The 57,671-nt window shown below is 70.6% G+C and carries 41 protein-coding genes (1 of these 41 running past the window's edge); 27 read left to right on the forward strand and 14 right to left on the reverse strand.

The features are described from left to right. From NW895_RS21565 to NW895_RS21580, 4 genes are all read right to left on the reverse strand, one after another. Nucleotides 1-1,089: polyketide synthase (locus NW895_RS21565; RefSeq protein ID WP_289937408.1), on the reverse strand; the 1,089-nt coding region annotated here is incomplete at its 3' end. Next, on the reverse strand, nt 1,089-5,696 hold the full coding sequence (locus tag NW895_RS21570; RefSeq protein ID WP_289937409.1) for a type I polyketide synthase: 4,608 nt from the start codon (nt 5,694-5,696) through the stop codon (nt 1,089-1,091). The genes NW895_RS21565 and NW895_RS21570, both read right to left, overlap by 1 nt. Before the next feature lie 17 nt (nt 5,697-5,713). Beyond that, a complete protein-coding gene (locus tag NW895_RS21575; protein ID WP_289937410.1) occupies nt 5,714-10,303 on the reverse strand; it encodes a type I polyketide synthase in 4,590 nt (1,529 codons plus the stop codon). Further along, complete coding sequence (locus NW895_RS21580) at nt 10,296-13,538, reverse strand: amino acid adenylation domain-containing protein (RefSeq protein ID WP_289937411.1); 3,243 nt, start codon at nt 13,536-13,538, stop codon at nt 10,296-10,298. Before NW895_RS21580 ends, NW895_RS21575 begins: the two co-directional genes overlap by 8 nt. Before the next feature lie 727 nt (nt 13,539-14,265). Between NW895_RS21580 and NW895_RS21585 the strand changes: the two genes are divergently transcribed. The 20 genes from NW895_RS21585 to NW895_RS21680 all read left to right on the forward strand — a co-directional run bounded on the left by NW895_RS21585 (nt 14,266) and on the right by NW895_RS21680 (nt 39,217). Continuing rightward, nucleotides 14,266-15,414, forward strand: coding sequence for a pyridoxal-phosphate dependent enzyme (locus NW895_RS21585; RefSeq protein WP_289937412.1), 1,149 nt, complete (start codon nt 14,266-14,268; stop codon nt 15,412-15,414). 59 nt (nt 15,415-15,473) lie between these two features. After that, complete coding sequence (locus NW895_RS21590) at nt 15,474-16,634, forward strand: acyl-CoA dehydrogenase family protein (RefSeq protein WP_289937413.1); 1,161 nt, start codon at nt 15,474-15,476, stop codon at nt 16,632-16,634. Between the two features lie 25 nt (nt 16,635-16,659). Continuing rightward, nucleotides 16,660-17,433 (forward strand): alpha/beta fold hydrolase, encoded by a 774-nt coding sequence (locus tag NW895_RS21595; protein ID WP_289937414.1) that lies wholly within the window; start codon nt 16,660-16,662, stop codon nt 17,431-17,433. Beyond that, the gene (locus NW895_RS21600) at nt 17,430-18,728 is read left to right on the forward strand and encodes a condensation domain-containing protein (RefSeq protein ID WP_289937415.1); all 1,299 of its coding nucleotides are present in this window, start codon (nt 17,430-17,432) and stop codon (nt 18,726-18,728) included. The genes NW895_RS21595 and NW895_RS21600 overlap by 4 nt, the downstream gene beginning before the upstream one ends. A gap of 265 nt (nt 18,729-18,993) precedes the next feature. Next, a complete protein-coding gene (locus NW895_RS21605) occupies nt 18,994-20,697 on the forward strand; it encodes an ABC transporter ATP-binding protein (protein ID WP_289937798.1) in 1,704 nt (567 codons plus the stop codon). Beyond that, the gene (locus tag NW895_RS21610) at nt 20,694-22,484 is read left to right on the forward strand and encodes an ABC transporter ATP-binding protein (protein ID WP_289937416.1); all 1,791 of its coding nucleotides are present in this window, start codon (nt 20,694-20,696) and stop codon (nt 22,482-22,484) included. Before NW895_RS21605 ends, NW895_RS21610 begins: the two co-directional genes overlap by 4 nt. 25 nt (nt 22,485-22,509) lie before the next feature. Then, the gene (locus NW895_RS21615) at nt 22,510-22,857 is read left to right on the forward strand and encodes a phosphopantetheine-binding protein (protein WP_289937417.1); all 348 of its coding nucleotides are present in this window, start codon (nt 22,510-22,512) and stop codon (nt 22,855-22,857) included. 2 nt (nt 22,858-22,859) lie between these two features. Beyond that, a complete protein-coding gene (locus NW895_RS21620) occupies nt 22,860-24,503 on the forward strand; it encodes a condensation domain-containing protein (RefSeq protein ID WP_289937418.1) in 1,644 nt (547 codons plus the stop codon). 6 nt (nt 24,504-24,509) lie between these two features. Then, nucleotides 24,510-25,832 (forward strand): condensation domain-containing protein, encoded by a 1,323-nt coding sequence (locus NW895_RS21625; RefSeq protein WP_289937419.1) that lies wholly within the window; start codon nt 24,510-24,512, stop codon nt 25,830-25,832. Nucleotides 25,833-25,861: 29 nt separating this feature from the next. After that, nucleotides 25,862-27,550 carry an amino acid adenylation domain-containing protein gene (locus NW895_RS21630; RefSeq protein WP_289937420.1) on the forward strand — a complete coding sequence of 563 codons (1,689 nt, stop codon included), beginning with the start codon at nt 25,862-25,864 and terminating at the stop codon, nt 27,548-27,550. Between the two features lie 16 nt (nt 27,551-27,566). Beyond that, nucleotides 27,567-27,836, forward strand: a complete 270-nt coding sequence (locus NW895_RS21635) for a phosphopantetheine-binding protein (RefSeq protein WP_289937421.1) — start codon at nt 27,567-27,569, stop codon at nt 27,834-27,836. A gap of 43 nt (nt 27,837-27,879) precedes the next feature. Continuing rightward, complete coding sequence (locus NW895_RS21640; protein ID WP_289937422.1) at nt 27,880-28,773, forward strand: hypothetical protein; 894 nt, start codon at nt 27,880-27,882, stop codon at nt 28,771-28,773. Nucleotides 28,774-28,796: 23 nt separating this feature from the next. Beyond that, nucleotides 28,797-29,066 (forward strand): phosphopantetheine-binding protein, encoded by a 270-nt coding sequence (locus NW895_RS21645; RefSeq protein WP_289937423.1) that lies wholly within the window; start codon nt 28,797-28,799, stop codon nt 29,064-29,066. Then, a complete protein-coding gene (locus NW895_RS21650; RefSeq protein WP_289937424.1) occupies nt 29,066-29,869 on the forward strand; it encodes a hypothetical protein in 804 nt (267 codons plus the stop codon). The genes NW895_RS21645 and NW895_RS21650 overlap by 1 nt, the downstream gene beginning before the upstream one ends. Nucleotides 29,870-29,987: 118 nt before the next feature. Next, nucleotides 29,988-31,865: an amino acid adenylation domain-containing protein gene (locus NW895_RS21655; protein ID WP_289937425.1), complete on the forward strand. Its 1,878-nt coding sequence runs from the start codon at nt 29,988-29,990 to the stop codon at nt 31,863-31,865. Next, on the forward strand, nt 31,862-32,818 hold the full coding sequence (locus NW895_RS21660; RefSeq protein ID WP_289937426.1) for a chlorinating enzyme: 957 nt from the start codon (nt 31,862-31,864) through the stop codon (nt 32,816-32,818). The genes NW895_RS21655 and NW895_RS21660 overlap by 4 nt, the downstream gene beginning before the upstream one ends. 90 nt (nt 32,819-32,908) lie before the next feature. Further along, entirely contained in the window at nt 32,909-33,781 is an 873-nt protein-coding gene (locus NW895_RS21665; RefSeq protein ID WP_289937427.1) for an alpha/beta hydrolase, read from the forward strand. 149 nt (nt 33,782-33,930) lie between these two features. Next, nucleotides 33,931-36,321, forward strand: coding sequence for a SpoIIE family protein phosphatase (locus NW895_RS21670; RefSeq protein WP_289937428.1), 2,391 nt, complete (start codon nt 33,931-33,933; stop codon nt 36,319-36,321). 177 nt (nt 36,322-36,498) lie between these two features. Beyond that, nucleotides 36,499-37,653, forward strand: coding sequence for an FAD-dependent monooxygenase (locus tag NW895_RS21675; RefSeq protein WP_289937429.1), 1,155 nt, complete (start codon nt 36,499-36,501; stop codon nt 37,651-37,653). A 25-nt stretch (nt 37,654-37,678) separates the two neighbouring features. Continuing rightward, nucleotides 37,679-39,217, forward strand: a complete 1,539-nt coding sequence (locus NW895_RS21680; protein WP_289937430.1) for a hypothetical protein — start codon at nt 37,679-37,681, stop codon at nt 39,215-39,217. A gap of 610 nt (nt 39,218-39,827) precedes the next feature. On the opposite strand, the gene NW895_RS21685 is transcribed toward NW895_RS21680, so the two are convergent. The 4 genes from NW895_RS21685 to NW895_RS21700 form a co-directional block, all read right to left on the reverse strand. Then, nucleotides 39,828-40,601: a phosphodiesterase gene (locus NW895_RS21685; RefSeq protein WP_289937431.1), complete on the reverse strand. Its 774-nt coding sequence runs from the start codon at nt 40,599-40,601 to the stop codon at nt 39,828-39,830. Nucleotides 40,602-40,674: 73 nt separating this feature from the next. Further along, nucleotides 40,675-41,334, reverse strand: a complete 660-nt coding sequence (locus NW895_RS21690) for a hypothetical protein (protein WP_289937432.1) — start codon at nt 41,332-41,334, stop codon at nt 40,675-40,677. Then, nucleotides 41,321-42,052 (reverse strand): DUF2071 domain-containing protein, encoded by a 732-nt coding sequence (locus NW895_RS21695; RefSeq protein ID WP_289937433.1) that lies wholly within the window; start codon nt 42,050-42,052, stop codon nt 41,321-41,323. The genes NW895_RS21690 and NW895_RS21695 overlap by 14 nt, the downstream gene beginning before the upstream one ends. A 47-nt stretch (nt 42,053-42,099) precedes the next feature. Beyond that, nucleotides 42,100-43,194 (reverse strand): glutamate--cysteine ligase, encoded by a 1,095-nt coding sequence (locus tag NW895_RS21700; RefSeq protein WP_289937434.1) that lies wholly within the window; start codon nt 43,192-43,194, stop codon nt 42,100-42,102. Between the two features lie 182 nt (nt 43,195-43,376). Here NW895_RS21700 and NW895_RS21705 point away from each other — a divergent pair, with 182 nt between their 5' ends. Next, complete coding sequence (locus tag NW895_RS21705; RefSeq protein ID WP_289937435.1) at nt 43,377-45,497, forward strand: SpoIIE family protein phosphatase; 2,121 nt, start codon at nt 43,377-43,379, stop codon at nt 45,495-45,497. 24 nt (nt 45,498-45,521) lie between these two features. Here NW895_RS21705 and NW895_RS21710 read toward each other — a convergent pair whose 3' ends face one another. Continuing rightward, nucleotides 45,522-47,576, reverse strand: coding sequence for a CocE/NonD family hydrolase (locus tag NW895_RS21710; RefSeq protein ID WP_289937436.1), 2,055 nt, complete (start codon nt 47,574-47,576; stop codon nt 45,522-45,524). 16 nt (nt 47,577-47,592) lie between these two features. Further along, entirely contained in the window at nt 47,593-48,888 is a 1,296-nt protein-coding gene (locus NW895_RS21715) for an ATP-grasp domain-containing protein (protein ID WP_289937437.1), read from the reverse strand. 241 nt (nt 48,889-49,129) lie between these two features. Between NW895_RS21715 and NW895_RS21720 the strand changes: the two genes are divergently transcribed. After that, nucleotides 49,130-49,927 (forward strand): VOC family protein, encoded by a 798-nt coding sequence (locus NW895_RS21720; protein ID WP_289937438.1) that lies wholly within the window; start codon nt 49,130-49,132, stop codon nt 49,925-49,927. A gap of 26 nt (nt 49,928-49,953) precedes the next feature. On the opposite strand, the gene NW895_RS21725 is transcribed toward NW895_RS21720, so the two are convergent. Continuing rightward, the gene (locus tag NW895_RS21725; protein ID WP_289937439.1) at nt 49,954-50,157 is read right to left on the reverse strand and encodes a hypothetical protein; all 204 of its coding nucleotides are present in this window, start codon (nt 50,155-50,157) and stop codon (nt 49,954-49,956) included. A 215-nt stretch (nt 50,158-50,372) separates the two neighbouring features. Here NW895_RS21725 and NW895_RS21730 point away from each other — a divergent pair, with 215 nt between their 5' ends. Next, entirely contained in the window at nt 50,373-51,512 is a 1,140-nt protein-coding gene (locus NW895_RS21730; RefSeq protein ID WP_289937440.1) for a glutathione-independent formaldehyde dehydrogenase, read from the forward strand. A 156-nt stretch (nt 51,513-51,668) separates the two neighbouring features. Then, complete coding sequence (locus tag NW895_RS21735) at nt 51,669-52,187, forward strand: hypothetical protein (RefSeq protein WP_289937441.1); 519 nt, start codon at nt 51,669-51,671, stop codon at nt 52,185-52,187. 6 nt (nt 52,188-52,193) lie between these two features. Here the strand turns inward: NW895_RS21735 and NW895_RS21740 are convergent, their stop codons facing one another. The 3 genes from NW895_RS21740 to NW895_RS21750 form a co-directional block, all read right to left on the reverse strand. Then, the gene (locus NW895_RS21740) at nt 52,194-52,367 is read right to left on the reverse strand and encodes a hypothetical protein (protein WP_289937442.1); all 174 of its coding nucleotides are present in this window, start codon (nt 52,365-52,367) and stop codon (nt 52,194-52,196) included. A 308-nt stretch (nt 52,368-52,675) separates the two neighbouring features. Further along, nucleotides 52,676-53,710 (reverse strand): alcohol dehydrogenase catalytic domain-containing protein, encoded by a 1,035-nt coding sequence (locus tag NW895_RS21745; RefSeq protein ID WP_289937799.1) that lies wholly within the window; start codon nt 53,708-53,710, stop codon nt 52,676-52,678. Between the two features lie 301 nt (nt 53,711-54,011). Further along, nucleotides 54,012-54,836, reverse strand: a complete 825-nt coding sequence (locus NW895_RS21750) for an IclR family transcriptional regulator (RefSeq protein ID WP_289937443.1) — start codon at nt 54,834-54,836, stop codon at nt 54,012-54,014. A gap of 50 nt (nt 54,837-54,886) precedes the next feature. Between NW895_RS21750 and NW895_RS21755 the strand changes: the two genes are divergently transcribed. The 3 genes from NW895_RS21755 to NW895_RS21765 all read left to right on the forward strand — a co-directional run. Beyond that, nucleotides 54,887-56,599 (forward strand): IlvD/Edd family dehydratase, encoded by a 1,713-nt coding sequence (locus NW895_RS21755; protein ID WP_289937444.1) that lies wholly within the window; start codon nt 54,887-54,889, stop codon nt 56,597-56,599. 167 nt (nt 56,600-56,766) lie between these two features. Beyond that, nucleotides 56,767-57,441, forward strand: a complete 675-nt coding sequence (locus tag NW895_RS21760; protein ID WP_289937445.1) for a hypothetical protein — start codon at nt 56,767-56,769, stop codon at nt 57,439-57,441. Between the two features lie 161 nt (nt 57,442-57,602). Continuing rightward, nucleotides 57,603-57,671: the start of a sigma-70 family RNA polymerase sigma factor gene (locus NW895_RS21765; RefSeq protein WP_289937446.1), read on the forward strand. It continues 555 nt past the right edge of the window; the window shows 69 of its 624 coding nt (coding positions 1-69); it begins with the start codon at nt 57,603-57,605; the stop codon falls past the right edge of the window.

The following is a 57,671-nucleotide window of genomic DNA, read 5'->3' on the forward strand; positions in this document are numbered from 1 at the left end:
GGCGGCGTCGAGGTGGCCGATGTTTCCCTTCACCGAGCCCAGCGCGCACCGTCCCGCACCACCGAACGCCCGCTCCAACGCCTGAACCTCGATGGAGTCACCGATCAGCGTGCCGCTCCCGTGCGCCTCCACGTAGTCGATGTCCTCCGGGCCGACCTCCGCCATGCTCATCGCCTCGGTGATCACCTCGGCCTGACCGGCGACGGTCGGTGCCGTGAAGCTCGCCTTCAGCGCGCCGTCGTTGTTGACGGCGCTGCCCTTGATGACCGCGTGGACGGTGTCGCCGTCGGCGAGGGCGTCCTCCAGCCGCTTCAGTACGACCACTCCGACGCCGTTGCCGAAGACCGTCCCCCGCGCCTGCGCGTCGAACGGACGCACATGGCCGTCCGGGGAGAGGAAGGAACCCTCCTGATGGAGGTAGCCCTGGTTCTCGGGAACCTTGTAGGCGACCGCGCCGGACAGGGCCATGTCGCACTCGTAGTTGAGCAGGCTCTGGCAGGCGGTGTGCACGGCGACGAGGGAACTGGAGCACGCCGTCTGTACGGGGATGCTCGGGCCCTTGAGGTTCAGCTTGTACGACACCCGACTGGCGAGGAACGCCAACTCGAAACCCAGGCCGGCGTTCTCCCCCTTGATGGCCTCGCCCTGTTCCCAGTTGCTGAAGAGGTTCTCGAGATAGGCCGACGTGCCGGCGCCGCCGAAGACGCCGATGCTGCCGTCGTACTGTGCGGAGTCGTAGCCGGCGTTCTCCAGGGCATGCCAGGCGGTCTCCAGGAACAGCCGGTGCTGCGGGTCCATGAGCTCGGCCTCGCGGGCGGTGTATCCGAAGAACTCGGCGTCGAAGAGCCCGATGCCCTTGAACCGCGGCCCGGCTTTGACGAAGTCGGGTCGGTGGAAGACCTCCGGTGGTACTCCTGCCGCGGTGAGTTCCTCGTCGGTCAAGGGGACGATCGACTCCACGCCGTCGCGCAGGTTCCGCCAGAACTCCTCCAGGTCCGCGGCGCCGGGGAAACGCCCCGCCATCCCGACGACGGCCACACCCCCGCCTGCCGGGAGACCATCGAACTCGGCTTCCGTCATGTCGGCCATCACTGCCCCCTCGCCTTGCGGCGCTGCTGCTGGTACTGACGCCGTTTCTGCCTGTTCTCCGCACGCCGCTCGACGACCGTGGGGAGCGGATCCGGCGCAGGCTGCGCGTGGTTGTCCACCAGTTCCGCCAGATGCGCGACCGTGAGCCCCTCGTACAGGTCGCCCAGCGTGAGCCGTGCGTGCAGCCGCGCATTGGTGGAGCTGATCAGCTGAATGGCGACCAGAGAGTTGCCGCCCAGGTCGAAGAAGCTGTCCTGAACACCGACCTTGTCGATGCCCAGCAGGTCCTGCCACACCTCGCAGATGGCGTGTTCGACGGGAGTGCGCGGCGGCACGTATTCCGTGGGAATGTCGGGGCGGGTATGCGCCGCATCGCTCATGTCCCCGGGCCGGGGCGGGTGTTCCCGCGTCCGCTCGTCGGCACCTTCCAGGGAGAAGGCGTCCGCGAACAACTCCTCCAGATCGCTGGGCGACACGATGATCTGCGGTTCCGGCGCGGTCGCCAGGATGGTTTCGAGTGCCAGCAGTCCCTCCTCCGCCGTCATGCCGCGCTCTTCCACATCACGTCTGCGGCGTTCTTCCAACCCGGGCGGCAGAGCTGTGCTGACCGCCATCCCGGTGCCTTTCCACGGCCCCCAGTCGATCGAGATCACGCGTTGCCGCCTGCCCCTGTCCTGGGCGAAGGCGTCGAGGAAGCAGTTGGCGGCGCAGTAGTCGACCTGGCCGGCGCTGCCGATGTTCGCGCCGTTGGAGCCGAACAACACCAGGAAGTCCAGCTCCTGGTCGGACAGCGCCTCTTCCAGCGCCAAGGTGCCGTGCACCTTGGGCCTCATCACCTCTGCCGCGGCACTCAGGTCCTTCAGCTGCATCAGGCCGCCACCGGCCACCCCGGCCGCGTGGAAGACCCCGTGAACGGCTCCCCAGCGGCTCACGGTCCGTTCGACCGCCACACGCATGGCCTCCGGATCGCTCACATCGGCCTGGAGGACCAGCATCTGCGCGCCGGTGTCCCGCAGTCGGCCGAGATGGCGTACGACATCCACGAGGGGACCTCCCGCCGGGTGCCCCGCCAGGAAGGCGTCCCACTCCTCGGGAGGGGGAAGCCGGGTGCGGGAGGTGAGCGCCACGCGCCCGCCTGCGGCGGTGATGTGCCGGGCGAGTGCCAGGCCCAGGCCTCCGGTGCCCCCGGTGATGAGGTACACCCCGTCGGGGCGCAGCGCGGTTCCGGTGCCGGCCGTGGGCAGACGTTGCGGGAGGTAGTGCAGGAGCCACCGGTGGATGCCCCGGTGGGCCACTGTCGCCGTACCGGGTGCGGGCTCCGAGGCCAGCTCGGCCATGAGCTGGTCGAGCTGGTGCGGGGCGGGCGCAGCGAGGCAGTCGAGGTCGATGCTGCAGCAGCCGGCGCCGGCCATCTCACGGGGCAGGACGCGACACGGCCCCAGGAGAGTGGCCTTGGAGGGAGAGAGGCGTTCCGACCCGGTCACGTTGTGCAGCCCGTTGCTGAGCACCCAGAAGCGGCACTGTTCGGAGACGGCATGGCGGGCCAGAGCCTGTGCCAGGCGGACGAGGCTCTCGAAGCCGAGCCGCAGACCGGTCGCCGGGTCGGCGAGCTCCGTCTCGTCCATGGCGGTCACGGCCCAGCCGTGCACGATGTGGGTGGGCAGGCCGGACGGGCCGTTGCGCAGGGCGTCGATCAACCGGTCGTAGTCGTCACCCCGGGCAGGGTCGAGGGTGAACCGTCCGGGATCCGGCCGGGACCAGGCGGCAGCGGGCCTGACCACACTGACGGTGGCGCCGCCGGCCCGCAGACGCTGAACCAGGCCCTCGCCCACGCCCAGGTCGTCAGCGAACACCAGCCAGTGCCGGCCGGGCTCCGGGGCCGCCCCGGACGGCAGGGACACCCGCTGCCAGGAAGGCGCGTAGAACCACGCTGAGATGTCGTCGCGACGCCGTGGCGACGTCCCGGGAGTCCGGGGGGATGGGTGGGTGCTCTGCGGGGTGGTTTTGTTGATCCAGTGGTGTTTGGGGTTGAGGGGGTGGGTGGGGAGGGGGATGCGGTGGCGGTGTTCTGGTTGGTAGTAGGTGGTCCAGTTGGGGGTGGCTCCGTTGAGCCAGAGGTGGTGGAGGGTTTGTTGGATGTGGTGGGTGGGGGTGTGGTTGGTTTGGGGGTGGGGGAGTGTGGTGTGGGTTTTGGGTTTGGTGTTTTTGGTGGTGGTGAGGGTGCGTCGGGTGAGGTTGGTGAGGGTGTGTCCGGGGCCTATTTCGAGGTAGAGGGTGGCGGGGTGTTGGTGTGTGGTGGTGATGCCGGTGGTGAATTCGACGGTGGCGCGGATGTGGTGGGCCCAGTAGTGGGGGTCGGTGGCTTGTTGGGGGGTGAGCCATTGGCCGGTGATGTTGGATATGAGGGGGGTGGTGGGGGGTTTTCTGGGGGTGTTTTTTACGGCGTTGGTGAAGGGGGTGATGACGGGGTCCATGAGGGGGGAGTGGAAGGCGTGTTGGGTGGTGATGGTTTGGGTGGTCCAGCCGCGTTGGTGGGCGTGGGTGGTGAAGTGGTCGATGGTGTGGGGTGGGCCGGAGATGATGCAGTCGCGGGGGCCGTTGTGGGCGGCGAGGGAGGCGTCTTCGGGGAGGGCTGCTTGGACGCTGTCGCGGTCGGCGAGGACGTGGAGCATGGTGCCGGGTGGTTGGTTTTGCATGAGTTGGGCGCGCAGGGTGATGAGTTTGAGGGCGTCGGGGAGGGTGAAGATGCCGGCGATGGTGGCGGCGACCCATTCGCCGAGGCTGTGGCCGATGAGGGCGTGGGGGGTGATGCCCCAGGATTGCCAGAGTTGGGTGAGGGCGTATTCGAGGGTGAAGAGGGCGGGTTGGGTGTATTGGGTGTGGTGGAGGAGGTGTTGGTGGTCGGGGTTCCAGAGGATGTCGCGGATGTCGGTGTCGAGGTGGTCGGTGAGGTGGGTGGCGCATTGGTCGATGGCGTGGCGGAAGGTGGGGTGGTGGTCGTAGAGGCCGTGGGCCATGTGGGGGTGTTGGGAGCCTTGGCCGGTGTAGAGGAAGACGATGGGTGGGTTGTCGTGGGGGGTGTGGTGGGTGGTGGTGTGGGTGGGGTCGCGGGTTTCGAGGGCGGTGGCGATGGTGTGGGGGTCGGTTCCGGTGACGGTGCGTCGGTGGGGGAAGGGGTGTCGGCCTCGGGCGAGGGTGTGGGCGGTGTCGGCGAGGTCGGGTTGGTGGGTGCGGAGGTGGTGGGCGAGTTGGTCGGTTGCTTGTTCGAGGGCTTGGGGGGTTCTTGCGGAGAGGATGAGGGTTTCGGTGGTACGGGGGCTGGGTGTGGTGGGGGTGGGTGGGGGTGGTTCTTCGAGGATGAGGTGGGCGTTGGTGCCGCCGAAGCCGAAGGCGCTGATGCCGGCGCGGCGGGGTCGGTGGGTGCGGGGCCAGGGGGTGAGGGTGGTGGGGATGTGGAAGGGGTTGTGGGTGAAGTCGATGTCGGGGTTGGGGGTGTGGTGATTGAGGGTGGGGGGGATGGCTTGGTGGGTGAGGGCGAGGACGGTTTTGAGCAGGCCGGCCATGCCGGCGGCGGCGTCGAGGTGGCCGATGTTTCCCTTCACCGAGCCCAGCGCGCACCGTCCCGCACCACCGAACGCCCGCTCCAACGCCTGAACCTCGATCGGATCGCCCAACGAGGTACCCGTGCCGTGTGCTTCGACGTAGTCGATGTCGCCCGGCGTGAGACCGGCATCCGCGAGGGCCGCGCCGATCGCCTCCGCCTGGCCGGTCACGCTGGGAGCGGTGAACCCGACCTTGACGGCGCCGTCGTTGTTGACGGCGCTGCCCTTGATGACCGCGTGGACGGTGTCGCCGTCGGCGAGGGCGTCCTCCAGCCGCTTCAGTACGACCACTCCGACACCGCTGCCGAAGACCGTCCCCCGCGCCTGCGCGTCGAACGGACGCACATGGCCGTCCGGGGAGAGGAAGGAACCCTCCTGATGGAGGTAACCGGCTCCCTGTGCCGGATCGACATGCACGCCGCCGGACAACGCCATGTCGCAGTCGCCGGCGATCAGGCTCCGGCAGGCCGTGTGCACGGCGACCAGTGACGTCGAACAGGCCGTGCGCAAGGAGACACTGGGACCCTTCAGGTCCAGCTTGTACGACACCCGGGTGGCGAGAAATCCGAGCTCGTTGCCGAGGAGGATCTGAGTGAGGCCCACCGTCTCCGCGAGGTCCCGCTGAGCGTACACATGCTGCACATACCGGTTCGCTCCGGCGCCGCCGAAGACGCCGATGCTGCCGTCGTACTGTGCGGAGTCGTAGCCGGCGTTCTCCAGGGCCTGCCAGGCGGTCTCCAGGAACAGCCGGTGCTGCGGGTCCATGAGCTCGGCCTCGCGGGCGGTGTATCCGAAGAACTCGGCGTCGAAGAGGCCGGCGCCCTTGAACCGGGGCCCGGCTTTGACGAAGTCGGGTCGGTGGAAGACCTCCGGTGGTACTCCTGCCGCGGTGAGTTCCTCGTCGGTCAAGGGGACGATCGACTCCACGCCGTCGCGCAGGTTCCGCCAGAACTCCTCCAGGTCCGCGGCGCCGGGGAAACGCCCCGCCATCCCGATGATGGCCACACCCCCGCCGCGGCCCTTCAACCCTCCTCCCTGAGACCGTCGACCAGAGCGCCGAGTGTGCGCACGGTCGGACCCTCGTAGACGATGGTCAGCGGGACGGCCACGCCCAGGTCCCGTCGCAGCCGGTGCACGACCTGCAGACCCAGCAGAGAACTCCCCCCGAGTTCGAAGAAGTTGTCGTGCACTCCGACGCTCTGCACGCCGAGAGTCTCCTGCCAGATCTCGGCCACCTGGCATTCCGTCGCGCTGACCGGAGCGACGAAGGGATTGCGGAGGTTGGGGCGCTCATGCCGGCGGACCGCCGCGCGTGGAGCGTCCTCGACGGGCGCGGACCACAGGGCGTGCCGCCGGACCAGATCTCCGGTGGAGACGATGACCTGGGGCTGCGGCACGGCGTTCAGCAGGGCGTCGAAGACCTGACGGCCCTCGTCCGGGGTCATGGCCAACTCCCGTACGGCAGCGCCCAGCTGCGACTGATCGCGCTCGCCGGAGAAGAACCAGGCTTCCCAGTTGACGCTCGTCCAGGGATGCTCCGGGCTGTGGTGCCGCCGGGCGAACGCGTCCAGGGCGGCATTGGCCCCGGCGTACGCGGCGAAACCCAGCCCGCCCAGCAGCGCGGCGATGGAGGAGCAGATGAGCGCGACGTCCAGCCGCTGGTCCTGGAGCACCTCATGCAGGACCTGAGCGCCGTGGAGCTTCGGACCGAAGTGGCACAGGCTGTCCTGCGGGCCCAACTCGGCGACTGCCCGGTGAGCGGCCGATCCGGTGGTTCCCGCGCAGTGCAGGACCCCGTTGAGGGGGCCGAGCTCCCGCAGGATCCTCTCCTTGACGCTGTTCATGGCCTCCGGGTCGGTGACGTCGGCGGCCACCACCATCACCTGGGAGCCGAGTTCCTCGACCGCGCGCACCGCACGGATCGCTTCCCGGATCGCTGCCGGATGGTGCTCGTCGTCCCAGCTCTCCCTGGACGGCAGTCCCGTCCTGCCGAGGAGGGCCAGACGCACGCGCTGCTGCTCGGCGAGGGAGCGCGCCATGAGCAGCCCGATCTTGCCCAGGCCGCCCGTGATCAGATAAACCCCGTCCGGCCTGACCGGCGAGACCGCACGGGACGCAAGCGGCGAAGCGAGGTACGCGGGCCGCCAGCGGTGACACCCGCGCAGCGCGAGCGTCCGCTCGGTGACCGGCCCGGCCAGCTCGTCCAGCAGACGCTCGGCCGCCGCCGTGGGGTCCCGCACGTCGTCCGGGCGGAGGTCCAGGTGGACACAGCCCAGCGACGGGTACTCCTGCGCCAGGACCCTGCACATGCCCTGCACCGCGGCCTTGGGCGGGCAGAGTTCCTCGTCCCCCACCACCGAGTACACCTCGGTGGACACCACGTCCCAGCGTTGCGCCACCGCCATCAACTCGGCCTCCGTGGCCTGCGCCCAGTGGACCAGGCTGTCGAAGGCCCGCTGTAACAGGCCCTGTACGTCGTCGGGTTCCGCTGCGCTCCCGGCGTCGTCCCCGACGCTCCAGCAATGCACGATCCGCTCCGGAATGCCGCCCGCGGTGCGCAACGCCGCGGCCAGTTTTCCGAAATGGGACGACTGCGCGGGATCGAGGACGAACTCGCCGTTGCCGTGGTCGGTCCACTCGCTGCCCGCGGCCACCGTGCGGACGCTCGCGCCGAGGCCTCGCAGACGGTCCGCCAGACGGCCACCGACACCGGCGTCGTCCACGAAGAGCAGCCACCGCTGGGACGCGAGGTCCGCCTCGACGGCCGGGGCAGCGGCGGCAAGCCGCTGCCAGGACTGGGCGTAGAACCACTGGGGCAGGGAGCCGCGGCGACGCTGTGCGCTGCTGTCGGCGGAACGTGGCGATCCGGGCTCCAGCCAATAGGTCCGGCGCTCGAAGGGATAGGTGGGCAGGGGAACTCGCCTGCCCGACGGGGAGGGCGGAAACGGGTGACGGCGACCGGCGAGCCAGAGCCGCCCCGCGGCGTTGAGCAGCGAGGCGCGGTCGCTCGATCCGTGCAGCGCCCTCGGCAGCGAGGGCACCACCACCCGGTCGGTGACCGCCGCGGCGGCGGGGTGTTGCAGTACGTCCGTGGTGTGTGCCGGGGCGGGGCCGATCTCGACGACGGCGACGTCCGGCACGGACCAGATCGTCGCGATGCCGTCCGCGAAACGGACCGTGCTTCGCATGTGATGCGCCCAGTAGTCAGGGCTGGTGGCTTCCTCGTCGGTGATCCAAGTACCGGTCACGTTGGACACGAACGGCTTGCGCGGAGGGTTCAGCCGAACGGAGCGGACCACCTCCCGGTAGGGCCCGACCACGGGGCCCATCATCGGGGAGTGAAACGCGATCCGGGTGGGCAGGCGGCGGGACGCGATGCCGTCCGCGGCCAGTTCGCCGGCCACCCGCTCGATGCCCCGGACCGTGCCGGACAGCACACAGGTCCGGGGACCGTTGACCGCGGCGACACACACCTCGTCGTCGACATGGCGGACCACGGCGTCCTCGCTCAACGGCACGGCCAGCATCGCGCCCTCGGGCTGCTCAGCCAGCAGACGAGCGCGCTCCACCACGAGACGCAGCGCGTCGGGGAGGGAGAAGACACCGGCGACGCAGGCCGCGACGTACTCACCCAGGCTGTGACCGATCATGGCCTCGGGTACGACACCCCAGTCCGCCCAGAGCTCGATCAAGGCGTATTCCAGGGCGAACACCGCCGGATAGCCGAGAAGTGGCTGGTCGAGCGGGTGGTCACTGCGCTCGGGCTGCTGGAGCAGGCTGCGGAAGTCGGCCGGGGGCTGCTCGGCGGTCGCCCCCGGTGACGCGGAGCGATCGAGGAGGAGCGGACGGACGTCCTGGCCGAGCAACGGCTCAAGAAGGCCCGCGCACCGGTCGAGTGCCGCTCTGAACACCGGTTCCCGGTCGTAGAGCCCACGGGCCATGCCGGGGAACTGGCTGCCGAACCCCGCGATCACAAAGGCCACCGGGCGGTCCGGGAGGGCGGGGGCGACCGCGGTGAGGAGCCGGCCGTCGTCACGGGCGGCAAGGGCGTCGATGGCCTCCTGCCTGCTCGCGCACACCAGCATCCGCCGGTGGGGGAAGTGCTTGCGGCCCTCCCTGAGCGTGAACGCGACGTCGGCCAAGGACTGTTCGGGATGCGCCCGCAGATGGTCGTGGAGCAGGTCGGTGGCCGACTCCAGCGCCTCCGCGCTCTTCGCGGACCAGAGGAGCACCTGTTCGGTGCCGTCGTCGGCGGCACCGTCCGGCGGTCGTGACCGCGGAGCCTGCTCCACGATGACATGGGCGTTGGTGCCGCCGAGCCCGAAGGAGCTGACCCCCGCCCGGCGAGGGCCCTCCTGCTTCGGCCAGGGGATCAGTTCGGTGTTGACGTAGAACGGGCCGGCTTCCAGATCGATCCGCGGGTTCGGGGTTTCGAAGTGGAGCGTGGGAGGAATCTGGCCGTGTTCCACCGCGAGCACCGCCTTGATCAGCCCCGCGACACCCGCCGCGGAGTCGAGGTGCCCGATGTTGGTCTTGACCGACCCGACCGCGCACCGTCCGGTGCCGACGCCGTCGAACGCCGAGGCAAGGGCCTGGTACTCGATGGGGTCCCCGAGTGCGGTGGCCGTGCCGTGGAGCTCCACGTACCCGATCGTCTCCGGCGCGACCTCCGCGTCGGCCAGCGCGGTGACGATGGCGTTGGCCTGCGCGAGGGCGCTCGGCGCGCTGAATCCGGCCCTTCGGGCTCCGTCGTTGTTCACGGCGCTGCCCTTGATCACGGCGTGGATGTGGTCGTTGTCGGCCATCGCGTCCTTGAGACGCTTCAGCACCACCATCCCGACGCCGTCGCCGCCCACCGTGCCCTGGGCACGTGCGTCGAACGTGCGGCAGTAGCCGTCCGGGGAGAGCATGCCGTCCGGGCGGTAGACATAACCGCCCCGTCGCGTGTCGTCGACCGCGACGCCGCCGGCGAGGGCCATGTCGCACTGGTAGGCCAGCAGCGACTGGCAGGCCTCGGCGACGGCGACCAGCGAAGTCGAGCAGGCCGACTGGATGTTGACGCTCGGGCCCTGCAGACCGAGCTTGTAGGAGATCCGGGTGCTCAGGAAGTCGGAGCGGTTGCCGATCACCACCTGCTTCTCGCTCAGCAGTTCGCCGGCATCCGGCTGGGTGGCGATGTTGTGGAGTTGGTAGGTGTTGTGTCCGGCACCCGCGAACACCCCGACCGAGCCGTCGTACCGCTCGGGGTCGCACCCCGCACTCTCCATGGCCGCCCAGGCGCATTCGAGCAGGACCCGGTGCTGCGGATCCATGAGTTCGGCCTCGCGCGGCGAGTAGCCGAAGAACGCCGCGTCGAAGGTCCGGGCGCCCTCCAGCACGTAGCCGTGTCGGACGAAATCGGGGTTCCGCAACGTGCCCGCGTCGACCCCGCGAGCGGACAGTTCGGCGTCGTCGAAGCGGGTGACCGAGCACACGCCGGCCCGGAGATTGCTCCAGAAGGCCTCCACCGTGTCGGCGCCCGGAAACCGGCCTGCCATGCCGACGACCGCGATGTCCAGGCTGTCCTCGGCATCCTCGGCGTCCTCGGCGGACTGCAAGACGTCCTCAGTCATGCTGGCCTCGCTTTGCTCGAAGCTGTTGTTGACGGCGTTTCAGAAGGGCGTTGCGCTGCGCTCCTTCACGGCTGACGGAGGAGGCGGCCGACGGTTCCCGCTGCCGTGCGAAGAACTCCGCCTGCGCGCGTACGGTGGTGTGCTGGAACAGGTCGAGCAGGCCGATGTCCCTGCCCGTCGTCTGCCGCAGCCGGTGCTGGAGCTCGACGAGGAGCAACGAGTGGCCACCGATGTCGAAGAAGTTCTGCTCCGCGCTGACCTCGTCGACCTGGAAGATCCCCTTCCAGGCTTCCGCCACGCTGCGTTCCAGCTCGTTCCTCGGAGGCACGGGTGCGGACGGCGCGGGCCCGGCGGGGGGAGGCGGCAGCTTCCGGCGGTTCACCTTGCCGTGTTCGGACAGCGGCAGCTCGGGCAGTGGTACCAGCGCCTGGGGCATCATGTGCGGCGACAGCCGCTCCCGGATGTGCCGCTCCACGGCCTCCATGCTGAGCTCCCGGCCGTCCTCCGGCTCGACGTAGGACACGATCCGCCGGTCCCCGGGAAGGTCCTCTCGGACGACGGTCACGGCATGCCGCACCGAGGGACAGCTCGTGAGCGCGGCGTCGATCTCACCCAGCGCCACCCGAAATCCGCGGATCTTGATCTGGTCGTCGCGCCGGCCGAGGAACTCGACGATGCCGTCGGGCAGTCGGCGCACGATGTCGCCGGTGCGGTACAGGCGGCTGCCCGGTGCACCTCCGAGGGCGTCGGGGAGGAACGACGCGCGGGTGAGGTCGTCCGCGCGGTGGTATCCGCGGCCGACGTTCCCTCCGCCGACGAGGAGTTCCCCGGCGACTCCGAACGGCACGGGACTGCCCGTGCCGTCGACCACATGCGCCTGGGTGTTGGGCAGGGGGACCCCGATCGGGGCGGTGGTCCACCGGGCATTCGGATGATCCGCGACGGCCAGGGTCAGCACCCCCACGGTCGTCTCCGTCGGACCGTAGTGGTTGAAGACCCGGCAGTGCGGGACGAGACGCTGCAGCTCCTGCAGCCATCCCCATGCGGACGCCTCGCCGCCGATGACGAGGAGCCGGCGGGGCAGCAGTTCGGTGAACCGGGGGGAGGCCTGGAGCGCCCGCAGGTGCGACGGAGCGATCTTCAGGCAGTCGAAGGGCCGGCGCTGTGCCCAGTCGGCGAGCTTGCCGGCGTCCAGCGCACGTTCGCGCGTGATCATGTGCACCTCTCCGCCGGTGTACAGGGGGAGGACGAAGGAGGTGACGCTGGAGTCCACGGTCAACGGCTGAACCATGGCGAAGCTCAGAGGCTCCTGGATCCCGAAGCGCTCGGTGACCGCGCAGACGTAGTTCATCAGCTGCCGGTGCTCGATCACCACGCCCTTCGGGCGGCCGGTGGACCCGGAGGTGTACAGCAGATAGGCGGCGTGCGAGGGGCTGTGGCGGCCGGCCGGGGGATTGCGCGCCGGGCGGTTCTCCAGCACGGTCCACTCGCTGTCGAGCTCGATGACACGCCGCCCGCCGCCCGATCCCGGCGGCAGCCCGCCCGCATGGGTCACGACCACACGGACACCGGCGTCGTCGAGGATGGAGTCCCGCCGTGACGGGGGATCGTTCGGATCCAGCGGTACGTACGTTCCGCCGGCCTTGAGTACCCCGAGGACCGCGACGGCGAGCTGGGCACTGCGCTCCAGGCAGAGTCCGACGGTCACCTCGGGCCCCACTCCGTGCTCGTCGAGGAGCGAGCACAGCTGGTTGGCCCGCCTGTTGAGTTCTCCGTAGTCGAGACACGTGTCTTCGGCCCGCACCGCCGTCGCGGCCGGGGTGTCCGCCGCCCGAGCCTCGAACACCTGGGGGAACGTCAGGTCGGGGACGGGGATGGTGACGCCGTTCAGCGCCCTGATCGTCTCCTCCTCCCCGGCGGTCAGAAGAGGCAGAGTGTGCACCGGCCGGTCCGGGTCGGTGACCGCGCCGTCCGCCAGGCGCAGATAGTGGGCGACGGCCCGGCGGGCGGTGTCCTCGTCGAAGACGTCGCGCGCGAACAGGAGGTGTCCGCTCAGCCCGTCGTCGCCCTCCGTCAGGTGCAGGGCGAGATCGCCGGTGATCCAGCGGGGGCGGACGGGGAGGAACTCGCAGATGAGACCCGGCGGGCCGGACAGGCGCGGAGCGTTCCGGTGGGAGAACGACGGCCAGAGCGGAGCAGGGCCGGTGCTCGGCTCGGCGGCCGGTCGTGCCCGAGTCGCTCCGAGCACGGCACCTGCCACGCGTCGCCGCACCGCCCGGACCAGCTGCCGGAAACTCGGCTCACCGGCCACCTCGAAGCTGACGGGCACGAGCTGTTCGAAGCAGCCCACCGCGGTGATGTCCGGCGCGGCTCGGCCGGCCGTCGTCACGTTGACGACCGGAGCCGACTGGCCGTACCGGTGCAGGAGCAGCACGTATACGGCGAGCGTCGCCGTCGCGAGGCTGCCACCGCACTCCTCCGCCAGCCGACGCAGTCCGGCCGCTGTGGCGGCGGGGACCACCAAGGGCACCGCGTCGACGGTCAGATCACGCTCGGCGGGACGGGGCCGGTCCAGGGGAAGCTCCGCCGGTCCCGACGAGGGGACCCCCGGCCACTGCGGGGGCGGACCGTCGCTGCCGGCATCGGCCGGGAGGGGTTCCAGCAGCGGTACCGGAGCACGGACAACGGTGTCATCGGGGCTGTCGGCCGCTGAGTGCAGGGACAGCGCCTCGCGCAGGAGGAGTGCGGCCGAGGCGGGGTCGACGGCGAGCCGGTGGCAGGCCAGCACCACCCTGTGCTCGTGCTCGGCACAGCGGATCAGCAGACCCCGGACCAGCGGGCCGTTGCCGAGGTCGAAGGGCTCGCGCAGCGTCTGCTCGGTGAGCAGGTCGAGCCGCCGTGCCCGGGCCGCCGCGTCGAGCTCACGCAGGTCGTGACGGGTCAGCGTCAGCCCGTGGCCGGTGCCCGAAGTCTGCACAGGACGCCCGTCGACGACGGTGAAGCGTGTGGCGAGCGCCGGGTGACGCTCCACCACCGTGTGCAGGGCGCTCTCGAGAGCGCCGGGATCCAGCTCGCCCGTGAGACGTGCGGCCAGGAGTACGTGCGACAGGGGCGGTCCGTCCGGCGACCACTGCCCGAGCAGCCACACGCTCTGCTGCGCGGGGGACAGCGGTACGGCTGTGTGGTCGGGTCCCGTCTGCGGTAAGCCAGGCCGTTGTGAGGGGTTAAGCGTCATGTGTGAGGCCGCCTCAAGGGTTGGGTGAGGATTCGGCTTTCCCCGCGACGGGGCGGGGCCGTGCCCCGCCGTGGGGACCTGCTGGTGCGACCGGGGGTTTCCCTGGGGTGCGGGCACGGCAGAACGCTGCCCAGAGGCTGAGGGCAAACGATGATCAGCGGTCAGCCATGCCCGTGCAATCGGCCCTCGGCCTCAGTCAGCAAAGAATAGTCAAGATTTCCGTGGGTCTGGCAACCACCAACGTGGAGCTCCTTCCCATGCTCTCGACTATTCAGTCGAACCGGCATCGGGAGCGCTTGCTTCCGCAAGCCTGGTCATGCTGCCAGATGGATCACCGAAGCAGAAGACCCGGATGTGGACTTTACCATTCCTTGAAGGTGCGAAATTTTCGGTCGAGTTTGCGGGTTGCCGGGGTCGGGTAGATTGGTCAATCGTTGGCCAATGTGATCACCGCCCACGTGCAGGATGTCCGCATTTTGCCGCCTTGGTCTCTTTGGGTTTGGGCGCGATGTGATCAGGTTGCTCGCGCCGACCACCCGGTCTCCATATCGTGACAATGAGTTGGGGCTGCCTGTATGGTCGGCTCCGCCCGTCAAAACATTCCTCAATCTCCGATGGTGCGCGACCGGCGCGGCAGTCGTCCGGCGGAACGTACGGCATGCGAATGAAAAAAAGGGAAGGTGGCGAACGGGGAGTGCACGCGCACGGCTTACGGTCCGGTATGGACATGTCTGCCAAATTTCACCTTGCATGCATTGACTGCGGGTGGTCGTGCGAGCCGGAATTCAGACAGAGATGCCCAGAATGCCGGGGCGCGCTCGAATCCAGACTGGATCTGCGCAATGCCCGGCCCCGGGGCAGCGATCAGCCGGAGCTCGCGTATCTTGACTTCCTTCCCGTCGTCTCGCCGGACTTCCTGGACCCCGGTCTCAGTGTCCGCACTCCCTGCCGCCCTGCACCCGACCTGGGCGCGGCGATCGGGCTGCCCAACCTGTGGTTGAAGGACGAGTCCCGGCAACCGACGGGTACCACCAAGGACCGCCTGGCCTCGGTGGTCCTTGCCGTGTTCCGCCAGCTCGGGATCAAGGAGTGGGTGGCGTCGAGCACCGGCAACAGCTCGACGGCGCTGGCTCGCGCCGTGCTGCGCGACCAGTCGATGCGAGCGCACTTCTTCTGCGGCAGGGACTTCGTGGAGGACCACCGGGTCGAACTCGGCGACCAGGTATCACTGACCGTGGTCGACGGCAGCTATTCGGATGCCAGCCGTGCAGCTCAGAAGTTCGCTGCGGAACGCCAGATCGCCTGGGAGGGAGGCTTCTTCAACTGGGCACGCCGGGAGGGACTGAAAGTCGCCTATCTTGAAGCCTTCGACGCCATGGAATCAGAACCTGACGTTGTTGTGCAGGCCATCAGCAGCGGCATGGGGATGATGGCTGCGCACAAAGGAGCGCAAGAGTACCTCGCCACCGGCAGGATCACCTCGATGCCGCGTTTTCTGATGGTTCAGCAGGACACCTGCGCCCCCATGGCGAAAGCCTGGCAGGACGGACGTGCCCAACTCACGGACAGTGACGTCATAAACCGGCCCGAGGGTCTTGCACGAGCCATCCTGCTGGGGGACGGAAGAGCGAGTTACCCCTATATGCGAGCCATTGTGCGGGCTACCGGCGGCAGCATTGTGTCGGTGAGTCAGCGGGAGATGGTGGAGGCCCGAAGAATGCTCCGGGAACTGGAGGGAATGGAGGTCTGCTATTCGGCTGCGGCGACCATCGCTGCACTTCGCGTCGAGGCGAAGGCGCAACGCATCACGGCGGGACAGGTGGTCCTGGCGAATCTGACCGGTCGTATGCGAGATCCGGTGCCGCCGACTTCATGACCCTGTCGTTTGTCGCGGCTCACGCGGTCCCGTGTCCACTCGTCTTCTTGAGGTCTCCTGTGATACTCAACCATCTCACCCCCCAACAGGGAGAGAAGCGACGGTCGTTCCGCTCCTATGTGGAGCGCGCGCTGATGCCGCACGCACATCGCTTCGACACCGAGCAGGCCATTTCCCGCGAGGTCGTGTCGTCGCTGGCCGGACAGGGGTACATCGGGGCGTCGGTTCCCGAGGCGCTAGGCGGCCGCGGCCTGGCCCCGGTGGACTACGGACTGCTGTCGGAGGAACTGGGGCGGGCGTGCCAGTCGATACGCAACTTCGTGGCCGTCCAGGACATGGTCGTCCACTCGATCGAGAAGTGGGGCACGGCCCCGCAGAAGGAACGCTGGTTGCCGTCCATCATCGCCGGCGAGACCGTCGCGGCGTTCGCGCTGACCGAGCCCCACGTCGGCAGCGACGCCGCCGCGGTCGAGACGATCGCCATCGAGGCCGACAAGGAATACGTGCTCAACGGCACCAAGAAGTGGATCAGTTTCGCGCAACTCGCGGATCTTTTCCTGGTGTTCGCTCAGCTCGACGGGCGGCACACGGCCTTCCTCCTGGAGCGTGACACCGAAGGGCTGCGGGTCGAACCCATCGACGGGCTCCTCGGCCTGCGGGGTTCCATGCTGGGACGGCTGCGCCTGGAGGACTGCCGTGTCCCGGCCGAGAACCTCGTGGGCGGTCCAGGACTCGGCCTGGCCTTCGTCGCGTCCAGCGCGCTGGACCTCGGCCGGTACAGCACCGCGTGGGGCTCCGTCGGACTCTCCCAGGCCTGCCTGGACGCCTGCGTGGAGTACTGCGGACGACGCACGCAGTACGGCACCGAGATCAAGAACCACCAGCTCGTGCAACGGATGCTCGCCGACATGATCACCGACATCACGGCCGCCCGTCTGCTCTGCCACCACGCAGGAGTGAGCAAGGACAAGGCCGACATGAACGCCGCCAACCACACCCTCATGGCGAAGTACCGGGCCTCGACGGTGGCCGTGCGCGTCGCCTCCGACGCGGTGCAGATCCACGGCGCCCAGGGCATCGGTGCCGAATCCTCCGTGCAGCGGCACTACCGGGACGCGAAGGTCATGGAGATCATCGAAGGCACCACCCAGATCCAGCAGACCCTGATCGGGCAGTTCGCCGTCTCGGCGGCTCGTTCGGCTCCGCCCTTGTCTGTCTGAGAACGACCTGAGAACGGAACTCCACATGCAGTCACTTCCCTTGCGGGACCGGGCCTGGTTACGTCCGATACCCGGCCGCACCGGTCCGGCCGGGGCGCGCCTCTTCTGCTTTCCGTACGCGGGAGCCGGCGCCACGGTCTTCCGGGACTGGGGGCCGGGACTACCGGACGGAGTCGAAGCGCTGGCCGTCCAGCTTCCGGGCCGCGAAGACCGCTTCCGCGAACGGCCGGTCGCCGATCTCGACGAACTTCTGGACACGCTCGTCCCCGGACTGTCGCCGTTCCTGGACCGGCCCTTCGCCGTCTTCGGTCACAGCATGGGAGCCATCATCTGCTGGGAGCTGTGCCGACGGCTGCGCGACGAGCGGGGGATCGAGCCGTTCCGGATCTTCGTGTCCGGTTGCCGCGCGCTGCAGTTCCACGCGTCACGCACGCCCGGCGACGCCGGCCTCTCCGACACCGAACTGGTCGATGAGCTGGTCGCCCTCAACGGGACCCCGCAGCAGCTCCTGGACAACCCCGAGTTCCTCTCGCTCGTCCTTCCTGCCTTCCGGGCCGACCTGTCGCTCTTCGCCGGGTACGTCCACCGTCCGAGCGCTCCACTGACCTGCCCGGTGACGGTGTTCGGGGGCAGTGAGGACCCGCGGGTCGCCGTGGACCACCTCAAGGGGTGGGCGGATCTCACCACCGGTCCGTGCGACGTCCAGGTGTTTCCGGGCGGGCACTTCTTCCTCACCGACCAGCGGGCGGAGGTGCTGCAGAACATGAGTCGTGCTCTGGCCGAAAGGGGCGTCCGGTGAGCGTCGAACGGACCGGTCCGGTCACCTGCGGGCAGTTGTCGGTACTGCGCTCCCTGGAGTCGTACGGGCCCACCGGCCAGACGGTGGCGAACCTGGTGAGTCTCTGGGACGTGCCGCCGGGCGCCGGCGTGGCCCACATCGTCGACGCCTGGCAGCACTTGGTCGCCGCACACGAATCGCTGCGGACCACCTACTCCACGGAGAACGGCAGACCTGTTCAGGTGGTCCGCGCCCCGCAGGCGGTGTCCGTCCCCTCGGTGGAGGTGGCGGAGGGCACCGAGGCGGCCACCAGGAAAACGGCCGCCGAATGGGCGGCGGAACCGATCGACATGTACGAAGGACCGCCCTGGCGCGCCTTCGTGGCGGTCCGCCAGGGAGTGCCGCTGTACCTGGTCACCGTCATCCACCACATCGCCGCCGACAACGGCGCCCTGCAGATCCTCAGACAGCAGTTCCACCAGCTCGTCGACGGCGACGTTCTCGAACCGCAGGTGCAACCCGTGGACCTGGCGCTCTCCCAGCAGACGGATAGCGAGATCGCGCGTGCCGTGGACCACTGGACCCGGCACTGGGGCCCGTTCCTGCCGGAGGACCGGCACCAGGGCGATACCAGCACACGCCGACGCGCCACGATCTACAGCGTCGAGGGGTTGCGCGCCGCCCGCTCGGTCTCGCGGCGCACCGGCGTGTCGATCCAGTCGATCCTGCTCGCCGTGGGCGGCCTCGCACTCGCCCGGCTCAAACAGCGCGAGGAGATCACCTTCGGGCTCATGACGGCCAACCGGCTCCATGAGCCGTGGTCGTCGCTGGTGAGCTCCCTCAACCAGTGCGTGCCCCTGTCGGTGCGCATCGACGAGGACGCGCCGCCGGACCTGTTCCTGCGCGCCACCTACCAGGCCGGCATGAACGCCTACCTGCACGGATGCTTCGACGTCGATGCTCTCAAGGGCGAGCTGAACAGGACCGGGCACCACGAGACGGACCCGACCTACTTCTCCTCCCACTACAACTACCTCGGCAAGGGCGACGGCGAACCGCCCGTCGACTCACCCCTGCGGACGTCGGTCGCCTGGCGCACGTCCAGGCAGCGGATCGGCCCGAACTTCCATCTCGCCGTGGCGGTCGAACAGGGACTCTTCATCGGAGTGGGCGCCAGTACCGCGTTCCTGCCGGACGATCTCCCGGCGGTCCTCGCCGCCTCGATCGAGGGCGGGTTGATGACCCTCGCGGAAGAGCCCCCCGAGTCGCTGCGCAAGCTGCGGCTCGATCCACGCCGCGACATCGGGAGGTCCTGACCCCTCAGAAGTCGACGCAGACACAGCGCTTGCTTCGCGTCATGCCGATGTCCTCCTCTCTTCCCGCTGCCCGCACGGCAGCGAACCGGGGCGGAACGAACGTCAAGCATTATTCGCAGGATCGAATCGGAGGGGAAGAGCAAGGTTGCAGAACGAAACGAAGGCACACGCCCGGCTCTGCGGACCTCCCCCCGACGGATTCCGTGCCCTGACCGATCCCGCGGTGCATCCGGGGACGCCGGACATCCGCAGCCCCCTGCGCTACATGTGGTGGCTGGTCGTCAGCCAGCGGAAGCGGGTTGTGGGCGGCGCGCTGCTGGGGAGCAGCTGGATGGTCGGGCTGATGCTGCCCCCGTACCTGCTCTCGCGGGCCATCGACGACGGATTGACCGCCGATGACAGCACGGCGCTCGTCACCTGGAGCGGCGCCCTTCTGGCCATCGGCGTGCTGAACGCCTGGCTGGCCATCATGCGGCACCGCACCATGACGAAGATCCGCATGGACGCGGCGTTCCGTTCGGTGCGCGTCGTGACGGAGCACGTGACCCGCCTCGGAGCCACGCTCCCGCGACGCGTGTCGTCGGGAGAGGTGTTCACCATCGGCTTCGGCGACGTCGCGCAGATCGCCAACGTCCTCACCGTCACCGGCCCGGGCCTCGGTGCCGTCGTCGCCTATGCCGTCGTAGCCGTCCTGCTGCTGGCCATCTCCCCGCTGCTGGCCCTGCTCGTCCTGCTCGGTGTGCCGGTGCTGGCCGTCCTGGTCGGTCCGCTGCTGGGCCGGCTGCGCGGGGCGGAGTCGACCTACCGCGACCACTCCGGACGCCTCGCCTCCCGTCTGATCGACATGACCGAAGGGCTGCGCGTGCTCAACGGCATCGGCGGCAAGCACGTCTATGCCGAGCGCTATCGCCGTCACTCGCAGACGCTGAGGACCGAGGGCTACCGCGTCGGTGCCATGACCAGCTGGGTCCAGGCGCTCGGCGTCGGACTCCCGGCCGTGTTCCTCGCGGCGGTGACGTGGGTGGCGGCCCGGCTGGCCGCCGAAGGCGCGATCACCGCGGGCGAACTCGTCTCGGTGTACGGCTATGCAGCGGTGCTCGTGGTGCCGGTCTCGTTCTTCATCGAAGGGGCGTACGACCTGAGCCACGGTGTGGTGGCGGGACGCCGGCTCATCCGCTTCCTGGCCCTCGAACCGCATGCGGCCGACCCCGCGGCCGGCCTGGACGGGCCCGAGGAGAGCGCCACGCTGCACGATCCCGCCTCCGGTGTTCAGGTGCGGCCCGGACAGTTCACCGCCCTGGTCAGCGCCCGTTCCGCGGACTCCGCGGCCGTGGTGGAACGGCTCGGCCGTTTCACCGAGTCGGACGCCACCTGGGGCGGCATCCCCCTGGCGCAGATCGCGCTGCGCCAGATCCGGGAACGCATCCTGGTCGCCGACAACGAGGCCGCCCTCTTCCCCGGCACCCTGCTCGACGTCATCGGCGGACGCTCGCAGCGGGAGCGGGAAGCCGTGGAGCGCGCGGTCGACGCCGCGATGGTCCGCGACATCGTGCTGGGGCTCACCGACGGGTTCGACTCCCGCGTCCAGGCAGGCGGCCGCAACCTCTCCGGGGGCCAGCGCCAGCGTGTTCGCCTGGCTCGGGCGCTGCTCGCCGAACCGGAGGTGCTCATGGCCATGGAACCCACGTCGGCGGTGGACGCGCACACCGAGGCGGCCATCGCGGCACGGCTGTACGCCTACCGGGAAGGGCGCACGACACTGGTGACCACCACCTCGCCGCTGCTTCTCGACCGAGCGGACGTCGTCTGCTACCTCGTCGACGGACGGCTGGCCGCCGCCGGACGCCACAGCCAGCTCCTGGCCACGCAGCCCGAGTACCGGCGGCTCGTCTCCCGGGGACTGGACGAACCTCCCGGCGGCACCGTGAGCGATCCGGCCAGCCACAAGGCGCAGGAGACGGTGCGATGAGCCATTCCACCCCCTCCGACGGAACGCTTCTGGTGGCCGATCGGCCGCGGACGCTGCGCGCGGCCCGCGCTCTGGTACGTCAGGACCGAGGGGCCTTCATCGCCATGCTGCTCCTCAACGCGCTGGCGGTCGGGGCGGGCCTGGTCGGGCCCTGGCTCCTCGGCCGGATCATCGACGAGGTGCACAACGGCGCGGGAGTCGGCACGGTGGACCGGCTGGCAGCGCTGATCCTGATCTCTTCGCTGGCCCAGTTGCTGCTCGTCCGCTACGCGCGCCGGGTGGGACACCGCTTCGGCGAACGGACGCTCGCCCGCGTACGCGAGCGCTTCGTCGACCGGATCCTGGCTCTCCCCGTCCCCGCGGTGGAGCGGGTCGGCACCGGCGATCTGGCGGTCCGCGGCACCGCCGACATCAGCGCGGTCGGCACGGCCCTGCGCGATGCCGGCCCGGACGTGTTCATCGCCTCGCTCCAGGTACCGCTCATCCTCGGTGCCGTCTTCCTGGCCAGTCCGTTGCTCGGGGTGTGCGGCGTCGTCGGACTCGCCGGCATCGCGGTCGCCGTGCCCTGGTACCTGCGGCGCGCCCACACCGCCTACCTGGCGGAGGGCGAGGCCAACTCGGCTCTGGCCGAGCAGCTGTCCGCGGCCGCCGCCGGAGCGCGCACCATCGAGGCGTTCCGGCTGGAGCAACGGCAGGTCTCGCAATGCCTCGAAGCCGTCGACACCTGCTGCCGGACTCGCATGCGGACGCTGTACCTGCGCTCGGTGCTGTTCCCGGCCGTCGACGTCTCCTACGTCATCCCCGTGGTCGGCGTCCTCCTGCTGGGCAGCGTGCTGCACCAGAACGGAATGGTCAGCCTGGGCGCGCTGACCGCCTCGGCCCTGTGGCTGCGCCAGCTCTCCCAGCCACTGGACACGCTCCTGCAGTGGCTGGAACTCCTGCAGCGCAGCGGAGCCTCGTTCTCCCGCGTGGAGGGCGTCGGCATGCTGCTCGACGCACGGGAGCCGTCCGCACCCGCCGAGCCCGACCGGGAGCCGGCCGACGACCGTATCGAGTTGTCGGGCGTGCGCTACTCCTACGACGGCGTGCACGATGTGGTGCGGGACGTCGATCTCACCGTACGGCCCGGTGAACGGCTCGTCCTGGTGGGGCCGTCCGGAGCGGGCAAAAGCACCCTGAGCAGACTGCTCGCCGGCATCGACAGGCCGGACAGCGGGTCGGTACGGGTCGGCGGAGTCTCTCTGTCCGCTCTGCCGCCGGAGCTGCTGCGCCGCCAGATCGTCCTGGTCACCCAGGAACACCACGTGTTCATGGGAACCTTGCGCGACAACCTGTCCATGGCAGCGCCCACCGCGACGGACGCCGAACTCCTCCGAGCCCTCGAAGCGGTCGGCTGCGACTGGGCCGCGCAGTTGCCCGACGGCCTGGACACGGAGCTCGGGGCGGGCGGGCACCACCTCGACGGAGCGCAGGCGCAGCAACTGAGCCTGGCCCGGGTGCTGCTGGCCGGCCCCCACACGCTGATTCTCGACGAGGCGACGGCACTGCTCGACCCGCGAACCGCGCGACACACCGAGCGCACCCTGGCCGCGGTGCTGGAAGGGCGGACGGTCATCGCCGTCGCCCACCGCCTGCACACCGCCCAGGACGCCGACCGGGTGGCGGTGATGGAGGAGGGCCGGCTCACCGAACTGGGCGGCCACGACGAACTCGTGGCCGCGGACGGTGCGTACGCCGGCCTCTGGCGTTCCTGGCACGGCCGGTCGGCGGAGGTGTCCTCCTCGTGATCCGTCTACAGCAGGGGAGCAGCTGATGGGCGCGGAAGACCTCGTGCCGGAGGAAGGCACCGGCGAGGAGAAGGTGCTGCGGCGGCTGTTCGCCGAGATCCTCGGCGTGGCATCCGTCGGGCCGGACGACAGCTTCGTCGCACTGGGCGGCGACAGCGTCGCCATCATGCGCCTGGTCGCCCGGGCCCGTGAGGCAGGCCTGGAGATCGGCGTCCAGGACGTCTTCGAGTCCGGGACGGTCAGCGCGCTGGCCGCCGCGGCACGGGCCGCCGGGAACCGGACGGCCGAGACGCCCGGCGCCGGGCCCGCCCCGGGCATGGAGCCGCTCAGCCAGGAGGAACTCGACGACATCGAAGCGGAGATGAAGAGGTAGCCATGTCCGACGCGGCCATCGAGGACGTCCTCCCCGTCACACCACTGCAGGAAGGTCTCTACTTCGAGTGGTTGTACAGAGACGGTGAGCAGGCTTCGTATGTGCTCCAGGACACCCTGGAGTTCGAGGGGCCGCTCGACGCCGACCGGCTGGCCGGCGCCGCGACGGCCGTGTTCGCCCGGCACCCCGCGCTGCGTGCGGGGTTCTGGATGCGCCCGAGGACGGGGCAGCTCGTGCAGGTCGTGGGCAAGGCCGCGGAGCCGACCCTGACCACCGTGGACCTCACCGGTGCGGAAGCAGCGCGCCGCGACACCGAGCTGAGGGAGCTGCTGGCCGGCGAACTGCGCCGACGGCACGACCTCGCCAAGCCGCCACTGCTGCGGGGCGTGCTGGTCAGGCTGGGCCCCGAACACCACGTACTGGCCCTGACCTACCACCACATCCTCCTGGACGGCTGGTCGAGCTCCTTGCTGCTCAAGGAGATCATCGACGGGTACGACCGGTCGCTCACCCCTGCGGAGGCGGCCGCCGCCCCCAACCCCTACCGGGCGTACGGCGCGTGGCTGGCGAGCCGGGACCGCGCGGCGGCCGAAGCGGCCTGGCGCGACCACCTGTCCGGCTTCCGCCCCGGCAGCCGCCTGGCGCCGGGCACGGCCGGCAACACCGCGCTCGACGCCCGCCACCTGACGCGCCGGATGGACCGGCGGGCCACCGAGCGCCTGCGTGCCCTGGCACGTGCGGACTCCCTGACGCTCAACACGCTCGTCCAGACGGCCTGGGGTCTGCTGCTGGGCCGGCTCCGGGGCAGTGACGACGTGGTCATCGGCAGGACGGTCGGCGGACGGCCCGCCGAGCTCCCCGGGAGCGACAGCATGATCGGAATGTTCGCGAACACGGTCCCGGCGAGGATCCGCCTGGATCCGGACGAGACGCTGCGGGAGCTGTGCGGACGTCTGCAGCGCGAGCAGTCCCGGCTCGTCCGGCACGAGTTCATGGGACTGGGCGCCATCCAGCAGCTGTGCGGACAGCGGGACCTGTGCGACACGGGCTACGCCTTCCAGAACCTTCCCGGCACGGCCCGGCGGCCACCCGATCGTGACGACGGGTTGCGGATCACACCCGGTGGCGACAACACCCCCCACTACCCACTGGCGTTGATGGCGTTCCCCGACGGGGAGGAGCTGACCACCCGGCTGACGTACGCCGGCAGCCTGTTCGAGGAAGCCGTGATGGAGAAGGTGGCCTCCGCCCTTCCCCTGGTGCTCGACCGGATCGCCGGTGACCCGCACACACGGGTCGGGGAGGTCGACGACCTCGACGTCGTCCCCCTGTTCCGCCCCGTGGACGAGCCGGCGCGCGGCCGGCGGGACGACGGAGCGGAGCTTCCGCAGGCCAAGGTGGCGGCAGCGCTCATCGGGCTGCTCTCCGAGATTCTCGACGTGCCGGAGACGCGCCTCGGGGCGGAGGACGACTTCTTCGAACTCGGCGGCGGGTCGCTGCAGGCGGCGCATCTGTCCATACAGGTCCGCCGGACCCTGGGCCTCGAACTCTCCGTGCGGCAGATCCTCGACAACCCGGTCATCGGCGACATGGCGCGAGCGTGCACGGACGCGGCGCCGGCGCCGAGCCGGGAACGGCGGGGGTGAGCGGCGTTGGACCCGATCACGACGGACACCGACATCCTCGCCCCCATGTCGGACCTGCAACGGCACTGGTGGGGCAGTGAGCGGCTGTTCCCGGATCCCGCTCTGGTGATGCCCACGATGGTGCGCGTTCGCGGACCGCTCGACGTGGAGGTGCTCGGAGCGGCGGTCAGAGCCGTTGCCCAGCGTCATGAGGCGCTGCGCACCAACTTCGGCAGGGTGGACGGCAAGCCGGTCCAGATCATCCGTCGCCGCCCCCTGGAGCCGATCACCTGGGCGCGTGACATCAGCGACGTACCGGAGCCCGAGCAGCCCGCCGCCCTCCGTGCGGCGGTGGCGTGCGAGCAGGGCAGCACCCTCGACCTCGCGCGCGATCCGCTGATGAAGCTCGGTGTCGTACGCCGGGCGGAGAACGACTTCGTCCTCGCGCTGACCTTGCACCACATCATCGCCGACGGCTGGTCGGTGGACGTCCAGTGGCGGGACCTGTCACGGCAGTACGCGCGCCTGCTGCGCGGCGGCCGGGAACCGGCGGACGGCCGGCCGCCCCGGATGCGTGACTGGGTCGCGCGGGAACAGCAGACCGCCCGCGGGCCGAAGGCGGCCACGGAGATCGCGTACTGGCGCCGGGTGCTGCGCGAGGTCCGCCCGGTCGGCATCCCCGGAGACCTCCCGGACGGCGACGCCCCCTCGCGACGCAGACCGTGCACCCGCACGTTCACCCTTCCCGAGGACCTCCGTGCCGCCCTGGCGGCATCGGCCAAGAGGTTCCGGGCGACCCCGCACATGATCACCATGGCCGCGTTCATGAAACTGCTGGCTCAGTACGCGCAGCGGCCGGACGTCGCGGTGATGACGCTGTTCAACCGCAGGTTGGTACCCGAGGTGGCGGACCTCATCGGGTGCGTCCTGAACTTCGCCGTGATCGCCGTCGCCGTGCCCCAGGACGGCGGGCCCGGCCCGCTCGTGCGCGCGGTCCGTTCCGCTCTCCTCGACGCCTATGAGAACCAGGAGCTCTGCGCCCAGCGGATCTGGCGGGAGGCCGGGTTCTCGCCCGCCTCCGTGGACGTCATGTTCATCTTCGACCAGGACGGGCCGGCCAGAGAGCGGATCTTCCTCGGGGACGCCGCGCTCGAACCGTACGCCGAGGCGGAGGAGAACGAACGGGAACGGTACGGAGCCGGGGCTCCCGGCATCAAGTTCCGCCTCCGGCTCACGGGAGACAAGCTGACCGGCGCGATCGGGTACGACGCGAACCGCTACAGCCGGCCCTTCATCGACACCTTTCTCGACGCGTACGCCAGGTCGCTTTCGGAGACGGTCCTCGGCTGAGGAGACCGGAGAAGGGAGATCCACCTCTCATGCACCCCAGGGTTTCGAGAACCGACCCCGCACGGGATCCCGCTCTGGCGACGCTCGCCCTGTCTCCCGGTGCCGTCGCCGAGGCGTCCGAGCTCGCCCTGATACAACGCGGCAGTGTGCCGGAACCGGCGCCGTCGGTGTCCGACGCCGTCAACGACCTGGCCGGACACAGCCCCGACCGCGTCGCCTTCGTCGGCAGCGGCGGCCGAACGACGTACGGGCAACTCCGGGACAGGGTCGCCCGGTTGCGCGCCCTCCTGCTGGACCGCGGCTGCGAGCCGGGCGATCGCGTCGCCGTGTCGGGACCACGGAGCCTGGACAACCCCGTCGCCTTCCTGGCCCTGGAAAGCCTCGGCGCGACCTACGTACCGGTGGATCACAGGTGGCCGGTGGAGCGTCTGTCCCGGATATTCGCTCAGAACGAGTGCGCGTACGTTCTGGTGCACGAGGTGCGGCACGAGGAAGAGGCCGAGGGGGAGTACCGGGCCCTCGCGTCCACGCTGCTCAAGGCCGCGGCCGAGACGGACGTGGAACTGCTGCGGATGAGCGAGGCAGCCGGGCACGGACCGTCGCCGCTGCCCTGGTCCCCGCGCCGCTGCGCGGACCGCCAGGCCCGGTACGTCATCCACACCTCGGGCAGTTCGGGCACACCCAAGGGGGCCGTCGTCGAGCACCGCGGCATGGCGAACCACCTCCGGCACATGGTCGATGCCCTCGGCCTCACCTCCGCCGACGTCGTGGCCTTCAGCGCCCCGCCGACGTATGTCGTGTCGATCTGGCAGATGCTCGCGGCCCTCACGGTGGGCGCGACGGTGGCCGTCATCGACGACTTCGACACGGCGCATCCCCGTCGACTGCTCAAGGCGCTCGCCGAACACCGCGTCAGCATCGCCCAGTTGGTGCCCACGGTGCTCACCCTAGTCGTCGACGATCTCCGCCGGAGGGCCTGTGACGACCCGCTCCCGGAACTGCGCTGGCTCATCGCGACGGGGGAGGAGCTGCGTCCGCAGCTCGCGGCGCGCGTGCTCGACGCACTGCCGAACACGCACCTGATGAACGCCTACGGCATGAGCGAGTGCTCCGACGACGTGGCTCAGCACGTGGTCCGGCGGGAGGACACACAGCGCCCGCGGTTGCCCGTGGGGCGGCCCATCGCGAACACGGCGCTCCACGTGCTCGTCGAGCAGGACGAGAACTGGCGTCCGGCCCGCCCCGGCGAGACGGGTGAGCTGTTCGTCGGAGGACTGCCCGTCGGCGGGGGGTACGTCGGCGCCGAGACCGGCCGCACACCCGTCTTCTTCCACGACGAGGTCGACCCCGCCTCTCCCACGCAGCGGCTCTACCGCACCGGAGATCTGGCATGCGTCGAGGACGGCCTCGCCTTCTGCCTCGGCAGGGCGGACCGGCAGGTCAAGGTCCGGGGCATGCGGATCGATCTGGGCGAGATCGAAGCGACACTGAGGCAGCACCCCTGCCTGGTGCACTGCGCGGTCACCGCCGAGGCGGCACAGGAGACGCAGCGACTTCTGATCCACTACGTGGCGGCCGAGGACGTGCACCCGAAGACACTTCAGGAATTCCTCGACGGCAGATATGTGACCGGCCTCCCCGCGCACTGGGTGAGGCTGCGGGAAATGCCCCTGATGCGCAACGGAAAAATCGATTACCGCGCACTCGCGGGCCGATGAGAGGCGAGGGAGCCCTATGAACCCACCCTGGGACGCCCGGTTCGAAGCTCTTGTGCGTGCGGCCTTGCGGCTGCTGGAGCCCGACGATCCATTGCCACCCGACCTGCGTACAGCCGATTACGGGCTGGACTCCTTGGCCATGGTGGAACTCATGCTGGGCATCGAGGAAACGTACGAGATCTCGATCCCCGACGATGTGGTGAAGCCGCAGATCTTCGCCACTCCGGAAAACCTCTGGAACGTGGTGTCCGAACTGTGCGGCACCGGCTCCTCGTCCGTGGCCTGACCCGGCCGGCCGACAGGTACTTCGTTCAAGCGTGGAGAGGTCAGTGGAACTCCTGGCGCGCGATGTGGTCACCAGAGCCCTGAAAGTCCCGGACAAATACCGCAACTTCTCGGTGTCACCGGCCGGCGCACACCGTGTGTACGGGATCAGTGAGGCGCTGCTGTCCATGCTCCTCGACCTCGGACTCCCGTGCGCGGGGGTGGCCGAGGACGCTGCCTTCGATCCACTGGACCTGGAGAACACGGCCTCGGCACTGGGGCTGCCGTCGTCCCAGATGGCGGTGATGCACCTGTGGGCGCGGTCCCTCGCGCGGGCGAAGGCCCTGCAGCGTGAGTGCTGTGAGATCACGCTTTCTCTGAACTGCCCGGAACCGGGTCACGCGGGCGACTGCGACTTCTCTCTGAGCTGCCACCTGGCAGCGGCGTTGGGAGGACCCGAACGACCGGAGGGGGATCACGTGGTGGCGCGGGTGGTCATGCCGTCGGAGATCTACGACTTCGAGGCACCGTTCGACGTCGTCGCGAAGGCGGCACAGCGGTTGGTCTTCCACAGGATTCCCGAGGAACTCGGCTGTGATCTGGGATTCCTCAAGGAGACGCAACTGGCCGACTGCCGGTCCGCTAGTCGCTATCTGAGCCAGGTCGCGGCAGACGTGGGCTACGCCTCCAGACCGGCGTCCGGATTCTTCATCGGGGCTCCCTTCCCCTGCACACACGCCTGGTTCGACATACGGGTCGATGACCGCTGGACCGCTGCCGACCCGTTCTTCCTGAACACGCTGCACCGCTGGAACATCCTCACCCCCGAGGACTGGCCGGTCACCCGCTCACCGCAGAACATCGTCTGGCCCCTGGAAGAGGCGCACGAACTGACCATGCCGCTGGTCCGGCATGGAAACACCCCTGTCAAAGCCGTCGTGGCCGCTCGCTGGCTGTGACGTGAACCGAACGGTGGCACGCAATGCAGGACGAGATACGCGCGATTCTCAGCGACCCGGGAGTCCTGGGCGACCGCGCCTGGAGCGTCGGCGGCGACGTGGATCTCCGGTCCCTCGGCCTCGAATCCATGCGGGTGGTGCAGATCCTGGTGGAGATCGAGAAGCGATTCGGGGTCGAAGTCCCGGACGAGATGCTGGTGCCCGAGACGTTCCGCACGATCGACTCCATCGTCGCGGCGCTCGCATCCGTGCGCCGGACGACCGGGACCCCCACCGAGGAGGTCTCATGGTGATGACGGAACATCAGACTCAGGCCGATGGCGTCCTCCTCACGCCCAGTGGGGACGAGAGGGTCCACAACGGTCTGCGGACCAGGCTGGGAACGACCTTCGCGGACGAAGTCCAGGAACACTACACAGCCCCCCCGGTGATGGCACGGAGCATTTCCGAACTCGCCGGCTATCCCGCCAACTTCCCCCAGCTCCTCGGCGCGGTGCACGGCGCGCCGGACGGAGGACGCCCGGTCCCGACCGACCTCGTGCTCACCTCGGCCGCCTGCCATCACCTCTACCCCCTCATCGCGGGTGCGGGACCGGCGGAGGACGGCTGTCTGAGCGTGGAGGCGGTGTGCTACCGCGGGGAGGCGACGGCGGAAACCGGGCGGCTGCGCAGTTTCCGGATGTACGAGGTCGTTCGCTACGGGGCCGCGGCCGCGACCGACGACTGGCGTGGCCGTGCGCTGACCACCGCGGAGACGGTGCTGCGGAGCCTGGGACTGGACGTCGCACCGCGTCCCGCCAACGATCCCTTCTTCGGCCGGATCGGAAAGTATCTGGCGTCGGCGCAGCAGTCGGAACAACTCAAGTGGGAGCTGGTCGCGGAGGTCGACGACGGCATCGCGCAGGCCGTCGCATCCGTCAACTACCACAGGGACCACTTCGGCGAGGCGTTCGGGCTGCGGCTGCGCGACGGAACGGTCGGGCACAGCGCCTGCGTGGCCTTCGGTCTCGACCGGGTCCTTCTCGCCCTCAAACACCGTCACGGTCCTCGCCCGGCCGGCTGGCCGGCACCGGTCCGTGCCCTGCTCCGGCTGTGAGAACCACATGTCCACGGAGGTGCCCCGAACTGAATCGAGCATGACATGTCCGGCAGTGAACGGCAGTTCGGGTCGGACTTGCATCGGGTCCGAGTGCAATTCAGAAAGGACGTTCCACGTGCCACCAGCCACGTCCCCGGTCTCGCATCACAGCGGACTGCTGCACAAGGTCTTCCAGGACGTCGCTCGCCGTGCCCCGCATCGCGTCGCGGTCACCGAGCCGGGCGGACCTTCTCTGACCTACGGTGACCTCGACTCCCGCGCGGAGTCGCTGGCAAGCCGACTACGGGCACACGGCATCGGGAAGGGAGAGTTCGTCGGCCTGTGCCTGGAGCGCGGCGCCGACCTGATCGTCGGGCTCCTCGGAATCCTCAAGGCGGGCGGAGCCTATGTGCCGCTCGACCCCGACCACCCCGCCGCCCGGCTCGATCTGCTGCTGGAGGACACGGGCCTGCGCACCGTCGTGGCCGGCTCTCGGACCGTGCCGCTGTTCGCCGGCCGGGACGTGCGCCTCGTCCTCGCCGACGAGGGCGGAGCCGAGGCGGCAGCGGCCGAGGCCATCGGCGAAACCGCCGACGGCGGTCCGGAGAACGGGCCGGCCTACGTGATCCACACCTCCGGATCCACCGGTGTGCCCAAGGGGGTCGTGGTCGAGCACGGCAACGTGGTCCGGCTGTTCACGACGACCGCGGACCGCTTCGGATTCGGGCCCGACGACGTGTGGACGCTCTTCCACTCGGTGGGCTTCGACTTCTCCGTCTGGGAGATCTGGGGCGCGCTTCTGCACGGTGGGCGCCTGGTGATCGTCCCGAAGGAGGCCGTCCGGATGCCGGAGCGGCTGCTGGCGCTCCTGGAGGACGAGGGCGTCACCGTGCTCAGCCAGACTCCCTCCGCCTTCCGGGGGCTGATCGCGGCCGAGGGAGAACGGCCGGACAAGGCCGGGCTCGCGCTGCGGCTGGTGGTCTTCGGCGGCGAACGGCTCGATGTCGCGCTACTGCGCCCCTGGATCGAGCGGCACGGCGACACCACCCCCGAGCTGGTCAACATGTACGGCATCACCGAGACGACCGTGCACGTGACGGTCCGGCGCATTCACGCGGCCGACCTGAGGCAGCCGGAGGTCAGCCCGATCGGCGTGCCGCTGCCGGACCTGCGCGTCAGGCTGGTGGACGAGGAAGGCCGGGTCGTGCAGGTGGGAACTCCCGGTGAGATACAGGTCGGCGGTCCCGGGGTGACGCGCGGCTACCTCAACCGCCCGGAGCTGACCGCCGCCCGGTTCGTGGAGGAGGAGGGGTGCCGCTGGTACCGGTCCGGGGACAGGGCGGTCCAGAGCGCCGACGGAGAGCTGCTCTACCTCGGACGGACCGACGACCAGATCAAGGTACGCGGTTACCGCATCGAACCGGGCGAGGTGGAGCACTGCCTGGTCCGCCACGAGGGCGTGTCCGCGGCGGTGGTCGTCGCGCGCGACTACGACGGGGACGTACGGCTCGTCGCCTACGTGCTGCCCTCGCCGGCAGCCGACACGGCACAGCTGGCCGGGCACCTGGCCGAGCACGCCAGGACGTCGCTGCCCGCGTACCTGAGGCCCGCCGTCTACCGGCTGCTGGCCGAAGTCCCCCTGACCCCGCAGGGGAAGACCGACCGCGCGGCTCTCGACGCCCACCTGCTCGACGAGCCCACGACCGAGGCTCCGGGTGCCGGCGGGGCGGGCCGACCGCCGGCCGGCGGGGTGAGCGAGACGGAGGCCGTCGTCGCCCGCATCGTCGAGAAGGTGCTGGAGCGGTCCGACATCGGACCTGACCAGGACGTCTTCGAGGCCGGTGCGACGTCCCTGGCCTTTGCCCGCATCCTCGCCGAGATACAGCGGGAGTTCGGGGTGGGCGTCGACCTCGCGGCTCTGGAGGACACCGCGTCCATCCGTCGGCTGGCCGCCGTCGTCACCCCGCTTGCCGTCACCACGCACGCCCAGCAGACCGAAGGAGCATCCGCGTGAGCGCCGAACAGACCGCCGACCGGGAATTCGCCCTCAGCCAGGAGGAGTTGAAGCAGTTCCACGAGCAGGGCTTCATCGGCCCGTTCAAGGTGTACGAGGTCGAGGAGATGCGCCGGATCTGGCGCCGGGAGCGCATCCGGCTCATGGACCGCAGCATGGCCGTCTACCAGGGAGAGGCGGCGGAGTCCGGGAACACCAACATCTCCAACTACGACCGTCACCTGGACTCCGCCGTACTGGCCGACCACATCACCAGGCCACAGATCGTGGACCGGGTGACCAGCGTGCTCGGACCCGACGTCCTGTGCTGGCGCACCGAGTTCTTCCCCAAGTACCCGGGCGACGAGGGAACGGACTGGCACCAGGCGGACACCTTCGCCAACGCCTCGGGAAAGCCGCAGATCCTGTGGCCCGCGGGCGTCGAGGACTTCGGTGGCACGATCACCGTCTGGACGGCATTCACCGAGGCCAACGAGGAAACCGGCTGTCTTCAGTTCATCCCCGGTACGCATCGGACGATGTTCTACGACGAGACGAAACGGATGCACTACGACCCGGACCGCATCAACCGCGAGACGAAGAAGGGCGTCCGCCGCGGCTTCTTCGGCTACGACTACCGGGAGCTGCAGAAGGACCCCGACTGGGAGCCGGACGAGTCCCAGGCGGTCCCGATGGTGATGCGTCCGGGTGAGGCCATCCTGTTCTGGTCCACGCTCATGCACGCCTCGCTCCCGCACGCCGGGCGCACGGACGAGATGCGGCTGGGCTTCGCGGGCCGCTACGTCCCCACGTCGGTACGGGTCTATCCGGACACGGACGTCGTGGAGGAGTACGGCGGCAGCGTCAGCCTGGAGCGGTACGGGTCCGTCCTGGTCAGCGGGCAGGACCGCTACGGCCACAACCGGCTGGCGACGGAGACCACACGTGGCCACGCGTTCGCGCGCCGCAGCTGAATCGGCGCATCCACCAGGAGCCGGCCGGCGGACCGCCCGCGATCGGCGGCGGCCGGCCGGTTCCGCCCGCGCAGGGAGACGGGGGACACCATGACCGCCCGGAACGGCGACACCATCGGCACGGCACACATCACCACGCCCGACGGGGTGGCACTGCGCGTGAGGTCGGCCGGTGACCCGAGCCGTCCTGTCGTGCTCATCGCGTCGGCGTGCGGAATGCCCGCCGAACTGTGCGATGCCTGGCTGGCATTCCTGGGGCGTGACCACCACGCGCTGACCTGGGAGACCCGTGGCCTGTTCGGCGGCCCGCACGGCACCGGCGAGGAGCCCGAGGCGTTCGACGCGATGGGGCACCGGGTCGTCGACCAGATCAGCGACATCCTGGCCATCCTCGATCACTATCAGGTACCGCGAGCCCATCTGATGGGCCTGTGCGGTGGTGCGGTTCTCGCCCTGCGGATGGCCGCGGAACACGCCGATCGGGTGGCCTCGACAAGTCTGTGGCACGGGGACTTCGACCTCGGCGCGGACAGCCCGAAGACCAGCCATCAGCGCAATCTCCAGGCACTCATGGAGATCGCGGCAGAGAGCAGGCAGAGCGCCGCGATGGTGCACGGAGCGGTGCCCCGGAACGCCACCGCTGATCTGCCGCCGGACGTCGCCGACCTGGTACTCCACCCCTTCCGGGACGCCGAGACGTTCTACCGGTACTCCCTCCTCAACGGCGCCTTGATGGCGGAGGACATCCGTGGCGCCCTGCCCCGGGTCAAGGCCCCGGCACTCGTCGTCACCAGCGAGGACGATCAGACCGCTCATCCGGCCGGGTCACACGCGGTGGCTGCCGCCCTGGCCCGCTCCCGGCTGCACGTGGAGCCGCACGGTGACCACCTCTCCGTCTTCAGAGCCGGGGACGGTCTGACCGCTGTCGCAGGGAAATTCCTCACCGAGACCGGAACGCCCTGATCCAGCGCCGACAGCGGTGGCTCCGGTACCGAGGTGATCGCGCGCGATGTGCGCGGTGCACGGCGCACAATGAAGCCTGAAGGCAGTACCGTGCAGTCGATCTGTGAGCCCACTGAACGGCGGCTCCGGTCGTGTGGAGAGAAGGAACGATGGGCGAGCAAGGAGTCGCCTCGGCCGCGGTGGACGCCAGGGGGACGGTCATCGCGTGGAGTGCTGACGCCCGTCGTCTGCTCGGATACGAGCCCGGGGAGGTGCTCGGCCGCCGTGCGGTCGAACTGCTGACCGACCCCCTTCCGGCCGCCGCCCGGCGCCGCCTGGCCGAGCAGGGCGACTGGCGCGGCCCCGTTCACGCCCGGCACCGGGACGGGCACGGCGTGGAGCTGGAGCTGGAGGCGCATCCGCTGCTGGACTCGGCAGGGGACGTCCAGTGGTTCCTGACCGGACGGCTGCCCGAGCCGGCGGCGCGGCTGCGGCGGTGGGCCCTGGACCAGCTCCCCGTCCCGATCGCGCTCTTCGACCGGGACGGGCTCGCCGTGGCCACGAACTCCGCGATGGAAGGGGCGATGGGCAGGCCGCAGCGGGGACTGCTGGGCCGACGGGTCGGGGAGTCGGCCGACGGGACGCGTCGGATCCCGGGCTTCGAAGGACTCGACGACGCGGTGCGGCGCGTGCTGCGAACGGGTGAGCCGATGCCGTACGAGGCATGGCTGCGCGCACCCGGCGAGCCCCATGAGCACGCGTGGCTGGTGTCCCTCAGCCCGCTCAAGGACGACGCGGGCGAGGTGCGAGGCATGTGCCTGGCGGCGATGGACAGCACGGAGCAGTTCCTGGCCCGCCGACGCCTGAGCGTGCTCAACGAGTCCGGTTGGCGGATCGGCTCCACCCTGGACGTGACGCGCACCGCCGAGGAACTCGCGGAGGTGTGCACGGACCATCTCGCCGACTTCGTCGTCGTGGACCTGTTGGACTCCGTGCTGGCCGGTGAGGAAGCGGCTCCCTCGCCCCGCCCCCACCTCCTGGTCTTTCGCCGCACTGCTCAGCGGTCCGTGCTGGCGGACTGCCCCGAAGCCGTGATCCCGGTCGGCAGTACGCACACCTACGACGAGGGCTCGCCGCCGGACCGGGCGCTGACCACCGGCCGGGCCCTGCTGCACGTGCTCGACGACGTCACCCGGCGACTGTGGGCGGCAGGCTCACCGGAGCGCTCCCGCAGCATCGAGGTCCATGGCATCCACTCGCTGATGGCGGTGCCGCTGCGAGCCCGCGGTACCCCTCTCGGCCTGGCGGTCCTCGCCCGCCACCGCACACCGGAACCCTTCGGCGAGGACGATCGGCTGCTGGCCGAGGAACTCGCCGCCCGCGCCGCGGTGTGTGTCGACAACGCCCGCCGCTACACCCGCGAACGCGCCCTCGCTCTCGGACTGCAACGCAGCCTCCTGCCCCACCGCGCGCCCCGCCAAGCCGCCGTCGAGGTCGCCTCCCGCTATCAGCCGGCGAGCTCCCGCGCCGGGATCGGCGGCGACTGGTTCGACGTCATCCCGCTGGCCGGAGCCAGAGTGGGACTGGTGGTGGGCGATGTCGTCGGCCACGGTGTGCAGGCCTCCGCCACCATGGGCCGGCTCCGCACGGCCGTACGCACGCTGGCCGACGTGGACCTCGCTCCGGACGAGCTGCTCACCCAGCTCGACGACATCGTCCTGCACCTGGACGCCGAGAGGACGACGGAGGACGCCGAGACCTCGGACAGCCCGGGCGAGATCGGGGCCACCTGCCTGTACGCCGTCTACGACCCCGTCTCGCGCCGCTGCTCCATGGCCCGGGCCGGTCACCCGCCACCGGTCCTGGTCGCCCCGGACGGCCGAGCCGCACTCCTCGACCTGCCCGCCGGGCCACCGCTGGGCCTGGGAGGTCTGCCCTTCGAAACCGCGGAGTTCGACGTCCCGGAAGGCAGCGTGCTCGCCCTCTACACCGACGGCCTCGTCAAGGCAGCCGACCGCGACATGGACGACGGAGTCGCTCGGCTGCGCCAGGCGCTCGGCGGCACGGGCCGTCCCCTTGAGGAGACCTGTGACCGAGTCCTGCGGTGCCTGCTGACGGACCGTCCCGCCGACGACGTCGCCCTTCTCCTCGCCCGCACCCACGCGTTGGACGCCGACCAGGTCGCCACCTGGGACGTTCCCGCCGACCACGCGTTCGTCGCCCGCGCCCGCAAGCTGGCCTGCGAACAACTCGCCGCCTGGCGACTGCAGGACATCTCGTTCGTCACCGAACTCGTCGTCAGCGAGTTGGTCACCAACGCGATCCGGTACGGCGAGTCCCCGGTCCAGTTGCGTCTGATCCGGGACACCACACTCATCTGCGAAGTCTCCGACTCCAGCAGCACCGCCCCGCACATGCGCCGGGCCCGCGCCTTCGACGAAGGCGGCCGCGGCCTCCTGCTCGTCGCCCAGCTCACCCAGCGCTGGGGCAGCCGCCACACCCGCACGGGCAAGGTCATCTGGGCCGAACAGGCCCTCCCCGACGAGGCGCGGGACAGGTAGACCACCAGCGGCGACGCACCGCGCCCGGCCTGCTCCTCGGCACGTTGACAAGCGTCCGCCGCCATGTTGCCATGAGGCGCTGCCCAGCCGGACCCGCGCCGCGGCGCCAGGCCGCTCGGGCACCGGAACGACGGCCACCTGACCGAGGGCGGCGCCCCAGAACCAGAGCGAGGACCCATGCCGCAGCGCGCCGCGACCATCGTCGGCGGCGGGATCGGCGGCCTCGCCGCGGCCATCGCCCTGCACCGCCGGGGCTGGCGCGTCGAAGTGCTGGAACGCGCCCCGGAGTTCACCGAGATCGGTGCCGGAATCTCCCTGTGGCCGAACGCGCTGCGCGCCCTGGAGGTGCTCGGCCTGGCCGGTGCCGTCCGGGCGCTCGGCGCCGTCGAGGCCAGCGGCGGCGTACGCGACCGCCGGGGCCGCTGGCTGTCCCGTACGGACAACGCCGAGCTGGCACGCCGCTTCGGCCATCCCCTGGTGGTCCTGCACCGCGCGGACCTGCTGCGGGCGCTCACCGAGGCGCTGCCCGCCGGCAGCCTGCGGCCGGGCAGCGAGGTGTTCACGGTCCGCGCCGACGGCCGGGGCCTGGTCGTCGACCACCGCGGGGGCGAGTCCCGGGCCGACCTCGTGGTCGGCGCCGACGGGCTGCGCAGCGCGGTCCGCCACGCGCTGTGGCCCGGCGCCGCCGCCCCCCGATACGCCGGTTACACCGCCTGGCGCATGGTCACCGAGCCCCTCGCCGCGCCGCCCTCCGAGGGCGCGGCGACCTGGGGCCGCGGAGAGAGGTTCGGCTACACGGCGCTGCCGGGCGGGCGGATGTACTGCTTCGCGACCGCGTCGCTGCCGGCGGGCGCGGCCTCCGGCTCCTCCGAGTACGCCGAACTGCTGCGCCGGTTCGGATCCTGGCCGGACCCCATCCCCGCCCTGCTGGCCGCCGTCCCCGCGGACGCGGTGCTCCGCCACGACCTGTACGACCTGCCGCCGCTGCCCTCCTTCGCCCACGGCCGGGTCGCGCTGCTCGGTGACGCGGCCCACGCCATGACCCCCAATCTGGGCCAGGGCGCGTGCCAGGCGCTGGAGGACGCGGTCACCCTCGCCCACTGCCTCGAGGGCACCCCGGACGTGGCCGCCGCGCTGCGCTCGTACGACCTGCTGCGCCGTCCGCGGACCCAGGCCATCAAGCGCCGCTCCGCCCGGCTCGGCGCAGTCGGCCAGCTGTCGTGGCCGCCCGCGGTGCTGCTGCGCGACACGGCCGCCCGGCTGACGCCGGCGCGAGCGACGCTGCGTTCCATGACACCGGTACTCGGCTGGGCCGCGCCGGGTGACCGGTGACCGCTGAGGAGAGCGAGAGCCACTGATGCCGGACTGGACGTATCACCCGCTGCGCAGAGCGGCCGCCGCCGTCCTCGGCGAGCGCCGTTCGCAGCGCGCCGCACTGCGGCTGCTGGCCGCGATCGGTTCCCGTCCCGCCGGCGCGCGGCTGATCGCCCGGGGTTTCGGCCACCGCCATCCGCCCGAGCGCCTCGCGGGGGAGATCGCCGGTGTGCCCGTGACCGTCCGCATCGGACTGTCCGTCCCGCCCTCGCTGGCCCGCGAAGCCGTACGGGCCATGCCCCCGCTCGGGGCCGGCGTCGTCGAGGTGGTGCCCGTCTCGGCGGCCGACGCGGAGACCGTGCGTGAAGCCGCCGCCGGCCGTTCCATACCCCTGGTCGTCCGTGCCGGCGACCCGGAGGCCGAGGCCGCTCTCAAGCCCCATGTCGACGGGTTCACCAGCGGCGGCGACCCGCGCGTGGTTCATGTGTCCGACCCGTCGGTCACCGCCGCGGCCGCCGCGCTCGAAGAGCCGGGCACCGTCGTGCTCCCCCGGCCCGGCGTGCTCGTCGACGCCGGACCCGGCTGGTTCGCACGGGTCACCGAGGCAGCCACGCCCACCGCGCCCGCACCGCGGCTACGGGACGTCGGCCGTGATCCCCGCCGCTGGCCCGCCTGGTGGTGGGCACTGCTCGTCGGGCTCGGTATGACGGGGGCCGGACTCGGCGCCGCGGCGATCACGCTTGGGCCGGTGCTGCTCTGGTACGACCGCGACTACCTCGGCATGACGCTGCAGGAACTGCAGGCCGCCAACCACCACCTCGTGCACTTCCTCCAGCACGACCGGATCACCATGGCCGGCACGATGGTGGCGATCGGCGCCCTCTACACCGGCCTCGCCGTTGGCGGGATCAGACGCGGCTGGCCCTGGGCCCGCGAGGTGTATCTGCTCTCGGGCGCGATCGGCTTCCCCACCTTGTTCTACTTCCTGGCCACCGGTTTCGTGGAACCCCTGCACACCGCCACCGCCGTCGTGCTGTTCCCGATGTTCGTCGCCGCGGTCCGCCGGACCCCGCACGCACCGCGATGGCGCCCGGCGCCCGAGGGACCGGAGAGGGAGCGCCGGCGGGCGCTGACCGGCCAGCTGCTGCTGATCGTCACGGGAGCGGGGCTGTTCGTCGGCGGGGCGGTGATCTCGGTGGTCGGTCTGACCGGTGTCTTCGTGCCGACCGACCTGGCCTTCCTGGGGACCAGCGCGCAAGCGCTGCAAGCCGTGAATCCCCGGCTCGTGCCGTTCATCGCCCACGACCGCGCGGGGTTCGGCGGCGCCCTGATGTCCGCCGCGGTGGCGATCACTCTGCTCAGCGCGTGGGGCTGGCGGCGGGGTGAGGCCTGGGTGTTCTGGACCCTGGCCGCTGCCGCCGCTGCCGGCTTCCTGCCCGCTGTCGTGGTGCACGGCGCGATCCACTACACGGACTTCATCCACCTGGCGCCGGTCTACCTCGGCACCGCCCTGACCGGCACCGGCCTGCTGCTGGCGCGTCCGTACCTCTGCGCCAAGGCGTCGGCGGCCCCGGAGGGCTGAGAGGTCGGCGCCGGGCGGAGGAGTCGGAGAACAGCAGCGCCGGCGGGTCCTTGGGGCCGCCTCGGAAGACGCGTTGGGTACGGGTGTCCAGGACGACGATCTGATGCGCGGGGCACGTGACGCTGTAGTGCCATGCCAGCGAACCGTCCTGACGGGTGATCCGGCCGCTGGACGTGTCGCTGACATGGAACGGCCCAGACCCCGGAGAACCCGCGATAACCGTCGGTAACCCAGCTGTCGACGGCGTCAGGACAGATTGACCGCCGCGGGACTGCTGCTCTTCCCCTCCGCTTGCGGCCATGACGGGAGGGGAGGTGCCGTGGAGGTCCAGATCATGCCGATCAGGTCCCACACGGTCGCTTCACCGACGCTGAGAGCCGCCTCGTCCGCCACGGGCCCGTGGTGCGACGCACGGGCTGAGTCGAAAGGCGAGACGGAGGAGCGGCCGACACTGTCCGCCGTGACCATCGCATCCCCCTTTTCACACGCACAGTTGAGCGCCGTGGCGAGCCGGCGCGCTGGAGAACGCCACGGCGTTGGACCACGCTACCGAGAGGCGACCGCCCACTCCGGCGACCGCCACCCGTGGCGTGGCCGCACCCTGTCGGGTTCACCCGACTGCCCTACCGCGGCGACCCGCCCGTGAGCCGTGGTAGGCGGCGCGGCGGGTTGTGGCCAGGGCGCCGCCGGGGGCGAAGCCGCGCGCACGGTTCGTGAAGATGTCGAAGCCCAGGCTCTCCTCCTGCCGCAGGGGCAGGGGAGTCCGCACCGTCAGTACGGCGAACGCGCGCCAGGACCGGTCGGTGGTCTCGGCGCACAGGTCGAAGACGAGCGGTCCGGTGGCCAGCGCCTCGCTCAGACTCGCCGGATCGCCGTGCACCGGTGCCTTCGGGGAGCGGCGGGGAAAGGCGGCCAGGAGACGGCGGCGTCCGCCGACCCGGTAGGAGACCAGGCTGGAGTACGGGCCGCGTACCGCATCGGCGCGCGGTAGCGGCAGATGCCGCGTGACCCGGCCCCGGCCGCTGCTCGTCAGGAGCAGGTCGAGGGAGCGGCCGGTGCCGTCGGCGTGCTCCACACGGACGGCAAGCCCAAGGCCGTCGGGCAGCCGCCGGGGCAGGCCGGCCGCCCGCGACAGGCGGACCGTGGCGGCGTACCGCCCGGGTGCGTCCAGCCACGGCACGTTCCAGGGGCGGCCCCCGTCGTCCACGACCTCCAGATCGCCCGCGCAGGTCAGCCCCTGGGGATGCAGCGCCGGGCCTCCGCGCAACCGGGCCAGCAGACGGAAAGCGCCCTCGACCGTGGCGGCCGGCCACTTCCCCAGGGACCGCCCAGCGGCGGGGGCGTCGTCACGCGGCGATGCGACACCTCGTACGGAACCTTTCACGGAACACGGAACCTCTCACGGACCGGACCGACCGGCTGTCGCGTCGGCACCGGGTACCCCGGGCCGGGTGTTGCTACTCGGAGCCGAGCACCACCGTCGTCGAGACCCGTGTGACGCCGGGTTTCCTCGGCACCGAGCCGAAGCCGAAGCGCACGGGCGGTTCGACGGGTGCCGCCGCGCCCAGATCGGCGCCCTCGAAGAACGCCGACACCGCACGGATCGCCCGCAGGTCCCGGGCGCCGTACCACTCGCGGCGGCCCGCACCGGCGCTGCCGCGGGTGCGCACGCCGGGCAGGAGCAGGCGGGCGGGCCGGTCCGTCAGCGCGCTCCACGCCGGCCGGCGGGCGAGCGCACCGGGAACGGCACACAGCAGGTACCCCGCAAGCCGCCGCCGGCCGGTGGTGAAGCGCAGGTCGAGCGGCCCGGCGGTGACGGTCCAGGTGCCGTCGGCGACCCCCACGTCGACCGGGACGACACGCACCGTGTCGAAGACGTAGGTCCCGCTGATGAACTCCGCCGTCTCCGGTGTGGGGGCCAGCAGCATCCGTTGCCCACCGGGCCGTTCGAGCATCACATCGCTGAACGGCCCGAACGGCGACCGTCGCCAGTGTCCGAGCACGATGCGCGTCCCGGAAGAGGTGCCCGTGCCCGCGATCCAGCCCTCGAAGCGCAGCCTCGGGCGCCGCCTGCTTCCGCCGGGAATCCGGCTCGGCCCCGGGTCACGAAGGGCCATGTCCGAGCCATGGCACACAGGGCCGCGACGGCCCCAGCCGCACATGCCGGACCCCTTCCGAGAAGTGCACCACGGGCTCGCCGAGAGGAGCCGGGAGGCCCGCCGCGGTGGTCAGCGTCTCCTCCAGCACGTCGACACCGGCGTCGGCCAGCGGCCACGGTTCGTGCTCCACGGGCGTCTCCCAGAGCAGGCCGAGCCGACGTGTGTACGCACGCCAGCGCGAGGTCAGCCACACGTCCCGCTCCCTGGGTTCGATCGGTTCGCCGGGGCGGACGACCAGGCGGTAGGAGGCCTCACCGATCCATCGCGAACCGGAGTACGAGATGGTGTCCCCGTTCGTGGAGACGCTCAAGGTTCCCGGGTTGTACGGCGCGCCGACGGCACGCGCCGCCAGCATCAGAGGGGAGGCGACCTCGATGGACAGGAACCAGAGCCCGTCCCGCCCGTCGCGGTGCCGGACGAAGGTGCGCAGATTGGTCTCCGCGAACGTCGGAACCCCGGGCAGCGTGGCGGGGACGCCGGGAGGGCGTACGTCCGCCATGACGAAGGGCGTGAGCCCCACCCAGGCGGCCCCCTCGTACTCGTCCACGACCAGTTCCTCGGGCACGAGGGCCTGCACCGTCTCCGCCCGGAAGGGCCAGTGGACGAACGTCTGCGTCAGCCAGCCGGCCCGCAGCGCGGGCAGGCGCACCCGCTGCTCCGCTCCGTACGCCACCACAGGCGGCGAGTCCCCCGTCACGGCCTGCGGAAACGCACCCCGACCGGTCAGGGCGTCGTGCTCTCGGCGCCGATGAGGTCGGTGACTGCCCGCAGGCCGCCCTCGGCGAGTGCGGCGCGCTGCCTGTCCGCGCCGGTCCCGCTCTGCAGGAGCCGGTGGACCAGGGCCGTCACCTGCCGGGCGTCGCCGGACATGTCGAGCGCGGGAGCGATGTACCGCAGGAGCTGGTACAGCACGTCACCCGCACGGCCCGATCTGCCGCCCGGGTCGACCAAGGTGTCGCTCAGACCGTGGCGGGCGGCGTGCCACATGGCGGCCTGCAGCAGTTCCGGGGCGCAGTCGGGCGCGGGGGCCCCGGCGGTCACCTCCGCCAGGGCCGTGTCCACCAGCGCTCGGACGACGCCCGCGAGCATGACCGCGTCGTCGGCGCGCAGTTGCACGTCCAGGCAGCGCACTTCGAGGGTGGGGTACCGAGTCGACAGCCGCGCCTGCCAGTACAACTGTCCGGTGTCCGAGATCAGGCCGCTCTCCAGCAGTTGCCGCACACGCCGGTCGTAGTCGGCCACGTCGTGGAAGGACGGGGGCATGCCGCTGACCGGCCAGCGGCTGAAGATCACGGTGCGCCAGCTGGCGAAGCCGGTGTCGTGGCCGTCCCAGAGCGGAGAGTTCGCCGACATGGCCGTCAGCGTCGGCAACCAGACCCGGATCCGGTTCAGGGCCTGCACGCCCGCCTCGCGGCTGGGCACGGCGACATGGACGTGCATGCCGTTGACCAGCTGCTCCGCCACCAGCTGGGGCGCCTGCGTGAGCATGGCCCGGTAACGGGCCTGGTCGGTGACGGCCACGGGGTGACCGTGGCGCATCGGGGGCGTCGCGCAGGCGGCGATCCGGCAGCCCTGCGCCTCGGCGGCCGCCCCGATGGCGTGCCGCAGACGCAGCAGGTGCCCCCCGGCCTCCTCAAGGGTGCTGCACACCGGCGTGGCCACCTCGACCTGCGCCTGCAGCAGCTCGAACTGCACCTCCTGGTCGGCCACGATCCGCGCCACGCCCGCCGCGGCGCGTACCTTGTCGGCCAGGGGTACCGGCAGACCCGTGACCGGGTCGAGCAGCAGGTACTCCTCTTCCACACCGATCGTCGTCATCGGTCGCCCTCTGTTCCGCCCCGTGGCCGGGGCCCGGATCGCAATGCTGCCGGGTGACCGAGTGCCGCGACCGCTCATGGGCAAACAATGACGAAATCGAGCAAATAGTGTATAGGGTGACGATCGCGTGCCTACCGGCCCCCGCGGGCGTAACGTCCCCATAGGGGCGAAGGAGGTGCCTGGTGACCGGCACGGGTGATCCGGCCACGGATGCCGCGGAACTGGATGCGGCGTTCGCGGAGACGGTGCGCCGGACCGGTGCGTCCGTCGGCGCTCTGTACCTGCTCGCGCCCGACGGGCAACTGCTGTGTCTGGACGTGCTGTGCGGGGCGCCGGCCGAGTTCGCCGCACCGTGGGCGAGGGTTCCGATCACCGCTCCGGCACCCGTGGCCGACGCGGTCCGTGAGGACCGCATGGTGTGGGTGGGCAGCCAGGAGGAGATGGCGCACTCCTATCCACGCACCGCGATGGTGCTTCCCTACCCGTTGGTGCTGGCCGCCGCTCCGGTCACCGGCGTCCGGCGGTGGGGGACGTTGCTGCTGATGTGGCCGGCCACCCGTCCGCCGTACATCACCGGACGGGAGCAGGGGCACATCGCGTCCAGCTGCCGACGTCTGGCCCGGCTGCTGGAGGAGGCCGTCGAGCAGGGCAGGCCCCCCGTCCACGGCGAACGGCCGCGCGTCGTACCCGTCGGAACCGGTCGCCGGTCGGTGAGCCCGGCGATGGCCGCCGCCGACTTCGCCGAGCGACTGCCCGGCGGAAGCTGTGCCCTGGATCTGGAGGGGCGCATCACCTACGTCAGCTCCGGTGCCTGCGAGCTGCTGGGCCGCGACGCCGACCAGCTGCTGGGCACACAGCCGTGGCAGTCCCTGCGCTGGCTCGACGACCCCATGTACGAGGACCGCTACCGCGCCGCGGTGATCAGCCGCGAGCCCGTTTCCTTCACCGCCTGCCGCCCGCCGGAACAGTGGCTGGACATCCACCTCTACCCGGACGCCAGCGGCATCAGCGTCCGTATCGTTCCCAGCGGCGCACAGCCCCCGCCCGCACCGGCGCCCCGCCGGTCCACGCGCACCGCCACACCGGCCCGCGCGGGTCAGCTCTACCAGCTCACGCACCTGGCCGCCGCGCTGACCGAGGTCGTCGGCGTACAGGACGTCGTCGACCTGGCCGCCGACCAGATCATGCCCGCCTTCGGCGCCCAGGGCCTGGTCCTGTCCGTCGCCGACGCCGGCCGGCTGCTGATCGCCGGGCACCGCGGCTACGCCTCCGACACCATCGCCGGGCTCGACGGCCTGCCCCTCGACACCGTCTTCACCCCGGCCGGGCGGGCTCTCGACAGCGGCATCCCCGGCTTCTTCGCCGACCCACAGGAAATGCGGCGCAGCTACCCCGGAGCGCACCAGGCCGGCGGCAAGCAGGCCTGGGCCTTCCTGCCGCTGATCATCTCCGGCCGGCCCGTCGGCTGCTGCGTCCTGTCCTACGACAGCCCTCACGCGTTCCCGGCGGAGGAACGCGCCGTTCTGACCTCGCTCGCCGGGCTCATCGCCCAGGCCCTCGACCGCGCCCGCCTGTACGACACCAAACAGGACCTCGCCCACGGCCTCCAGCAGGCGCTCCTCCCGCGCACCCTGCCCGAGGTCACCGGTCTGCGGGTCGCCGCACGCTACCTGCCCGCCACCCGGGGCATGGACATCGGCGGCGACTTCTACGACCTGATCCGCCTCGGTGACACCGTGGCCGCGGCCGTCATCGGCGACGTTCAGGGCCACAACGTCGCCGCCGCCGCTCTGATGGGCCAGGTCCGTACCGGTGTCCACGCCCACGCGACCCTCGGCACGACCCCCGGCCAGGTTCTCTCCAGAACCAACCGGCTTCTCACCGACTTCGGCCCCGACCTGTTCACCAGCTGCCTCTACGCCCACCTCGACTTCGCCCGCCGGCGCGTCAGCCTGGCCAGCGCCGGCCACCCGCCACCCCTCCTGCGCCTGCCCGACGGCGACACCCGGCCCGTCGTGGTCCCTCCCGGACCGCTCCTCGGGATCGACCCCGGCGCGGTCTTCCCGGTGACCGAGATGCCGCTGACGCCCGGGCTGATGCTGGCCTTCTACACCGACGGTCTCATCGAGACACCGGGCGTCGACCTCGACGACTCCATCGCCCAGCTCGCACACCATCTGGCCCAGGCCGACGACCGGGACCTGGACCTGCTCATCGACGACTTGCTGAGGAAGACCAGCGCGACCGGGCAGCGCATCGACGACATCGCCCTCCTCGTGCTGCAGCACGGAAGGAGCCGTTGAATCCCCAGGGGCGCCGTCGTCCCTCTAGAGCAGATCGCGCGGCACCTTCTCGTTCCAGGTGCGGGAGAAGACCCGGCGGCCGGCCTCGTACGCGTCCAGCGTCGCGTCCACGAAGAAGTCGGTCTCGTCGCACCGGAGTTGGGTGTGCGTTACCACTCGCACGTCCCAGTCGTCCCGCCGGAACCGCATGGTCCAGGTGGATTCCCCGCCGACCGAGGTGAAGTCGTCGGCGACCGCCGTGTAGCGCTCGTGGGCGCGGCGGCCGGCCTCCAGGCCGATGTCCTCGAAGCGGACCGTGCCCCGGTCCTTCACGATGTCCAGTTCGGAGTGGTAGCCGACCAGGTCCCGCTTGACCTCCCAGCGCTCCTCGGGCGGCGTCACCTGGCTCGCGACGATCGGTGGCGTGCCCTCGGGCTCGGCGAAGGGGCTGGGCGGCACCTCGTCGGGTTCGTCCACCGGTCGCACCGGCAGGGTGAGCGTGCTGGAGCGCTCATGGACGCTGAGCAGCGCGGGCTTCGGCGGCGGCCAGGCGAGGGGCCAGTAGGACGTGGAGAGGGACAGCCTGATGCGGTGCCCCGGCGGGAACGCCTGCGCCACTCCGTTCAGCGGGATGGTGGCGCGGTAACGCCGCCCCGGTTCCAGTGGCTCGGGGGACTCCGTACTGTCGCGGCGGGTCAGGTTCAGCAGGCCGTAGGAGACACGGGTCGCGGCGCCGTCGGGGCTCACGTCGGACAGACGCGCGGCCACCATGGCGACCGGTTCGCTGACCGACAGATCGAGCTCCACACTCGGCGAGCCGAGGATCTCCAGCTGTTCGGTCAGGGGCTCGCTGTCGAAGACGAGGGAACCGCCGTCCTCCTCGCGCTGGTCGTACGGCAGGTCCGGTGGCGCGTTGTACGAGGCCCACTTGCCCGCGAACTGGCCGACGGACAGCGGCGACTGCACGGTCATCGCTTCGCCGTCGGGTGCCTCTCCCGCCCCCGTCGCGTTCCGCGCGGCTTCCTGTGGAGGTTCGATCCTGTGCCGGCTGAGCGGATGCGTGACCGGCCGGATGTGGGGGGAGGGCCAGTCGGGCTCTCCGACCCAGCGCCCCGGCCGCTCCTCGTACGACGTGGAGGGCGGCACGCTGTCCTGCATCCACGTCCGCAGCATGGGACCGTCCATGACGCCGTTGTCGACGCCCTTCAGCCAGTGGTCCCACCACCGTACGACCTCCTGGAGGTAGCCGATGGCGGGGCCGGGCTCCCCGAGGTGGGGGAACTTGTGCGACCAGGGGCCGATCAGTCCCTTGCGGGGCACGTCGAGGTTGCCGAGCAGCCGGGTCACGGCGTTGGAGTAGCCGTCCGCCCATCCGCTGGAGGCCAGGACCGGGCAGAGCACGCTCTTGTAGTCCTCGCACACCGAGGCGTGCCGCCAGTAGTCGTCACGGCGCTGGTGGCGCAGCCACTGAAGGACCCAGGGCTCCGTGTTCTCCAGCCGTTCGTGCCACATCTCGCGCCAGCGGTCGCCGACCACGGCCGGGTCGGGCGGACAGGTGCCGTAGGCGAACATGGTGCCCGCCTCGGCAAGGTTGTCCGACAGCAGGGCGCCGCCCATGTAGTGCATGTCGTCGGCGTGCCGGTCGTCGGTGAAGGAGGCGATGACGATGGCCTTCAGGCTCGGCGGCCGGCGGGCCGCCACCTGCAGCGCGGCGAACGCGCCCCAGGAGATGCCCATCATCCCCGTACTGCCGTCGCACCACGGCTGCTCCGCCAGCCAGGCCAGGACCTCCTCGGCGTCGGCCTGCTCCCGCTCCAGGTACTCGTCCCGCAGCACGCCCTCCGAGTCGCCGGTGCCGCGCAGGTCGACGCGGACGCAGGCGTAGCCGTGTCCGGCGATGTACGGATGGTGGATCGAGTCCCGTACGGCCGTCAGATCGCGTTTGCGGTACGGGATGTACTCCAGCACCGCCGGCACCGGCTCGTGGTCCGAGGAGGTGGGGCGCCAGATGTGCGCGGAGAGCCGGACCCCGTCGGACATGGGGATCGTGACGTGTTCTTCTTCCTTCGTCGCGTACGGCAGGTTGGTCACGTAACGCATGAAACCCACGTGCTCCTTACTCTCGCGGGGCTTCGTCGAAGGCGAGGCCCAGGGCGGCCACGCAGTGGTCGTACTTCTCCCGCAGCTCCTCCTCGTTCGCCCCGCCGGTGAAGATGTGGGCCAGCTCGTAGCTGTAGCTGTCCTGTTGGGGGAGCTCAGAGAGCCGGCTGCCCTCCTCGGGGACCACGTCGACGCGTACGCCCGGGATCTCCCGTTCGATGCGGGCGATGTCCTCGGGCCCGGGTACACGGCGTACCACGCCGTCGGTGAACCAGCGGTGGTACCACTTCGCCGCCATCGCGTACGGGCCCTCGCGGTGCGGCATGCGCGGGTCCTCGCCGAGGGCGAGGCGGACCATGCAGTGGTGGTTCGGCACACCGTCGACGTACTGGAACAACTCGGCGTGCGACTGGGAGTGCCGGGGGTTGATCTCCAGCAGGCTGATCTGCTGCGTCCGCGGGTCGTAGAAGTACTCGATGCTGAAGGTGGCCGAGTCCATCCCGATCTGCCGCATCACGCGCTCGGAGACGTCGTGGAGCTGCGCGATGACCGGTTGCGGCAGTGTCGAGGGGTACTGGTGGCGCAGGAAGCACGGGGAATCCGGGTAGTTGATGGAGTCCAGGACCCCGTAGACCGTCACCTCGCCCTGGTGGACGTAACCCTCCACGGCGACCTGGACACCGGACATCGACTCCTCCGCCAGACAGACCTGGCCGCCGATGCCCTCCATCTCCGGCGGCAGGCCGATGCGTTCGAGGATGTCCTCGAAGGGACGGCCGATCCGGGCGATGCCCTCGCGGATCTCGGTGACGGCCGTGCGGAACTCCTGCTCGTCCCGGACGCCGAAGGCGAGTTCGGAGGAGTAGGAGAGCGCGGGCTTGACCCACATGGGGAAACCGACGTTCTCGGGTGGGCGGGGCGGCTCGGCCGCCAGGTCGACCCTGTCGAAACGCGGGTGCCGGTCAGTGACCTTCTGCTGCTCCAGCCGGCTCCAGTACTTGTGTTCGCACTTGACCACCGACTCCAGGCTCGTGCTGCGGGTGCCGTACTGCCGGCTCAGGATCGGGACGAGGGTGCTGACCGGGAAGTCCCAGTAGCCGACGATCGCGTCGATGCTTCCCTCGAAGGCGTCCAGCACGCTCCGGGCCTTCTCGATCAGCGTGGGCAGGTGCACCTCGCCGATCTGCAGTTCCTCGATGGTCAGCAGCTGGTGGAAGCGCAGTGAGCGGGCTCCCGGCACTTGCCGAAGCGTCGGCAGATTGGCCTCGTCCAGTCCCATCACGAAGACGTTCTTCACCTTCTCGTCCGGCACGGCTCTCCTTCCGACGACCTCAGGCGGGCGGCCCGGTCTTCCAAGATCGTCGGAGTACCCCTGCACGCGGTGGTCAATCCGGCCCGGACCGCCGCTCGCCCCCCGCACGCCCCCCGGCCTGGCGGACGAGGGCGCTTTCACCCGTTCGCGGACGGCAGCCGTTCATCAGGTCGGTCGACGCGCGATTGTCAGTGGCGGGTGTCACGCTGATGTCACACAGGACCTGCGAAAGGGAATCGCCGTGATCACCACCGATCTCACTCCCGGCTCCCCCTGTTGGCTCGACCTCGGTGCCCCCGACGTCCCGGCCGCGGCGGCCTTCTACGGCGCGGTGCTGGGCTGGGAGTACGAGTCCATGGGCGAGGGGGAGGACATGGAAGGAGGGATCTTCCGGAAGGACGGCAAGACCGTCGCCGGGCTCGGCAAGCTCACCGAGGAAGGGGCGCGCTCGGCCTGGATGATCTACTACAGCGTCACCGACGCGGACGCCACGACCCAGGCCGTGGAGCGCGCGGGCGGCACGGTGCGGGTGGCACCGAGAGACCTGGAGGACTGGGGTCGGATGGCGCAGTACAGCGACCCGCTGGGGGGCCAGTTCGCCGTCTGGCAGCCGGGGAAGGACACGGGCTTCGAGCTGGCGGACGAGACGGGCTCGCTCTCCTGGACCGAGCTGTACACGAGCGACGCCGCGGCCGCGAAGCAGTTCTACGGCGATGTCTTCGGCTGGCAGTACAGCGACATGGAGCTGCCGGGAGGCTCAGGCACGTACACCCTCATCACCCCCGCCGGGCTTGCGGAGGAGCGCATGCAGGGCGGCCTCATGGAGGTCCGCAAGGAGGACCTCGCCCTGGCGAACGGGCGGCCGTACTGGCACCCGGTCTTCGCCGTCGCCGACTGTGACGCCGCGGTCGCGAAGGTCACCGAGAACGGCGGCAGCGTGCAGATGGGACCGGAGGACGCGGAGGGCGTGGGCCGGCTGGCCGTCTGCCTGGATCCGTCCCAAGCGGACTTCGTGGTGCTCACCCCGGCCCGCGGCTGAGCGCGGCCTGAGCTCCCCGCCGGGCGTCACACTCCGGGCCAGGTGTCGGCGGCCTCCTCCGGCTTGATGTCCGCGAACTCCCACCAGGCGAGCGGCAGCCAGTCTCCGTCGACGAAGCCGTCGACGGATCCCCCGGTGCCCCGTATGGCCACCTTGGTTCCTTCCGGATACGTGGTGCCGGACAGGCCGGACACCGGGACGAGGAGCGTGCCGAGTCGTCGTCGGGACAAGGTTCTTGATCCTTCCGAAGTGGTCTGGAAAGGGACTTTGCAGTCTCTAGATGCAAATCTTCTCATCATGCACGAGTCTGGAGTATGAGCCAAGGCACAGAAGACCGGTCGAGCTGCAGGGTTGGGCCCTGATGCCGACGGATGCAGCGGGTCCTCCCCGGCGTCGCCGTTTCCCTCTGTGAGTGAACAACCACACCCAGTGGAGGTGCTCGAGGATGAGGGCCGTCGTCTACAAGGGACCGTTCGAAGTCGCGATCGAACAGGTGGAGGATCCCCGGATCCAGCACCCGAACGACGTGATCGTCCGCGTTACGTCCACCGCTATATGCGGGTCGGACCTGCACATGTATGAGGGCCGCACGGCCGCCGAGCCGGGGATCGTATTCGGCCACGAGAACCTCGGCGTCATCGAGGAAGCGGGCGACGGTGTGACGTCGCTCAGCCGCGGAGACCGCGTGGTCATGCCCTTCAACGTGGCATGCGGCTTCTGCAAGAACTGCACGGCGGGTTTCACGGGCTTCTGCCTGACGGTGAACCCGGGCTTCGCCGGCGGTGCGTACGGCTACGTGGCCATGGGTCCCTTCGTGGGGGGCCAGGCCGAGTACGTACGTGTACCGTACGCCGATTTCAACTGTCTGAAGCTCCCCGAGGGCACCGAGAAGGAAACCGACTTCGTCCTTCTCGCGGACATCTTCCCGACGGGCTACCACGGCAACGAGCTGGCCGACGTGCGCCCCGGGAACAGCGTCGCCGTGTACGGCGGTGGTCCGGTCGGACTGATGGCCGCCTACTCCGCGATGCTGCGCGGCGCCAGCAAGGTGTTCGTCGTCGACCGGGTGGCCGAGCGGCTGCAGAAGGCCGAGGAGATCGGAGCCATACCGATCAACTTCACCGAGGGCAACCCGGTGGAGCAGATCCAGGAGCAGACCGGAGGTGAGGGTACCGACAAGGGCATCGACGCCGTCGGATACCAGGCGCAGGCACGCGGCGAGGATCGTGAGGAGCCGGCGATCGTACTGAACTCGCTGGTCGAGACGGTCCGGCCGACGGGCGCTCTCGGTATCCCCGGCCTGTACGTCCCGCGCGACCCGGGCGGGCCTGACGAGCAGGCCAAGCAGGGCATGCTGATGGTCGCCATCGGGCGTCTGTTCGAGAAGGGGCTGCGTCTGGGGACCGGTCAGTGCAACGTCAAGCGCTACAACCGTCACCTGCGTGACATGATCATCGAGGGGCGGGCGACGCCCAGCTTCGTCGTCTCGCACGAGCTGCCCCTCGACCAGGCGCCGACGGCGTACGAGAAGTTCGACAAGCGAACCGAGGGCTACACGAAGGTCGTCCTCCACCCGCACGCGTGACGGTGTCTGTCCCGTCGCGCCAGGGGGCCCACGCAACAGTGGGTCCCCTCCTTTGCGGCAGCCCGGGCCGCTGAACAGCCGCCGGCGTTCATCCGTATTCCTGTGTCGTACACCTGGCCGCTGATGCGGCAGGAACACCTGGATACGGAGAGGCACGTGTCACGGCACCCCGAGCTGTTGCAGCACCCTACGACAGGACGCACCGGCCGTACCCCGCGCACCGCACGCCTGGTGCGAGACGTCGGCCTTGCCGCGGGTCTGGCCCTTCTTCCCCTGGTCGCCGCCTGCAGCGGTGGTGCGGGCGGCGCCGCGGCCGGCAGTGAACCGTCGAAGGTGTCCGCCACCCCGGCCGCCGGTGCCGTGGCCCCCGCGAAGGTCGAGGTGATCGCCGATCTGACCGGGTGCAAGGCCAAGATCCGGACCGATGCCGACGAACTGCGCGAGGGCGTGTGCCACACCGGGAAGGGCGACTACCTGATCACGACCTTCCCCGAGGAGAAGTACAAGGAGACCTGGCTGGAGAGCGCCGCCCTGTACGGCGGCAGGTATCTCGTCGGCTCGCGCTGGGTCGTCTCCGCGAAACCGGCGATGCTGGAGCACCTTCGCTCCAGGCTCGGCGGGACCATTCAGCAGCTGCGCGGCATGGGGCCCACAGGCGCCCCGAGCGGGTCGTAGACCGGATCACTGCTGAGGGCGGGACTCCTGCTGAACCTCACCGTGCCCGTTCAGGGCTTGCGTCGCCTGGTGCTGGGTCTCCTCGGCCACCTCGCGGGCTTCCGCCACGACGTCGCCGCGTTCACGTACCAGACTCTCGTAGATGGGAAGGCTGTCGTTTCCGGTCGAGTGGGGTGTCACAGGGAGTCGTCCTTCTTGCTGTCGTACTTCTGGGGTGTCCGGTCGAACGTCGAGAAGAAAGTCGTCATGCCTGGCCGACCCGTGCGGCGATTCCGTGACCGATCGCCAGGTAAAACAGACAGGCCGTGATTGAGGAGAATACGCAGGCTTTCCGTGTTCATTGTGAAAAGATGCTGTGACCACCAGGCTTTCGGTTGTGGCGGGCGTTTTGGCGTGGGGGAGGCCTCTTTATAAGTCAGCGCACCGCAATGCCGTCACGTTACACGCCCCGGGATGTCCCAAATTTGGGCACGTATTCTGCAACTTCCCTAAATATGCGAGTGCCTGAATTCCATCAGGGGGTCGACGTGGATCTTGGGTCCGGGCCCGGCCTGCGGCGGCCGTCTGCCGGCCAGGACGTCGCCGACCTGGTCCAGCCCTACGGTCGCGGCGACGAGGGGGCGGGGGTCGACGGATCCGTCGGCGTAGGCGCGAAGGGTGGCGTCCAGGCCGGGGGAGGCGGACAGGACGCCCACTGCGGTCACGTCCTTGAGAGCGAGCGCGCGGGTGTCGATCCGGCTGGGCTCGCCGGCCAGCCCGACGTACACGACCCGGCCGCCCGGCTCGACCGACTGGAGGGCCAGGTCGGGCAGATGGGCGGCGTTCGAGGCGTCGACGACCGCGTCGAAGGGGAGGTCCGGCACGGAGTCCTCCGGCCACACGTGCTCGAAACCCAGGTCACGGGCGAAGGCGAGCGAACCCTCGGCGCGGCCCATCAGATGCACCTCCGCACCGGCGGCGCGGACGAACATCGCCACCAGCAGTCCGATGGTTCCCGGCCCCAGGACCAGGGCCCGGTCCCCGGGGCGCAGGCCGGCCGCCCGAGCGGCGCGCAGGGCGTTGCCGCCCGGCTCCACCAGCGCGCCGAGCACCGCGTCGACCGAGTCGGGCAGGAGATGCAGCGAGGAGACGGGAACGGCGAGTTGCTCCGCCAGCGCACCGGCGCGGCCCCCGCGGATGCCGACCTCCTGCCGTTGCTCGCACACGTGCTGGTGGCCCCGTCGGCAGCGGCGGCAGATGCCGCAGCCGAGCATGGTGTCGCCCATGACCCGCCTGCCGACCCAGGCGTGGTCGACACCGTCGCCGACCGCCGCCACGCGCCCGGCCCACTCGTGGCCCAGCCGCATCGGGTAGGCGGAGTGACCCTGGTGGAGATAGGCCATCGCGCCGGAGAAGAACTCCACGTCGGTGCCGCACACGCCGACCCGCTCGACGTCGACGACGACTTCGCCGGGCCCCGGCACCGGTGCGGGGACCTCCTGGACCGCGTACGTGCCGGGCGCCGTCAGCACGAACGCACGCATGGCGCGGGCGGTCACCGCGGCCCGAGCGCGCACGGGCGGGGCCTGGCGCGGTCCTCGACGCCCGGCCCGGCGATGGACCGGGCGGCCGGCAGGGACGTGCTGCACACCGGCGAGCGTCCCGGCCCGCTGCTGGTGGCCGTCGGCGTGATGCCGCCCCACCGCCTCCGGGCGGACGAGCTGCGCGGAGCCCGCGGCACCGGCCGCACCCTCGGCGACCCACGCCGGGCCCGGCCCGTCGGTCTCCCGCAGCACCAGGGGCCGGTGACCGAGGTGCTGCGCGCCGACCGGGCGGTGCCCGTGGTCATCGGTGCGGCTCTCCCAGTGGTCCGAGCACGGCACGGATCTCGTCCAGCGCGCCGACCAGGGCGTGCAGCGGCGTCCGGTAGGCCAGCGCGCTGATGCTCACGGCACCGGACGGCGTCGTCGGTGAGGTCGCGTACACGGGCAGCGAGAGGCAGTTGACCCCGGGCTCGTTCTCCCCGTCGTCGAGGCCGTAGCCCCGTTCGCGGGTGGCCCGCAGTTCATGGTGCAGGGCGGCGGCCGTGCCCAGAGTCCGGGGCGTACGGCGTTCCAGGGGCGTGTCGCCGATCCACGCTTCGACCGCCTCACGCGTCGCCAACTCATGGGCGAGCAGCAGCTTTCCGACGCCGGTGGAGTGGGCGGGGTTGCGGCCGCCCACCGTCGAGGTCAGCCGGACCGCGCCGGTGGGCGGGTCGACCTTGGCGCGGTAGACCACCTCGCGTCCGTCGAGGACCGCGTAGTGCGAGGTCTCGCCGAACCGGTGGGCCAGCGCCTGCAGTACGGGACGGATGCGGAGGTGCTCGGGACGGGCCTCGTGATGGGCGAAGGCCATCCGGAGGAACTCGTCGCCGAGCACATAACGGCCGCGGACGTCCTGGTCGGCCAGACCGGCCCGGCGCAGGGCCGCCAGCGCCCGGTGCACGGTCGGCTTCGGGCTGCCGATCACCCGGGTCAGCTCCTCCAGCCGCGCGCCGTCCGGATACCGCGCGAGCTGCTTGAGGACGGCGAGCACCCGGTCCGAGCCGACAAGCCGGCCGCCGTCGGCGCCTGTTGCGTCCTCCGTGCCGGGGGCTGTCGGCGCGTCGAACGTCTGCGTAAGCTTCATGATGTTCCGAAATGTAAACCGTCGTACCGGTTACCGGAAGGGGCTCCGGGGTGAGGCTCCGCAGCGCACAGTGGTACGCGGGTCAGGACCGCAACGCCTACATCCACCGCGCCTGGATGCGCCGCGGCGTGCCGGGTGACGCCTTCACCGGCCGGCCGCAGATCGCCATCGCCGACACCGCCTCGGACCTGATCCCGTGCAACGCGCATCTGACCGAAGTGGCCGCCTCGGTGCGCAATGGCGTGTACGAGGCGGGCGGCATCCCCCTGGACCTGCCCGTGGTGTCGCTGGGCGAGACACAGCTGCGGCCCACGGCCATGCTCTGGCGCAACATGGCGGCGATGGCCACGGAGGAGATGCTGCGGGCCAACCCCATCGACGGCGTCGTGCTCCTCGGCGGCTGCGACAAGACGATCCCGTCGCTGCTCATGGCCGCCGCCTCGGTGGACCTGCCCGCCGTCGTCGTGCCCGGCGGCCCGATGCTGACCGGCACCTTCCGCGGTGCGCCGCTGGGCTGCGGCACCGACGTGTGGCGGCTGTCGGAGGAGGTCCGGGCCGGCACGCTGTCCCAGGAGCAGTTCACCCGGTCGGAGTCGGCGATGATCCGCAGCCGTGGGCACTGCAACACCATGGGGACCGCCTCGACGATGGCGCTGGTCGCCGAGGCGCTGGGCACCGTCGTCCCCGGTGTGGCCGGCACACCCGCCCCCGACAGCCGTCTGCTGGAGGCCGCGCACCACACGGGCCGGCTGGCGGTCGACATGGTCGCCGCCGACCGGCGACCGGGAACCTTCCTGACCAAGGCGTCCTTCCACAACGCGATCGTGGCGCTGGCCGCCATCGGCGGCTCGACCAACGCGGTCGTCCACCTCCTGGCCATCGCGGGCCGGCTCGGCATCGACCTGTCGCTGGACGACTTCGACCGCATCGGCTCCCGCGTGCCGGTCCTCGTGGACCTCCAGCCGGCCGGGCGCTTCCTCATGGAGGACTTCCACCGCGCCGGCGGGCTGCCGGCCGTTCTGCGCGAGGTCCGCGACCTGCTCGACCCCGACGCGCTCACCGTCACCGGCAAGCCGCTCACCGACTACCTCGACGACGCCGCCGTCTGGGACGAGGAGGTCATCCGCGCCCGTACGAACCCCCTGGTCGCCGAGGGCGGTATCGCCGTCCTGCGGGGCAACCTCGCACCCGACGGAGCCCTGATCAAACCGGCGGCTGCCTCCCCGCACCTGCTGCGCCACCGCGGCCGGGCCGTCGTCTTCGACTCGATCGAGGACTTCCACGCCCGCATCGACGACCCCGCCCTCGACGTCGACGCCGACTCGGTGCTCGTCCTGCGCGGCTGCGGACCCAAGGGCTATCCCGGCATGCCCGAGGTGTCGAACATGCCGCTGCCGAGGAAACTCCTCGAACAGGGCGTCCGCGACATGGTCCGGGTCTGCGACGGCCGTATGAGCGGCACCGCCTACGGCACCGTCGTCCTGCACGTGGCCCCCGAAGCCGCGGCCGGCGGCCCCCTCGCCCTGGTGCGGACGGGGGACCTCGTCACCCTCGATGCCGAGGCCCGCCGTATCGACGTCGACGTACCCGCCGGTGAACTCGCCCGCAGAACCCCCGACGAGGCCACGGTCACCGGCTTCGCCAATCCCCGCCGCGGCTGGGAACGGCTCTACGTCGACCACGTCCTGCAGGCCGACACCGGCGCCGACCTCGACTTCCTCGTCGGCTCCAGCGGCTCCGAGGTGAGCCGCGAATCGCACTGAGTCAGCGGGGGCGCAGCACGTCGGGAGCCTCCGCGGGGCCGGCACGGTGCGGTCGAGGCGGGGCTCCCGCCTGATGTGTTCTGGATCACGCGCCCTCGCTTGAGCCGCACCGGTTGATTTCCGTACCCGTGAACGGAGAACGCGTCCGGATGCGAGGATGAGGCGCCATGAATGCAGGGTGGTGTTCTCGCGCGATACGGGCCGCGGTGTTCGCGGCCGTATGCGTGCTGCTCGCCGCCCTGGGACACGTCATGATGTCCGGCGCCCACGTGCCCGGTCGGACGCTGGCCGCAGGGCTCGGCGTGACCGGGGTGGTGGGCTGGGCCCTGGCGGGGCGTGAGCGGGGGCTCCCGCTGATCGTGTCCGTCGTGGTCGTCGCCCAGACCCTCCTGCACTCGGCGTTCTCCTTCGCGCAGTCGATGCCCGCGGGCACCATGGCGACCGGTGGCATGAGCCACGACATGGGGGCCATGAGCAGCGGGTCCCGGCACATGCACCACTCCATGGAGTCCATGGACTCCACGGGCTCCATGGACTCCATGGACGTGGGATACGCGGGCACGGGCGGCTTCTCGTCGTTCGGCATGTTCGGCGCCCACCTGCTGGCCGCACTGCTGTGCGGCCTGTGGCTGGCGTACGGGGAGCGGGCCGCCTTCCGCATCCTGCGGGCGGTGGCCGGACGGCTGGCCGCACCGCTGCGCCTGCTGCTCGCGCTTCCCGCGCCGCCGTCCCGGCCACGCCTCCCGCTGCGCCGCCGCGGCTCGGCCCGTGCGCCGCGCCTGCTGCTCCTCGTTCACTCGATCATCTCCCGGGGACCGCCCGTGGGGACCGCTGTCGCCTGACGACAGCCGGTGCACCCGAGGCGGCTCCGCATGCCCCTCGGGTCTCGGCCGTACGCCCGCGCAGGCGTCGTACGGCCGTATCCCCACCACACCGGATCACGGACCGGCACGCCCTCGTGCGCCACCGGTCCGGATCCGGCATGACCCGAGAAGGACACCAGGTGATCTCTTCTGCCCCGCTCACGTCCCGCGACCGAGGCGATGAAGCAGGATCGGCCGACGAGGCGATA

This window comes from Streptomyces sp. S.PNR 29, from assembly GCF_030386795.1.
Taxonomy (GTDB): domain Bacteria; phylum Actinomycetota; class Actinomycetes; order Streptomycetales; family Streptomycetaceae; genus Streptomyces.

Coding starts and splice junctions, on each gene's coding strand:
- NW895_RS21575 (WP_289937410.1), bottom strand. CDS start 10,303: ATGACTGAGGACGTCTTGCAGTCCGCCGAGGACGCCGAGGATGCCGAG.
- NW895_RS21580 (WP_289937411.1), bottom strand. CDS start 13,538: ATGACGCTTAACCCCTCACAACGGCCTGGCTTACCGCAGACGGGACCC.
- NW895_RS21585 (WP_289937412.1), top strand. CDS start 14,266: ATGTCTGCCAAATTTCACCTTGCATGCATTGACTGCGGGTGGTCGTGC.
- NW895_RS21595 (WP_289937414.1), top strand. CDS start 16,660: ATGCAGTCACTTCCCTTGCGGGACCGGGCCTGGTTACGTCCGATACCC.
- NW895_RS21605 (WP_289937798.1), top strand. CDS start 18,994: ATGTGGTGGCTGGTCGTCAGCCAGCGGAAGCGGGTTGTGGGCGGCGCG.
- NW895_RS21610 (WP_289937416.1), top strand. CDS start 20,694: ATGAGCCATTCCACCCCCTCCGACGGAACGCTTCTGGTGGCCGATCGG.
- NW895_RS21615 (WP_289937417.1), top strand. CDS start 22,510: ATGGGCGCGGAAGACCTCGTGCCGGAGGAAGGCACCGGCGAGGAGAAG.
- NW895_RS21620 (WP_289937418.1), top strand. CDS start 22,860: ATGTCCGACGCGGCCATCGAGGACGTCCTCCCCGTCACACCACTGCAG.
- NW895_RS21630 (WP_289937420.1), top strand. CDS start 25,862: ATGCACCCCAGGGTTTCGAGAACCGACCCCGCACGGGATCCCGCTCTG.
- NW895_RS21635 (WP_289937421.1), top strand. CDS start 27,567: ATGAACCCACCCTGGGACGCCCGGTTCGAAGCTCTTGTGCGTGCGGCC.
- NW895_RS21645 (WP_289937423.1), top strand. CDS start 28,797: ATGCAGGACGAGATACGCGCGATTCTCAGCGACCCGGGAGTCCTGGGC.
- NW895_RS21650 (WP_289937424.1), top strand. CDS start 29,066: ATGACGGAACATCAGACTCAGGCCGATGGCGTCCTCCTCACGCCCAGT.
- NW895_RS21665 (WP_289937427.1), top strand. CDS start 32,909: ATGACCGCCCGGAACGGCGACACCATCGGCACGGCACACATCACCACG.
- NW895_RS21670 (WP_289937428.1), top strand. CDS start 33,931: ATGGGCGAGCAAGGAGTCGCCTCGGCCGCGGTGGACGCCAGGGGGACG.
- NW895_RS21675 (WP_289937429.1), top strand. CDS start 36,499: ATGCCGCAGCGCGCCGCGACCATCGTCGGCGGCGGGATCGGCGGCCTC.
- NW895_RS21680 (WP_289937430.1), top strand. CDS start 37,679: ATGCCGGACTGGACGTATCACCCGCTGCGCAGAGCGGCCGCCGCCGTC.
- NW895_RS21690 (WP_289937432.1), bottom strand. CDS start 41,334: ATGGCCCTTCGTGACCCGGGGCCGAGCCGGATTCCCGGCGGAAGCAGG.
- NW895_RS21700 (WP_289937434.1), bottom strand. CDS start 43,194: ATGACGACGATCGGTGTGGAAGAGGAGTACCTGCTGCTCGACCCGGTC.
- NW895_RS21710 (WP_289937436.1), bottom strand. CDS start 47,576: ATGCGTTACGTGACCAACCTGCCGTACGCGACGAAGGAAGAAGAACAC.
- NW895_RS21730 (WP_289937440.1), top strand. CDS start 50,373: ATGAGGGCCGTCGTCTACAAGGGACCGTTCGAAGTCGCGATCGAACAG.
- NW895_RS21745 (WP_289937799.1), bottom strand. CDS start 53,710: ATGCGTGCGTTCGTGCTGACGGCGCCCGGCACGTACGCGGTCCAGGAG.
- NW895_RS21750 (WP_289937443.1), bottom strand. CDS start 54,836: ATGAAGCTTACGCAGACGTTCGACGCGCCGACAGCCCCCGGCACGGAG.
- NW895_RS21760 (WP_289937445.1), top strand. CDS start 56,767: ATGAATGCAGGGTGGTGTTCTCGCGCGATACGGGCCGCGGTGTTCGCG.